Annotated in this window: 35 protein-coding genes (1 of these 35 only partly in view); 22 read left to right on the top strand and 13 right to left on the bottom strand. The window is 64.6% G+C overall.

The features are described from left to right. The 6 genes from AC1DQQ_RS19895 to AC1DQQ_RS19920 all read right to left on the bottom strand — a co-directional run. Window positions 1-1794, bottom strand: partial view of an alpha-2-macroglobulin family protein gene (locus AC1DQQ_RS19895; protein ID WP_478046531.1) — the start only. It extends 4011 nt beyond the left edge of the window; only the first 1794 of its 5805 coding nucleotides appear in the window; the start codon lies at window positions 1792-1794; its stop codon lies beyond the left edge, outside the window. Between the two features lie 165 nt (window positions 1795-1959). Continuing rightward, window positions 1960-4866, bottom strand: a complete 2907-nt coding sequence (locus AC1DQQ_RS19900; protein WP_478046533.1) for a DUF6493 family protein — start codon at window positions 4864-4866, stop codon at window positions 1960-1962. Beyond that, window positions 4863-6221, bottom strand: a complete 1359-nt coding sequence (locus AC1DQQ_RS19905) for an SWIM zinc finger family protein (RefSeq protein ID WP_478046534.1) — start codon at window positions 6219-6221, stop codon at window positions 4863-4865. The genes AC1DQQ_RS19900 and AC1DQQ_RS19905 overlap by 4 nt, the downstream gene beginning before the upstream one ends. Window positions 6222-6483: 262 nt before the next feature. Next, window positions 6484-7770: an NAD(P)/FAD-dependent oxidoreductase gene (locus AC1DQQ_RS19910; RefSeq protein WP_478046535.1), complete on the bottom strand. Its 1287-nt coding sequence runs from the start codon at window positions 7768-7770 to the stop codon at window positions 6484-6486. Window positions 7771-8012: 242 nt separating this feature from the next. Then, window positions 8013-8156 (bottom strand): hypothetical protein, encoded by a 144-nt coding sequence (locus AC1DQQ_RS19915; RefSeq protein ID WP_478032497.1) that lies wholly within the window; start codon window positions 8154-8156, stop codon window positions 8013-8015. Between the two features lie 31 nt (window positions 8157-8187). Then, on the bottom strand, window positions 8188-8613 hold the full coding sequence (locus AC1DQQ_RS19920) for a hypothetical protein (RefSeq protein ID WP_478046536.1): 426 nt from the start codon (window positions 8611-8613) through the stop codon (window positions 8188-8190). A 99-nt stretch (window positions 8614-8712) separates the two neighbouring features. Between AC1DQQ_RS19920 and AC1DQQ_RS19925 the strand changes: the two genes are divergently transcribed. Then, complete coding sequence (locus AC1DQQ_RS19925; RefSeq protein WP_478046537.1) at window positions 8713-9216, top strand: GNAT family N-acetyltransferase; 504 nt, start codon at window positions 8713-8715, stop codon at window positions 9214-9216. Between the two features lie 89 nt (window positions 9217-9305). On the opposite strand, the gene AC1DQQ_RS19930 is transcribed toward AC1DQQ_RS19925, so the two are convergent. Continuing rightward, window positions 9306-12161 carry a TonB-dependent receptor domain-containing protein gene (locus tag AC1DQQ_RS19930; protein WP_478046538.1) on the bottom strand — a complete coding sequence of 952 codons (2856 nt, stop codon included), beginning with the start codon at window positions 12159-12161 and terminating at the stop codon, window positions 9306-9308. Between the two features lie 281 nt (window positions 12162-12442). On the opposite strand from AC1DQQ_RS19930, the gene AC1DQQ_RS19935 reads away from it, so the two are divergent. Beyond that, a complete protein-coding gene (locus tag AC1DQQ_RS19935; RefSeq protein WP_478046539.1) occupies window positions 12443-13477 on the top strand; it encodes a DUF2268 domain-containing putative Zn-dependent protease in 1035 nt (344 codons plus the stop codon). Further along, on the top strand, window positions 13419-15983 hold the full coding sequence (locus AC1DQQ_RS19940; protein ID WP_478046540.1) for a serine/threonine-protein kinase: 2565 nt from the start codon (window positions 13419-13421) through the stop codon (window positions 15981-15983). The genes AC1DQQ_RS19935 and AC1DQQ_RS19940 overlap by 59 nt, the downstream gene beginning before the upstream one ends. Window positions 15984-16249: 266 nt before the next feature. Here the strand turns inward: AC1DQQ_RS19940 and AC1DQQ_RS19945 are convergent, their stop codons facing one another. After that, the gene (locus tag AC1DQQ_RS19945; protein ID WP_478032551.1) at window positions 16250-16786 is read right to left on the bottom strand and encodes an ECF-type sigma factor; all 537 of its coding nucleotides are present in this window, start codon (window positions 16784-16786) and stop codon (window positions 16250-16252) included. A 156-nt stretch (window positions 16787-16942) separates the two neighbouring features. Here AC1DQQ_RS19945 and AC1DQQ_RS19950 point away from each other — a divergent pair, with 156 nt between their 5' ends. Further along, window positions 16943-19828, top strand: coding sequence for a hypothetical protein (locus tag AC1DQQ_RS19950; protein ID WP_478046541.1), 2886 nt, complete (start codon window positions 16943-16945; stop codon window positions 19826-19828). A gap of 68 nt (window positions 19829-19896) precedes the next feature. Here AC1DQQ_RS19950 and AC1DQQ_RS19955 read toward each other — a convergent pair whose 3' ends face one another. Further along, entirely contained in the window at window positions 19897-22497 is a 2601-nt protein-coding gene (locus tag AC1DQQ_RS19955; protein ID WP_478046542.1) for a TonB-dependent receptor, read from the bottom strand. An 820-nt stretch (window positions 22498-23317) separates the two neighbouring features. Between AC1DQQ_RS19955 and AC1DQQ_RS19960 the strand changes: the two genes are divergently transcribed. From AC1DQQ_RS19960 to AC1DQQ_RS20000, 9 genes are all read left to right on the top strand, one after another. Beyond that, window positions 23318-23764 carry a Csu type fimbrial protein gene (locus tag AC1DQQ_RS19960; protein WP_478032485.1) on the top strand — a complete coding sequence of 149 codons (447 nt, stop codon included), beginning with the start codon at window positions 23318-23320 and terminating at the stop codon, window positions 23762-23764. Window positions 23765-23816: 52 nt separating this feature from the next. Next, complete coding sequence (locus AC1DQQ_RS19965; RefSeq protein ID WP_478046543.1) at window positions 23817-24503, top strand: fimbrial biogenesis chaperone; 687 nt, start codon at window positions 23817-23819, stop codon at window positions 24501-24503. Beyond that, a complete protein-coding gene (locus tag AC1DQQ_RS19970) occupies window positions 24484-26811 on the top strand; it encodes a fimbria/pilus outer membrane usher protein (RefSeq protein ID WP_478046544.1) in 2328 nt (775 codons plus the stop codon). Before AC1DQQ_RS19965 ends, AC1DQQ_RS19970 begins: the two co-directional genes overlap by 20 nt. Beyond that, window positions 26808-27305: a Csu type fimbrial protein gene (locus AC1DQQ_RS19975; RefSeq protein WP_478032481.1), complete on the top strand. Its 498-nt coding sequence runs from the start codon at window positions 26808-26810 to the stop codon at window positions 27303-27305. Before AC1DQQ_RS19970 ends, AC1DQQ_RS19975 begins: the two co-directional genes overlap by 4 nt. A gap of 288 nt (window positions 27306-27593) precedes the next feature. Beyond that, the gene (locus AC1DQQ_RS19980) at window positions 27594-28220 is read left to right on the top strand and encodes an OB-fold-containig protein (protein ID WP_478046545.1); all 627 of its coding nucleotides are present in this window, start codon (window positions 27594-27596) and stop codon (window positions 28218-28220) included. A 33-nt stretch (window positions 28221-28253) separates the two neighbouring features. Beyond that, complete coding sequence (locus AC1DQQ_RS19985) at window positions 28254-29951, top strand: flotillin family protein (RefSeq protein ID WP_478041268.1); 1698 nt, start codon at window positions 28254-28256, stop codon at window positions 29949-29951. A gap of 156 nt (window positions 29952-30107) precedes the next feature. Beyond that, window positions 30108-31022, top strand: coding sequence for a sulfite exporter TauE/SafE family protein (locus AC1DQQ_RS19990; protein ID WP_478032478.1), 915 nt, complete (start codon window positions 30108-30110; stop codon window positions 31020-31022). Between the two features lie 41 nt (window positions 31023-31063). Next, window positions 31064-31795 carry a TIGR02186 family protein gene (locus AC1DQQ_RS19995; protein ID WP_478046555.1) on the top strand — a complete coding sequence of 244 codons (732 nt, stop codon included), beginning with the start codon at window positions 31064-31066 and terminating at the stop codon, window positions 31793-31795. Window positions 31796-32195: 400 nt separating this feature from the next. Further along, window positions 32196-33863 carry a helicase HerA domain-containing protein gene (locus tag AC1DQQ_RS20000; RefSeq protein ID WP_478046546.1) on the top strand — a complete coding sequence of 556 codons (1668 nt, stop codon included), beginning with the start codon at window positions 32196-32198 and terminating at the stop codon, window positions 33861-33863. A gap of 113 nt (window positions 33864-33976) precedes the next feature. On the opposite strand, the gene AC1DQQ_RS20005 is transcribed toward AC1DQQ_RS20000, so the two are convergent. Further along, the gene (locus AC1DQQ_RS20005; protein ID WP_478046547.1) at window positions 33977-35494 is read right to left on the bottom strand and encodes a peptidoglycan DD-metalloendopeptidase family protein; all 1518 of its coding nucleotides are present in this window, start codon (window positions 35492-35494) and stop codon (window positions 33977-33979) included. 307 nt (window positions 35495-35801) lie between these two features. Here AC1DQQ_RS20005 and AC1DQQ_RS20010 point away from each other — a divergent pair, with 307 nt between their 5' ends. From AC1DQQ_RS20010 to AC1DQQ_RS20035, 6 genes are all read left to right on the top strand, one after another. Beyond that, window positions 35802-38273 (top strand): helicase-related protein, encoded by a 2472-nt coding sequence (locus AC1DQQ_RS20010; protein WP_478046548.1) that lies wholly within the window; start codon window positions 35802-35804, stop codon window positions 38271-38273. Then, window positions 38266-38571 (top strand): RNA-binding S4 domain-containing protein, encoded by a 306-nt coding sequence (locus AC1DQQ_RS20015; protein WP_478041271.1) that lies wholly within the window; start codon window positions 38266-38268, stop codon window positions 38569-38571. The genes AC1DQQ_RS20010 and AC1DQQ_RS20015 overlap by 8 nt, the downstream gene beginning before the upstream one ends. An 86-nt stretch (window positions 38572-38657) precedes the next feature. Continuing rightward, entirely contained in the window at window positions 38658-38999 is a 342-nt protein-coding gene (fdxA, locus tag AC1DQQ_RS20020) for a ferredoxin FdxA (protein ID WP_478032472.1), read from the top strand. Between the two features lie 263 nt (window positions 39000-39262). Then, a complete protein-coding gene (locus AC1DQQ_RS20025; RefSeq protein WP_066813023.1) occupies window positions 39263-39796 on the top strand; it encodes a CarD family transcriptional regulator in 534 nt (177 codons plus the stop codon). Between the two features lie 107 nt (window positions 39797-39903). Next, on the top strand, window positions 39904-40620 hold the full coding sequence (locus AC1DQQ_RS20030) for a head GIN domain-containing protein (protein WP_478032470.1): 717 nt from the start codon (window positions 39904-39906) through the stop codon (window positions 40618-40620). Window positions 40621-40725: 105 nt separating this feature from the next. Next, entirely contained in the window at window positions 40726-41439 is a 714-nt protein-coding gene (locus tag AC1DQQ_RS20035) for a GIN domain-containing protein (protein ID WP_478046549.1), read from the top strand. 252 nt (window positions 41440-41691) lie between these two features. Here AC1DQQ_RS20035 and AC1DQQ_RS20040 read toward each other — a convergent pair whose 3' ends face one another. Both AC1DQQ_RS20040 and mgtE read right to left on the bottom strand, forming a co-directional pair. Further along, window positions 41692-42096, bottom strand: coding sequence for a DUF1489 family protein (locus AC1DQQ_RS20040; protein WP_478032468.1), 405 nt, complete (start codon window positions 42094-42096; stop codon window positions 41692-41694). A gap of 14 nt (window positions 42097-42110) precedes the next feature. Continuing rightward, window positions 42111-43529 carry a magnesium transporter gene (gene mgtE / locus AC1DQQ_RS20045; RefSeq protein WP_478032467.1) on the bottom strand — a complete coding sequence of 473 codons (1419 nt, stop codon included), beginning with the start codon at window positions 43527-43529 and terminating at the stop codon, window positions 42111-42113. 126 nt (window positions 43530-43655) lie between these two features. Between mgtE and AC1DQQ_RS20050 the strand changes: the two genes are divergently transcribed. Further along, window positions 43656-44111 (top strand): peptidylprolyl isomerase, encoded by a 456-nt coding sequence (locus AC1DQQ_RS20050; RefSeq protein WP_478032465.1) that lies wholly within the window; start codon window positions 43656-43658, stop codon window positions 44109-44111. Between the two features lie 97 nt (window positions 44112-44208). Here AC1DQQ_RS20050 and AC1DQQ_RS20055 read toward each other — a convergent pair whose 3' ends face one another. Then, window positions 44209-45090, bottom strand: coding sequence for a LysR substrate-binding domain-containing protein (locus tag AC1DQQ_RS20055; RefSeq protein ID WP_478032464.1), 882 nt, complete (start codon window positions 45088-45090; stop codon window positions 44209-44211). Between the two features lie 334 nt (window positions 45091-45424). Between AC1DQQ_RS20055 and AC1DQQ_RS20060 the strand changes: the two genes are divergently transcribed. Further along, window positions 45425-47728, top strand: coding sequence for a CDC48 family AAA ATPase (locus AC1DQQ_RS20060; RefSeq protein ID WP_478032463.1), 2304 nt, complete (start codon window positions 45425-45427; stop codon window positions 47726-47728). A 292-nt stretch (window positions 47729-48020) separates the two neighbouring features. Further along, on the top strand, window positions 48021-51527 hold a 3507-nt coding region (locus AC1DQQ_RS20065; RefSeq protein ID WP_478046550.1), incomplete at its 3' end, for a beta strand repeat-containing protein.

Consider the following 51527-nt stretch of genomic DNA (forward strand, 5'->3'; position numbering starts at 1 on the left):
GTCGTTCTCGCACCCGCCATAGGTCGCCGGCTGGGGGAGCCCGGCGGGAATGAACACCGCGCCCGATTTGTCGGTGGTGCCATTGGCGAGCAATTGCCCGGTACAGCTGTCGGTCACCGCCACCGCGGCATTGCCGACGGGCAGGCCGGTGTCGAGATTGGTCACCCAGGCGAGGCTCTTCTCGCGCCCCCATTTGAAATGGACCGCCATGTTGGTGACCAAAGCGGCGGTCGCGACGTAGCGCGGCGATCTGCGGCCGAGCAGGGCTTGGCCGAGCACCGGGCTGGCCAGCTCGACGACATAGAATCCGGGCTTGGTCAGCGGAATGCCGACCACTTCGAAGTCCTTGCCCTTGCCCGGCAGGCCGATCTTCATCGAGGCGCCGGCATTGGCGCCGGTCAGGATCGGGGTCGCGCCGGTATTCTGGATATGACCGACGACCTCGTCGCCCTTCTTGATGTCCTCGATATTGGTGTCGTCGGCCGAATTGACCGTGCGCAGCCACTCGGCGATCTTGCCGTCGGAGCCTTCGACCCGCAGCGTCTGCCCGCCGATATTGAGATTCTGGCCCTGCAGCGCCGGCTCGACGTTGCGCACCGTGACCGGCAGCACACCGCCTTCCTTGGCCTCGAGGATGCCGAAGCCCGCGGCGAACTTCACCAAGGGCGGCGCCTGGTCGATGCGGATATCGAGCGGGAAGCGCTCGGCATTGGTCAGCGGCCGCCCGCTTTCGTCCTTCACGCCCGCCGGAATCGAGACCTTGGCGGTGGTCGCATAAGGCATCGGCGCCGGGAAGGTGATGTCGCTGATCGTCGCCGATTTCTGCTGGTCCTTGTCGAACAGCGGCGCGATCACCGTACCGTCGGCGGTGGTGATCTTCATCTCGCGCGCGAGCGACATCGGTATCGGCGCGGTGAAGCGCAGATAGGCTTTCTCGACCGGGTTGCAGCCGGCCTGGGCATTGGTGCGGCTGCATTCGAACCGCGCCGCAAACGGCTTGCGCACGGTGAAGTCGAAGCGTTGGTCGGTGCCCGCGGGCTTGCCGCTGGCGCTGGCGATCTTGCCCGACCAGACCAGGGACATGTCGTGCCCCGGCGGTAACGGCCGGCGGCAGCGCAACGCGGTCACGCCCTGATAGGTCTTGGCGCGATCGGCCTCGCTCGCCGGGACTGTCGCGGGCAGGCCGCCGCTCTCGAGGAAACTCTGCACGGCGTAATTGCCGTCGGTGCCCATCTCGGCGATCAGCTTGCCCGCGGTGTCGGGCGGCAGCACGTCGACCGGGATCTTCTCGCCCAGACCGGCGACCGAGCAATAGGCATTGGCGCCGACCGATTGCGGCGTCGCCGGCAAATTGGCGGCGACCAGGAACACCTGGCCCTCTTCGATCTCGTCGCTATTCTCGCCCGGCAGGATCGCCTTGGCCATCGGTCCGCCGGCATCGACCGTATAGGTGTTGCTGTCGTTGAGCGCATAGCCCGACACGCTCTTGGTCCCGGCCTTGACCTTGAACTCGCATTTGGTCCCGCCTGGCAGCGGATTGGCGAACTCCCAGACAAAGGTCTGCTGGTCGGCCCAGCGCCCCTGGCCGTTGACGGCGCAGGTGACGTCGAACGGCGCCGGCGCGCGCGGATCGCCCAGCGCCACCATCGGCTGGCTGAACCGCGCGGTGAAGCGCTCGATCGAGCCGTTGCCGACCCCGGGCGTGGCGACGGTGATGTGCGGGGAATTGTCGCCGAATGCGAGCGCCGGTGAAAGCGCCAGGGCAAGGACCGCGAGACGGGCCGCGAGCTTCATACATCCCCCTTCTGTCGTGGCTTCGTTGAGCGCGAGGGAGGCTAGCGGAGGTGGGAAGGAAGTCTAGTATGAAAGCGGCATTGGTGGCGATGGCTTCGCCCGTTGCAGACGTCCGCCGTAAATCCGGACAATTCAATAGCCGGTGAAGGCCAAATGTGCCTGCAGCTAGGTGAAAGATTGCAGATGCTTCGCGATCTTCGCCGCCTTTCCGCTGCCGTCGAAGGTCTCTAGCGCAGCGCGCGCGTCGCTCGTCAACTTCTGCCCAGTCAATGCCTGCGCCTCGACCATCACCTCGAGCAGATGGAAAATGTTCCTCTGCCGGAGGTCGAGGCGGGGAAGGCATTGCTGCAGGGCATCGCTGACCACCGCGGCGTGGAGCGGCGACACCGGTACGACGAGCATCAGTGCCTCGCCGAGCCGGTTGAACTTTACCCATTCGCCCTGCGCCAATTGCACCATCGTCGCCGCGAACAGCGCGGGGTCGAACAACCGGGCATCGATCCCTTCGATCAGCGCATCGACCGATAAGCCCCGGGCATCGGCATCCTTGCCAATCAGCCCGATGCACAGCAGCAGATGTCCGGTCTCGCCCCATGGCCGTCCGCGCTGGAACAATGCCTGGAAGAAGCCAGATGAGGGCGACCAGTTGCTGCTGTTCTCGTCCATCCGCTGCGCTAGCTGCCTCACGCCCTTGATGTGCGACGCGGCGGGATTCTGCGGCCAGATCGTTGCCAGCCATTGGGTCACCCACAACACGTGCAACTCGCCCGACCAATAGCGCGCGCTTTCCACCCGGCGGTTCAGCGCCGCGCTCGGCAGGGCCGCCCAGTCCGTGGTGATCCGCTGACCAAAAACATGCCGGACCCGCCCGAACAGACCGGTTCCCGTCGCCACCTCCGCACCATCGCACGTCACCGACAGCGCCAGCTCCGGATGTTTCCAGCGCTGGCCGTGGGCCTCGGTGACCTTTTGCCCGGCGCGCCACGCATAGCGCGCAGGCGTGATACTGTCGGGCCAGGCGTCGCTGAGTTCGAGCGGCACGAACGCGGTGGTCCAGTCGGCGAGCGGAGCGCGGCAGCGAGCCGCGGTGATCCACGCCGCGTGGTTGCTACGATCGGCCCGATCCGGTGCATCGTCCCCGCCCAGCGCGAAGCTGGCGATCCGCCGCAGCGGCTCGGGCAGGCCCGCCAGCCGCCCGCGCGCCTCGGTTCGGTTGTCAGGGGCCAATCGCAACAGCGACAGGCGGAAATCCATGCTTTCGGCAAGCCCCGGCGCCTGGAGCGCTTGCAGCCGGTCGACCCATATGAGTGGGTCGATCCACCCGCCTTTGTGCGTCGGCGCGCAGAGCAGGGGCTGGCTCTCCCGCCGCGCGACTCTCGCGGTCACCACTCGCAGGTGCGCGATCAATGGCGCGAAAGAATCCTCGACTGTGTAATAAGCCGCGTTTTCGCGCGTCGTGCGATGCAGCCTCCCGGTCACCCAGGTGTGGAGCAGATCGAGCAGCGCGAGGCCGACCCCGGCGAAGCCAACCGTCACGCCGGCGCTCGATTGGCCGTTCTGCAGACGATGGAGCAACGGCGCGGTGCGTGCGGCGAAATCGAACGGACGATCGCCGGCCAGTCGGCTGACCGCGTCGATGATCCGCTCGATCTCATCGGGCGAGTCGACCACCTCGGCCGCATGAAGTACCGCCTCGATCAGCGCGTCGACCGTGGCGATCGCCTCGACCGACCCGGCACTATCGAGGACACGGTGCGCATTGGGCTCGGCAGCAATCGGTTGATAGTGCGGGATTTCATCGACCAGCTCGACAGCCGGCGCGTCGGTGCTTGCCGCGCTGCCAAGCAGCTTGGCCACCCGTGGACGGTTACTCGCGGCGATAAAGGGTTCGGCCGAGCGAAGCACGTTGCGCTGTGCGTCGCCGAGCGTGGCGACGTACTTCTCCAGCAGATCGAGCGCCTGCGCCTGGACGTCGGCATTCGCGTGGCGAAGCGCCTCGCATATCGCGCCGAGTGCCTCGGGATCCTTCCCCTTCGACCGAGCGAGCACGCGGGCGATCAGTTTGAGCGCGGCGGTGGCGTTGCCCTTGCCTTCGCTCGAGAACACCGTTTGCACCTCGCGCAGCACAGGCTTGGTATCAAGCGAATCGCGTTTTTCCAGATCGCCGAGCATGTCGATCGCGAATTTCACGACGTGTCCGACCGGATGGCACAACAGGTCGATGTAACGCTGCTGGTGGCGCGACTGTTCGTCCGGCGTGGCCGCCATCTTCCTGTAGAAACCGTGGAAGCCCGACAATTGGTTCTGCTTGAGGTCGAGCGTCAGCCCCGCCAGCGCGAGGCCAAGCAGGTGCTCGCGATCGACGTGGCCGGCAGTGGACAGCTTGACCAGCGCTTCGGTCCAGGTCTCATAATCGTCGCCGGCACCTTTGGTCAGCCAGGCATTGGTGTTGAAGGCGATGTTCTCGACCCGGAACAGCCCGTCGATGTCAGGAAGCAGACCGGGATCAGCGAGCAATTGCACGGTGATCGGTGGGACCGGTGGTGCCTTGCGATCATGGATATTGGTCCGCATCAAATACCAGGCGAACATGCGATAATAGCCGTCCACCTCGGGCTTGCGGCAAATCCCGTCACGCACCCAGCCGCGCAGGATCGCGAAATCGAGACGGTTGCTCTCGCTGTCGAGCATGTGCGCGATCCAGTCGTCGAGCCATTCAGGTCGTCGGTCGCGCAAGATGATGTCGAGCGGTGGCATATGTTCTTGCCAGACGAAGATATCGCGCTTCTTGACTGCCGAGACTGGACCGACGGCGAACATCGCCAGTAGCGCGTTACGAGTTTCGCGGGCGCTCCAATACGTCCACGTGTTCGGGCCGCGCGCGGTGAGCAATGCCGCAAGGCGCGGTGAGGCACTCTTGTCGGCCTTGCTCTGATAGAGCTGACGATAGATCTTCTGCGCGGTGGTCGAGAGTTTCGCGCGCTCTTTCTCGTCCAACCCGGTGAACGCGTGCGCCACCTGCAGCGCATCCTCGCTGTCGAGGATCAGCGCTTCGAGCGTTTCTGGCGTCATCGAGCAGCCGCGTCCTTCTCGTTGTCCTCCTGCGCGAGCGACGCCGCGAGGATGTGCTTGCAAGGGCCGCGCTGGCCCTGATATTTGCTGAACCACGGACAGGTGCAGCTGTGCTGCTCGCCCGTGAGACGGACGCGATGGATCGTGCCGGTACCCTGTACCTCGTAGGTCGCGGTCGCGGGATCGCCGGCGATCCGTTTGACCAGTCCCTGCTCGATCAACTTACGCGCATTGCCGAGCCGCGGCTGCATCTCCTCGACCTTGTCGAGATCGAACGGCAGCTCGCGATGGAAATAATGCTGCGCATCGGCATCGTAGCCAGTCAGCCCGCGGCTGCCGAGCACGGCAAGTGCCGAGGTCACCTCAGTCTCGTCGAGGCCGAGCGTTGTGCCGAGCGCGGCGGCGTCGAGCTGCGATTGCCATTTCAGGCTCGCACGGACTTTCGACAGGATCGCATCGGACGGCGGATTGGCCAAGGCCGTAAGGATCTGTCCCTCGCCCGAAAAGCCGCGAAACACTTCGGGGCTGATCATCAGGAAAAAGGCGCCGATCGGGTAGCGGACTTCCCAGGCGCTGGCGCCGCTTTCATCGTCGGACCAGATTCTCAGACTCTGCGCGCGCGGCAGCAACGGCTCGATCACCTTGACGCGATGCGTGCCGAGGATCGGAACCGCGCCCGGCGCCGGGCGCTGGCTGAGCCTCAGCGCGCGGCCCGTCGGGACCGCGTAGCTCGGCATCTTCGGCTTGGCCGCCTTCGGCAACGTACGCACGAAGCGCAGCGCTTCGGCGGCGCTCACCTCTGCGCGCAATTGCAGCCGCGGCTGGTATGCCTGAACCTCGCTGAACCCCTTGATCCAGCGCAGCGGCAGCTTGACCTTTTTCTCGATCGTCTGTTCGTTGCCCTTGCTCAGCACCACTTCATCCGCGCCGACCGCGAACTGCACATCCTCCTCATCTCGCAACCGGAGCAGCGCATTGCGCATCGGCGTGTTGAAATCGACATTGGTGGTGCCGCGCCCGTGGCATTCGCCGTCAAATGCCTCTGCGGGCAGATCGACCCGGGCATAGACCCCGCAGCAACCACTGAATCCTTCGAGCCGCAGCATGGTCTCGTTGCTGGTCAGGACGGGATCGAGGATCGCGGGGCGCGGGAGAAAGAAGTGCGTCCGGACGACATCGCTCAGGGTGTAGAGCATCTCGCCCATGATCCGCGGCTGACGGACGCGGCCATCGAAGAAATAGGGCTTGGCTTGGCTCGCATCACAGGTCGCCAGGGACAATTGCGGCTTGCCTGATGCGAGCGCGACGTTCGAGGCGAAGCCGTATTGATACGTGAAGTCGATCGCCGCTGACAAACTCGCCCCCTGCCGCGTCCCCTGCTTTCACCCAGACGTTAGCGCGTTGCCGGGCACTTCGAAACTCGTTTGCGTAGTTACCCATCACCATATGGCGGAGCCGCTCGATGAAGAGTTCGTCAGGGCCATGGCTGGATTGGTTGCGCGACCGCATGACTGCCGCGCCAAGTTCAGATCACCAATCCAATTAGGGTGCCACGTGCATAAATCCTCAAATTTCCGGCGAAGGGCAACTTGGGTTGGGGGAAGTATGAAAGCGGCATCAGTCGATCGCGGCTTCGCCCTTCGATTGCGTGATGAGCCGGGCAGCACGCTGATTCCGCGTGTAAATCCATAGCCAATTGAGCGCCACGCTGAGCCGCGCGCGCACCCCGACCAGAAAATAGATGTGGGCGATTCCCCACAGCCACCAGGCGATCGCGCCGCGCAGCCTGATCCGGCCGAAATCGATCACCGCCTTGCGCTTGCCGATCTGCGCCAAACTGCCCTGGTGATGGTAGCGAAACGGCCCGGTTTCGGCCTTGCCGGTGAGCCGCCGCCGGATCGTCTCGCCGACGAACGCCCCTTCCTGCTTGGCGGCCGGCGCGATCCCCGGCACTGGCGAGCCGTCGGGCGCCTTGACCGAGACGGTATCGCCAATGGCGAAAATCTCCGGATGGCCGGACACGCTGAGGTCGGGTTCGACTACGATCCGGCCGTTGCGATCGGCCGCCGCCCCCAGCCAGTCCGCGGCAGGCGAGGCGCGCACGCCCGCGGCCCAGACGATCGTCCGCGCCTCGACCCGCCGATCGCCGAACGTGATGGCGCCCCGCTCGATCTGCGTCACCGGCGCGCCAAGGCAGACATCGACGCCGAGTTTCTCCAGCGCGTTCCTGGCATAGTTCGAAAGACCGTCGGGATAGCCGTTGAGCACCTTGGGCCCGGCTTCGACCAGCAGTACCTTGGTACGATGCGTATCGACCGCGCGGAAGTCGCGCGGGAGCGTATCATGGGCAAGATCGGCGATCGTGCCGGCGAGTTCGACGCCCGTGGGACCGGCGCCGATGATCGCGAAGGTCAGCAGGGCCTGCTGCCGAACGGGATCGGTTTCGCGCTCCGCCTCCTCGAACGCCGCGAGGATATGGCCGCGGATGGCAGTGGCGTCCTCGATCGTCTTGAGGCCGGGCGCGAACTCTTCCCACTCGTCATGGCCGAAATAGCCATGCCGAGCGCCGGTCGCGAGGATCAGCGTGTCATAGGGAATCCGGTTGCCGTCCGCGAGCTGCACGGCACGACCCGCTTTATCCACACCGGTTACGGTGGCGAGGATGGTGGTGACGTCGCGGCGATCGTGCAGCATCGATCGGATTGGCCACGCTATTTCGGATGGGGCCAGCGCTGCCGTGGCGACCTGGTAGAGCAGCGGCTGGAACAGATGATGGTTGCGCTGATCGATAACGGTGATGTCGACCGGCGCGCCTTTCAGGCTTTTTACCGCCCACAGACCGCCAAAGCCTGCGCCAACGATGACAACGCGGTGCCGCCCCACCTCATTCGCACGAACAGTCATCGATCGCCTCCGCTTACCTCGATGTCCGAGCACGGACCATTGTGGCCTCACCTATATAGGACGGTGGCGGCGAGTAGCTCATTACCGGCGGCGTCATCCGTGGTTACGCCTCACTCACGAACAGCGCGGTTCGGATTAGGCTGATGGCACGCGCGGCAGATGTGTATTTCGGTGACCGTTTACTAAACACATCTAACCTGGCCGCAATTACCGCGCCACGTGCATAAATCCCAATTCGACCTTCAACCGCCTTGGCTGCCATGATCAATAAAATCCCCGAGCTCACCCTTCGCGTCAGCCTTTTTGGAGCGCGCATAAAAGAGCCCACCTAGCGCGAGGCCGATTGCGACAACCACGCCGATTACCACCGGAAGCCAATGAACCATCTAATCCTCCCTGCATTCGCCAATGCCTATATTATTGTGACGATTGAGTAGTCTCGGCAAGCAAAGGATAGATCAACTCCTTCTCGCTCCTGATCCGCTGGCGCATGTCTGCCCGTATCTTGGTCGAGGCGGCGCAATAATCAGGCCAGCGGTCGGCGATTTGCCGCAAGGTCCACGAGCCGATGTGCTGGGTCGACGTGATCAAATTGTCCTTGCCTTGCGCTCTGAGCAATTCCAGCCCGGCCTTTCTCGCGGGAGGAACATCCGCGATCAGCTGGTCATAGGCGCGCTCGAGCAGCATCGTTCGCGCTCTGCTGCTGCGGGTCAGCGCCTGCCTGAGCGCTGGCAGTCGATCCATCGGCGGTTGCGGCAAGCTCGTCAGTGCATCCAGTTCGTCGAGCTTGGCCAGAATATCCGCATGCAACCGCCGCAACTGCTCTAACATATTGTGTTCCATGCCATTCCGATAATCGCCAGACTAACTAATCTATGGTGAAGGAACCATAACCCCTCACTAAGGTGAGCGCGCTAATCTACCGCAGTGGACACTCCTCGCGTGATCATCCGACCGGCCGAGCTTTCTGACCTGGACGAGCTTCAGGCGGTAATCCAACGCGCCTATCGCGGACGCTCTGCCTCGGCGAGCTGGTCGCACGAAGGGGAATTGCCCGAGGGCGAGCGTGTCAGTCGTGGCGATTTGGAGGTCCAGCTCGGCGCAGCCAATGCGCGACTATCGGTGGCCGAGATCGCGGGGCGCGTGGTCGGATCCTCGCTGGTGGTGGCGGTGCCACCAGGGCAATGCGAAATCCGTCTGGTGAGCGTCGATCCGTCCCTGCAAGCCAAAGGCTTGGGAGGCCAACTCCTCGGACACGCCGAGCTGTTGGCCGTCGAAGCGTTCGCCGCAACCCACGCGATCATCGAGGTGCTGCAGCACAAGGCCCGCTTGATCGCCTATTACGAGCGGCGGGGATACCGGCAAACGGACGGCAGCCGGCCCTATCCGCATCCGCTGAAAGTGCCCGCGACGTTCGTGACGTATCGCAAGGAACTGCGCCCCTAGGCGTCAGGGTGCGCCGGCGGCATGTGCAGTAACGGGCGAGAATGGCTGAATTCCGTTCAGCCAGACCCGCCCGTCACCGTCAATGACGATCAGAACCCGTAGGACAGCCGCGCATAACCGAATTGACCCGGGATATCGTAGGTCGTCGGATCGAAGTTCGCGCTGTCGCACGAACTGCAGATCGGCGGTGTCTTGTTGAACACATTGTTCACGCCGACCGTCAGCCGCATGTTATGATCCATCCAGGCCGGCGAATAATAAAGCTGCACGTCGCCATAGAAAGTCGCGGACATGACATGGCCGTTCCCTTCGGTCACCGCGCTGATGTAGCGCGCGGTGAACGATGCGCCGAACGCGGGCATCGACCAGTCGATCGTGCTGTTCAGCTTGAAGCGCGGAAATGCCTGATCGGTCGCCAGGCAGCGTTCGGTCCCGGCGCAGACCTGGACCGGCGCCGATGGCGGCGCGACATTGTACTTGAGGAGATAGGCGGCATTGGCCGTCAGCCCGATCGTCCCGCCGCGGATCTTGGGCGAGCGATAGATGAAGGTGGCGTCGAGCCCGTCGGTCTTGATCGCGTTGAGGTTGAGCAACCCCGCGCTGATGCCCGCGATCGTGCCGCTTGGTGTGCGCTTGATCGCGGAACAACTGATCGGGTCGGCGTTGAACGCGCAGCGGGCCAGCGTTAGCGACGCCGGGACCGAGTCGATCGCATTCTTCAGACTGATATTATAGTAATTGACCTCCAGGCTGAGCGCCGACGCCCAGCCTTTCGACCAGCTCGGGCTGTACACCCCGCCCGCAGTGAAGGTCTTGGCGGTTTCCGGCTTCAGCGCTGAATTGCCCTTCGAGAATACGCCGAGCTGTCCGCCGGTCGGGTCGTTATAGCTGCCGTTCGCCGGTACGCCATTGGCGATGCAATTCGCCCTGACCGTCGCGTTGGTCGGAAACAAGCCGCCGGCGCCGCTGGTGCAGGGGTCGTTGATCGTCGCGTCGCTGCGCGACAGGCCGGCATAGAGCTCGCCGATGCTCGGCGCGCGAAGACTCTCGGCATAACCGCCGCGGAACAGCAGATCGGCGACCGGCTTCCACAGGCCCGATGCGGTGAAGGTGGTGCTGCTGCCGAACGACGAATAGTCCGAATGGCGGACTGCGCCGTCGAGTTCGAGACGATAGAAGAACGGCGTGTCGGCAAGGATCGGCACGCGGAGCTCGCCATAGACTTCGTCGACATTGAAGCCGCCGCGCGCCGGGCTGGTCGGGACGTCGGCGCCGAGTCCGGCGACGATCACCGGATCGGGATCGTAGCTCGCTTTCTGGACGCGATGTTCGTAGCCAATGGCGATTCCGACCGGGCCGGCGGGCAGGTCGAACAGCTCGCCCGACAGATTGGCTGTGTAATCGTACAGCCGTTGCAAACTCTTGTCGCGTTCATCGAACGTCACGTAATTGAGCATCGCCGGGGTGATCGAGCCCGCACCACCGAAGATGTTGAACGGCACGCAGTCCCCGGTGCAATTCGCGACCGGACCCAGTGCCCGGGCGAGTTTTGCCGCGTTGAGGTTGCCGGTGAACAGCTGATGGGCATCGTTCAGGCCGAGCACGGCATTGGCGTCCCAATACCATTTCTTGGAGCCGAGGAAGAACGAGCCATCGACCGTGACGGTCCCGGAGAAGGTGTTGACGTCTTGCGTGAAGACACGCTGCCCGCCTTCGACGAAGCGCCGCCGGATGGTCGAATAATTGGCCGGCGTGCCGTCGGCGCCCGATGACAAGGTCACGCCGAACGGATTGAAGGGGTTGGTGGCATCGACCGAAATCGTATCGAGCAGATTGCCGTTGCCGGCGTCGGGCCCGATGAACAGCGGCAGGAACGCCGCCTCTGTGGTCGAGTGGCGATGATTATAGACCAATTTGACCCGCAAATTGACCGAGCTCGACAATTCCTGCTTGAAATTGAAGAACCCGCCGATGCGCTCGTTCGGCGTGATCAGGTAATTGTACGGCGCGAAGTTGAACCTGTCGGCATTGGTATAAGCGCGGAAATCGGTCGGATAGACCGGCTTGCGACCGACCACCGGCGCGACCAGCGTCAGGCTCTGGCCGAGCACGTCGTATCGGCCATTGGGAATGGCGCTGCTGCAGCCGCTGGTCGCCACCGCGCAAGACGTGATGCCCGCGGTCGGGAACAGCGAGATCGCGCGGTTGGCGGTGCTCACCGCTTCCTGCTTGGTATAGGTGCCGCCGAACACCAGCGACGTGCCGGTCGACGGCGACTGGATGCCGTAGCTCAACTGGAGGTCGGTGGTATGGCCATCGCCCTGACGATAGGTGCCGAATTGCGCCGACGCCTTGAGGCCCTTCTGCGCCTGGCGGGTGATGATGTTCACCACCCCGGCGACCGCGTCCGAGCCGTAGAGCGGGGAGGCGCCGGACTGGAGCACTTCGACCCGCTCGATCATGTTGGTCGGGATTTCGTTGAGATCGACCGAGGCCGGGATGCCGCCCGCGGCGGATCCGTTGACGAACCGCAAGCCGTCGACCAGCACGAGCGTGCGCTTGGCGCCGAGATAGCGCAGGTCGATTTCCGCCGAGCCCGAGCTGACGCCGGTGCCGTCCGGCGGACCGCCAATATTGCCGGCATTGTTGACCTTGGTGTTCAGCCCGCCGCCCGCGCTGGGCAGGCGTTGAAGCACGTCGGCGACCGAACTCAGGCCGGTCTTGGCCATCGCTGCCTCGTCAACGGTGACGACGGGTTTGTCGCTATCCAACGGGCTACGGCGAATGCGCGATCCGGTGACGACGATTTCGTCGCTCGCGTCGGATGCTGCTGCTGTGGGGGTGGCGCCGGCGGTGTCCTGGGCAAATGCCGGCATTGCCGACAGGCCAGCGATCAGCGCCAGGCTGGCGACAGAGGTGCGTTGTGTGATGCGTAGGCGATTCATTGAGCCGTCTCCCTTTACGGCCCTCAAGCATCGCTCTCCTGCAGCGGCAAAAGGGACCAAATCGGGATAAGGCGCAAGCACAAAAGCTTCAGCCGCCGCCCACTCCACATATCCTTTCGAACGTGTGGCGGCGGAACAACGCCATTTTCGGTCGCCCTGCCTCCGCGACGCCGCTTACATTCGCTCGCTCTCCGGGTTAGACGGCTCGATCATGAACCCAGCGGCGGGCAGACTGCATGTCCATGATGTCGTGGAAACTACCTCGGAAAAGCAAGTTGTTGGTGACGGTCTGGTGCCTGCTGGTGCCATGGGCCGTCCATGCCTCGCCTTGTCGCGTGATCGATGCCTATACGCCCGCCGATACGCTGTCGCATCGCACCGCCGACCTGCCACCGGCCGATCAGCTGAAGGCGTTCCGGCAAGGCATCATCGCGAGGTATCCGGGTCTCTATGCACCGCAGGTGCTCGATCTCTCGCCCGCCCAGAATATGGATGCGCTCATCCTTGCCTCATTGGCCTCGGCGCGAGAAAGCCAGACGCGTGCCGGACTGATGGTCACGTTGCGCCAATTGGTCGACCGTACGCAGGCATCGTTCCGCAAACTCGACGGCTTTCGCTGCGACTTCCCGATCTATCTCACCGACAGCCTGGGCCAGTTCGATGGTGCCGGCCGTATCGTCGACGGACAGCGATCCCTCGTCCTGGGGGTGGATGCGCTTGACGGCGAGCGGAGCCTCATCGCGCTTCCCGTCTTCATCGCTCACGAGATGTTCCACCGTTACCATTTCATGGCCGGCGGCTTCAGCGACGACGATGCCGACCGCCAGCCGCTGTGGCGCACGCTCTGGGCGGAAGGGCTCGCGACCTATGCCAGCCGGGCGCTGACCCGCGGCGCGACGATCGAGCAGGCGCTGATGCTGCCTGCCGACCTTTCGCAACGAGCGGCGCCCTTGAGGTCAAGAATCGCCGCGGACCTGCTCGCGCATCTCGATCAGATCGACCCGGACGTCTACCGAACCTATTTCACCTACGGGAATAAGGCCGTGGCCGCGCGTGGTCTGCCCTGGCGATCGGGTTATTATATCGGCTATCTCGTCGCCGAACGGCTCGCCCGACGCCATACACTCGGCCAACTCGCCCACATGCCGCCCCGCCAGGTCCACGCGCTAATCCGCGACGCACTGCGCGAAATGGCATTGCCGCGGCGCGATCGGATAGGCGAAAGCCGTTTCGTTCGCGCGGATCGCTATCGGCGCAGTGCGCTCCCAGGCACCGCACGAATTTGTCCTGCGATTCAATTCCTCCTGTTCGATTGACCCGGCCGCCTTTGCACGAAACAACCATGCCTCCGGCGCTCTTGCGCCTCGGAACGGGGAGGGGCACGTGACAGGCCAAACGACGAAGACGCAATGGGCGCTAATTCAGGCCACGTTCGACGACCTCGTGGATTTGCCGCGCGAAGAACGCACGCGCCGGCTGACAATGTTGGAGGACCGTTCGGTCGCCGCGAAGGTCCAGCTGTTGCTCGATGCCAGCGCGGCGCAAGGCATCCTCGACGGCGCCGCGCCGCCCCTCGACGCGCCGCAGTCTGCATTGACCTATAGCTCGTTGACGCCTGGAGAATGCGTGGGCGGGTTCGAGATCGAGCGGCTGATCGGCCGCGGTGGTATGGGCGAGGTCTATCTGGCCCATCGCCGATCGAGCGACTTCGAGCAGCGTGTCGCGCTCAAACTGCTCCGCCCCGAAGCGGTGGCGCGCGCCGAACTATTCGATCGCGAACGCCGGTTGCTGGCCAGCCTCGAGCATCCGGGTATCGCCCGGCTGATCGACGGCGGCGTCGCGCCGGATGGCCGCCCCTATATGGCGATGGAGTTCGTCTCCGGCCAACCGATCGACGCCTGGTGCCGCGATCATACCGCTCCGCTCGCCGCCAGGCTCAAGCTGTTTTGTGAGGTATGCGATGCGGTCGTCTTTGCCCATGCCAATCTCATCATCCACCGCGACCTCAAGCCATCGAACATCCTCGTCGACGAAGCCGGCCGGCCCCGACTGCTCGATTTCGGCATCGCCCGGATCATCGATGAAGACGCGGCGATGGCGACCACCGCGGCGCTGATGACACCGGACTATGCGGCTCCCGAGCAGTTGGACAATGCGGCCACGACGGTGGCGACCGACGTTTATGCGTTGGGCGCGGTGCTGTTCGAACTGGTGGCCGGCCGCGGACCGTGGCGCGATGAGGGAGCGTCTTTGCCGTCGATCATCCGGCGCGTGCTCAACGACGACCCCCCTTTGCCAAGCCGCCTGGCAGCCTCTGGTAAGATGCCGTTCCCGGCCAGTGCCGTCGCCGGCGATATCGATGCGATCGTGATGAAGGCGATGCGCCGCAACCCGCTCGACCGCTATCGCAGTGTGACCGAACTCGCCGACGACATCCGGCGGCATCTGGAATTGAAGCCGGTGCGCGCCCGCGCCGGGTCGACTGGCTATGCCGTGGGGCGCTTCGTGCGCCGCTACCGGATCGCGGTCGGCGCCGCCGCCGCCGCGCTCGCGGCGCTGTTGATCGGTGCCGGCGGGATCGCGTGGCAGGCGCGCCAGACCGCGATCGAACGCGACGTCGCACTGGCGGAGGCGCGACGGTCCGAATCGATCGTCCGCATGTTGACGGTCATGTTCCGCGATACCGCGACCTCAGCGGGCGAAGGAGCGACGGTAAAGCAGATGCTCGACCAGACGGCAGAGCGGCTCGTCGGATCACTCGACACCAGCGCGCGATCGGCGACGCTCATCACCACCTTGTTCGATCTCTACGTCAACCTCGAGGACGCTGCCGGCGCCGACAGCTTGATCCGCCAGGCAATGGCGAAGCAGATTGGCCGGGACGATCCGATCGCGACTGCGCAGATGCGTATGCGGCTGGCCTCGTCTGCCGCGGCGATGAACAAGACCGATGAAATGGCGCCGCTGCTCGACGCCGCCGAGGCAGTCTTTCGCGCCGATCCGGAGCGCTTTCGGTCAGAGTTGGTCGAGATCAACAGTGACCGGGCCCAATTGCTGCGCCGCACCGGCAGGGTTGAAGAGGCAATCCGGCTGCTGACTGCCACATTGCCGCAGGCCGATCTTGTCTATGCGGAGAACCATCGCGACCTGCTGACAATATACAATAACCTGCTGGTTTACATGGTCGAGGCCAACCAGCTCGACGCTATGCCCGCCGTTTTCGCCCGTGCCGACGCCATCCTTACCCGCACCGGCCAGCAGGGCAGTATGCAGGGGCTGGCTATTGCTCAGCTACGAGGCGTCCGGTTGCTGAAGCTCAATCAAGCGGAGCATGCCGAGGCGATTTTCCAGCAAGTCGCGGCGCAGCGACGCGCAGTGTTCGGTCAGTCGGCCGGCCTCGCCGTCGATCTGCTGCAACTAGGCCGCGCCCGTTTGGCGCTGGGCAAGTTCCCTGAAGCGCTTCGCGCTTTCACCGAAGCACGGCCGATGGCGGTGGAGAATCTGGGCCCGGCGGCTGTGCCCACATTGTTCATCGGCCTGGGGATTGCCGAAGCGGCCGCGGAGACCGGCGACACCGCCGCAGCCGAACGCGCCCTGGACGACGTGGCCTCGCCGATCGGCGCAATGAAGAAGCCGAGCCTGCCGCAAGGCGCACTCGCGCGAACACTTGCGGTCATTCGCTTGAATGAAGGGCGCTTAGCTGAGGCCAGACAGGCCCTCATCAAGGCCGAAGCGCTCTTTACTCAGGCCGGTTCGTCGGGAACGTCATTTCTGGCGTCGTTGCCGGCGCTGCGTGCCCGCATTGCGCGCGCGGGTCACTAGAGCGTGATGACGTGAGTTTGCCCCGTCGTGATTGCCCGGGCGTGTTCGCTGGCAAGGAGCGGTGTGCAGCGCGTAGCGGCGCTACGCGCAAGGACCGCGACGCAGACCAGCGGGCGCGCCCGGACAACCGCAAAGCGGCGGGCGCCTTTTGACGCAGTGCAGCGTCTCTCGTCGGTCACGATGCATTCGCATCGCTCCGCTCCTCGTTCCTCGCCCTGCGCCAAAATCCGCTCCGTCACGGCGGGTCAAACTCACGTCATCACGCTCTAGGCAACAGCCATCTCGTGGTGGATCCAGGCGCGCGCTTGCACCCACCAACGGCGCACTGTCCGGTCGGTTACGCCCAGCACGCTCGCGGTCTCTTCCTCGCTCAGCCCGGCGAAGAACCGGCAATCGATCAACTGCGCAAGATTGGGGTCAAGCTCGGACAGCGCCTTCAACGCATCGCCGAGGCGAATGACGTCGCGATCCTCGGGCACCCCCGCACCGGGTGAATCGATACTCTCGGTAAAGGAATATTCGAGGGCGTGGCGCTTCGACGTCAGCCGGGCGCGCGCCGCGTCGATCAGAATGTGCCGGATCGCGGTCGCGGCACAGCCGAGGAAGTGCGATTCGCTCTCCCAGCCGTCGCGCCGTTTCAGCTTGATATAGGCCTCTGAAATCAGAGCCGTCGTCTGGAGCGTCTGGCCACCGCCAGCGCGGAAATGCTCGCGTCGGGCGATCGCGCGCAGCTCTGAATAGAGCACTCCCATCAGCGTGTCGGCGCCTCCGGAGAAATTATTTTCGGATGCGGTGTCCGGAATCGCGGTCGTTCCTCGTCCTGCTCGCCGTCCGAATGATTTGGGCTGTTTTTCGTAGGTGAAGCAGCGGTCGGGGGCAAGGCGATACCGCGGACGTGGCGGACGCTGCGCGCTTGCTGCTGCGGGTCGAATGATCGACCGCAACAGGGGATAATCAGCATGCGTACTGTCACATCGTTTCTCGTCGGCGCAGCACCGCTCGCGCTGATTGCAGGTCTTGCCTTGCCGGGCACCGCGCAGGCGCAGGATGTAAACTGCCAAAACACGACCGGCGTCCCTGCCGGGACGATCACGCCGGGCAATAACGACACGGCCTGCGGATCGAGCGCCACGGCCACAGGCGAGGCATCCACCGGTATCGGCGCAGGGGCCAATGCAAGCGGCGACGGCGCGACGGCGGTGGGACGTACCACCGTCGCCAATGCCGGCAATGCGACCGCGATCGGCGCCTATGCGTCGGCGAATTCAGCCAACGCCTTTGCTGGCGGGTCTTTTGCCAATGCCACCGGTCTTGAGACCGTAGCGCTCGGGTTCAACGCCGCCGCGACACTCGACCGCGCCACCGCGCTCGGCGGCAATTCAGCGGCTTCGGGGATCGCGGCAACGGCGGTTGGCCAGAACGCGAACGCGACCAGCGTTCACGCGACAGCGGTCGGATCGAGCAGCCGGGCAACGAGCGACGGTGCGACCGCGACCGGGTTCAATGCGCAAGCGGCGGGCGACAACAGCGTCGCCAACGGGATCGACGCGCGGGCCGGGCTCGCCGATGCGATCGCCATCGGCAATGGCAGTCTGGCCGGTGACAATTCGATCCCGAACAACGCCACCTCCGGCCAGATCGCGATCGGCGCGCGCGCCCTCGCCCCTTACGGCGAAACAACCGTCATCGGCATGGATGCGTCGTCCGGCGCCTATGGAACGCTGGCGATCGGTGTGCGCGCGCGGGCGAGTCAAAGCGGGACTGTGGCCGTCGGGAACGATTCGCTGGCGACCGGCTTTGCGACGGCCATCGGGAGTTCGTCGAACGCGGGGACCTTCGCCACCGCGGTCGGCTATATCGCCGACGCGAGCGGGATGTCCTCGGTCGCTTTGGGTAATAAAGCGACCGCAACGGGCACGCGTTCGATTGCGATCGGCGCGGCGAACGCGTTCGGCAATGACGCGACCGCATCGGCGGACGACGCCGTCGCACTGGGCGCGGGGGCCAAAGCGGACCAGATCTACGCCACCGCGCTCGGCGCCAATTCGGCGGCGTCAGGCGCCTATTCGATCGCTATCGGCAAGGATGCGTCGGTCAGCCATTCCGACGGCGTTGCTGTCGGCCGCGAGAGCAAGGTGACTGGCGAATATGGCGTTGCGCTGGGGCGGACTGCAGAGGCGACTAATTTCGGGGTGTCCATCGGCGCAGGGACCAAGGCGGGATTTTTCGGTACGGCGCTCGGCTATGCCGCGAAATCGGGGGATGCCAGCACCGCGGTCGGCAACGGCGTCAATGCGTTCGGAAATTACAGCACGGCGACGGGGGGATATAATTCCAACAATTTCTCCTACACCAGGGCTTCCGGAGATTACAGCGCTGCCTATGGTGCCGGCACCCTGGCGCTGGGGAATGACAGTAGCGCGTTTGGCGCACAAAGCGTGGCCAAGGGTATTGGCAGTGTAGCGTACGGCCATGCTGCCAGAGCAGAAAATCGCGACTCTGCCGCTGTAGGCAACAATGCCAAAGCAACCGAAGATTTCACGACCGCGATCGGTGCTAGTAGCCAGGCGACCGCCATTAACAGCGTCGCTTTAGGCAATGGCTCGGTGGCCGATCAAGCCAATAGCGTTTCGGTCGGGCTGGTTGGCGGCGAACGCCGTGTCGTCAATGTTGCCGCCGGCATCGATGCGTTCGACGCCGTCAACAAGGGCCAACTCGACGTTGTGGAAGCGAAGGCGGATGCCGCTCAGGCTACAGCCAACGCCGCGCTGACGGCGGCCACCGCCGGCGCGGGCAGCGCGGGTGCGGCGCAGGCTACCGCCGATGCGGCGCTCACCAACGCGGGAGCGGCCCAGACCACCGCCAATACCGCGCTGACCAACGCGGGAATGGCGCAGGCAACAGCGGATACGGCGCTCGCCAACGCAGCCACGGCACAGACAACCGCCGACACGGCATTGGCCAACGGAAAATATTTCCGGTCCAACGCCACCGGCCCGGCACCCGACGCGACCGGCGTCAACGCGATTGCCGTCGGCCCCTCCAGCGTCGCAAGCGGCGACTCTTCGGTAGCGATCGGCGATGCCGCCAGGGCGATCAACGGCAAAGCGGTGTCTATCGGCGCCGGCAATGTCGCGTCGGGCAACGGCGCGGTCGCGATCGGCGATCCCAATGTCGCCACGGGCCAGGGAGCGGTCGCGCTCGGCAACACCAATAGCGCCATCGGCCAGGGCGCGATCGCGATCGGCAACCAGAACAGTGCCACTGGCCAGGGCGCCATCGCGCTGGGCAATATGGCGATGGCGGATCAAGCAGGCAGCGTCGCGATCGGCGACGGCGTAGCGACCTCGCGCGCGGGACAAGTCGCTCTCGGCAATGCGGGGTCGACGGTGACGCTGGCGGGCGTCGTCTCGTCGGCCAGCTTGCTTGCACAGACCGGCGCACTGAAGCTGATCACGACCGATGGGCTCGGCAATCTGGCGACATCCGCATTGGACATCGGCATGCTTTCCGGACTTGGCGGACGGACCTCCGCACTCGAAACGCGCGCTACGCTGATCGAAGGCCGCGTTGGTGCGCTCGAGCAGGGAACCGTGGTGCTCGCCCGGCGGGCGCGGCAGGCCGAGGGCGGCATCGCGGCGGCCATGGCGCTAGGCGGCACGGTGATGCCGCCCAACACCACGTTCGCCGTGTCCTTCAATCTGGCGACCTATCGTGGCGAACAGGGCTTCGCCGGCTCAGCAATAGCTCGGGTCTCCGACCACGTCTGGGTGAGCGGCGGTTTTGCAGGGTCGACCGTCAAGGGCTCGACCGGTGGTCGCGCCGGCGTGACCTTTGGCTGGTAAGAGCTAGACCTCGAGCTCTGGGACATGACGTCCGCTTTCGGGATGAACTCCCCGAAAGCGGACCGTCGTCAATAGGCCGCCGACAGCGTCAGGAACCATTGCCGCGGCGCGATCGGATAGGCCGAATAATTGTTGGTCGCCGATCCGATCGACAGGGTCGACACGCCCTTGCGGTCGGTCAGGTTGGTGACGTTGAGCGAGACCTCCAATTTGCGCAGCGGCAGGATATTGTCCGGCAGCTTGGCGGCGAGGCGCAGCGAGGTCAGGAAATAGGACGGCACGCTGGCGTCGTTGGTGAAGGTGGCGAAGCGGCGGCCGACGAAATCGCCGATCACTTGCGCCTCGAACGGCCCGACCGACAAAGTCGCGACGGTCTTGTTCATCCATTTCGGCGTGCCGGGCAGCTGCTTGCCGCAGGTCGGCACGACGCCGGCGGTCACCAGATAGCCGCCGATACAGGTGCCGGTCGCAGCGCCGATGCCGGTCGCGGTGGATGTATAGTCGCTCTGATATTTGGACAGATTGTACGACGTGGCATTGTAGAGCGAGAAGGTACGGCCGACGCGGAAAGTGAAGGCGGCGTCGACACCGTCGGTATGGACGTCGCCGACATTGACCAGAATCGACGTACCGCCGGTGATTTGGCCGCCGGCGATGCCGCCCGGATTGGTCGAGATCGCCAGCAAGCGGTTGTTGAAGACGACGTGATAGTAATTGACCTGCGCGTCGAAGCCGATGCCGTTGCCGAAGCCGCGGCTGGTGCGCAGACCGCCTTCATAGGTCCAGCTGCTCTCCGGCTTGCCCTGATCGGCGAAGGCGTTGAACGCGGCCTGGCTGCCGGTGAACCAGGGTCCGCCGCCGCCGGCCAGATAGGCCTGATATTGGCGCAGATTCTTCTGGACGTTGAAATAGAGCTGTTCGTGGCCGTTGAAATTATAATTGGCGCCGAATGCGGGCAGGAACCAGTTCTTGGTATCGATCCTGCCCTGGGGCAGGCCGCCGGTCAGGCCCGACAGCGAGCCGGGCTTGGGTTGCACGGGGAACCAGCCATTGGCCCATTGCGCGCTGGTCTTGAACCCGGCGTTGACCAGCAGCTTGCCGGTCACTTGCCAGCTGTCCTGCAAATGAAGCTGCAATTCGTTGATCCGCGCCTCGCCCTGATATTGCGTGAACAGGGGCGATTGGGCGTCGAGCGGACGGATGTACGGCGTGCTCGAGGCGGGATTGTTGATGTCGACCGCGTACCAGCGGCGATATTGCGTCGTGCTGTTGCGCTCGAACCAGCCGCCCAACTCGATCTTGTGGTTGCCGACCTCCAGGTTGAGCGCGGAGATGATGCCGCCGCGGTCGATGCGATATTCGGTGGTGCGGGTGATCAGGCCCGAACCGCCGGTCGCCGCGACCAAAGCGGCCCCGACCGCCTGCGCCTGGGCGTCGGTCATCGTCGTGCACGCCGCGGGACGAACGCCATTACCGTTGGTGCCAAACTGGCATTTGGCCGCGACGGCGGCAGCATAATTGGGGTCGAGATAAGGCTGCGCGGTAGTGATCGACTGGCCGAGCGGACCGGCCACCACGCCGGCGCCGTCATTGTGGTGGAAATAGCCGGTGGTCGACCAGGTCACGCGGTCCGACAGATGCGCGTCATAACGCATATAGAGCAGGTAATCGGTCCGCTGCGCGTCCGAATAATAATTGCGGTAATTGCCGCCCTGCGCCGCCGGCGAATTGCCCAGCGCGCTCAGATAGGACGTCCGGTAGGTGGCGAGATCGGGATAGAAGAACGGCTTGGTATAAGGCGTATAGAGCTGGACCGGGGTCGCGGTGCCGCCCGCGGACGGCTTGAAGAAGGTGGTCGCGTCCTCGTTGGGCTGCGTCATGTCGTTATAGTCGAAATAGAGCGTCAGCTTGCCGGCCTTGCGGTCGTTGACGAACTTGGCGTTGGCCTGATAGCCGCCCTGGGTGCCGTTGAAATCCCAGGCGCGGGCGTGCTGGCGCGCCGCCGAGACATAGGCCGAACTGTTGCCGTCGACACCGAACGCGCCGGTATCGATCCGTACGAAAGTCCGCGACGTGTCGAAGCTACCGACGGTCTGGCCGACCTGGACGCCGAACTTGTCGAGCGGCGCCGACGAATAGGTTTCGACCGTACCGCCGAGATTGCTGTTCGACGCGGTGGCGAGATCGCCGGCGCCGGTCGACACGACGACGCGGCCGACATTCTCCGAAATCACCGCGCGTTGCGGCGACAGGCCGTTATAATTGCCATAGCTCTGGTCGCCGAGCGGCACGCCATCCATCGTGTAACCGAGCTGGTTGGCGGCGAAACCGTGGATGAAGATCTGCGCGTTCTGCTCGTTATAGCCCCAGGGATCGGCGGTGATGTAGAGCACGCCGGGCAAGGTCTGGATCGCCTTGAGCGGTGAGACCCCGGGCAGGATCTTCTGCATCTCGGTACCCGGCAGCTCAGTCGACGAGCGCGTCGACCGGCCGGTGATCACGATCGTCGCAGCCGGGTCGAGCTGGGCATCGTCGGGCTGCGCGCTGGCGGGTTGGGCATCGCCGGGCTGCGTCGTGCTCGCATCCGCCATCGCGGTCTGCGCGGACGCCGCGTCGGCGCAGAACAATGCGCCGGCGAGCGCGAACAAGCTGGTAGTGGAACGGATCACGGCGGCCCCTTGGTTGTGGACGTTGCTGCACTGCAGAACGAGGCGCCTGTGCCTCCGCATGATGCCATTTTCGCGTCGTTTCGGTTGCGATCGCATGACAGCGGCAGTTCGGGCCGACGATGTCGACGCATGTCGCGGTGCTGAAGGGGGGCTGAGCTGATGCACGCGGAGACGGCCGGCTCTAGTTATTTGTTGTCGGATCGCTTTTTGCGGAAAACCGGTACCCACTTTTCCGCGCGATGCTCTAATCGGTCATCGGCACCAAATCCGTCATCCCAGCGAAAGCTGGGATCTCGGGCGATGGCGCGATTCTCATGAGACCCCAGCTTTCGCTGGGGTGACGGCTTGGGGCCGGCGGACATGGGCCATCAACGCAGCGCGATAAATTAGACGCGCGATACGACGAATATTGTCGAAATCGTATTTTCGAATTTTGACAAACGTCAATGTTGTGATTGAGTATTATTATTCCATCTCTTCATTATAATCCTGGAATCGATTGGCAATCGATTAACATTCAATTCGCTTCTAATCGGGTCGTTTCGATATAGATACGAACCCGATCCATAATTAAATCCATACGATATTAATCTTTTGCTTGTATCAAATGCATACGTATATCAACGTAATTTACAGAAATATCAAAGATATGATATCATGCGTTTTATCCTAAATTGATCTGAGCCGACTACGTTCGACAATCGACAAGCTGTCGTACGAGCTATTTGAAATTGTCGTGTTCAGTATGGAGGATTTTATGGTTTCTCGTGCAAAATTTCTGTTCCCGTTCTGGATGGGTATTGCGAGCGCAGGGCTCCTTATGTCTCCCGCCGCGCAGGCGGACACCACCACCACCACCTTCGCGGTAACGGCTACCGTTCTCAAAGCCTGTGTCGTCACGGCGAACCCGCTCGCTTTCGGAACCTATGATCCGACGGCGGCGACGCCACTCGACGGCTCGACCACGCTTTCGGTGTTCTGCACCGTCGGCTCCTCGTTCACGGTCGGTCTCAACACCGGCACGGCGAGCGGCGCCACGGTCACAACGCGGCGGATGACGAACGGCGCCAACACGCTTGGCTATGCGCTGTACCAGGAAGCGGCCCGCACCAATAACTGGGGCAATACACCCGGTACCGACACGCCACTGGCGACCACCGCCCCCGTGCTGCCGTCGACGTTGACAATCTATGGCCGCGTATCGGCCAACCAGAATGTGCCCGCAGCCAGTTATACCGACACGATCACCGTCACTGTAAACTATTAGGCCTGAACCGATGCGCGCCGGAGCCGCCATCGTTGCGATATTGCTGCTGCCATTGGCGGCGCAGGCTTCCTCGCTCAAAGTATATCCCGTCCGTATCGTCCTGACCCCGAAAGAACCGGTACAGACGATGACGATCCAGAACGGCAGCGCCGAGACTGCCCGCATCCAGCTGCGCGTCTTTTCCTGGCGCCAGGTGGATGGCGAGGACAAGTTCGAGGAAACCCGGGACGTTCTCGCCAATCCGGGCCTGTTCGAGATTGCGGGCCAGGGCGAACAGATTGCGCGCTTCGGCTTGCGCACCAGCCCCGGCACGGTCGAGAAGAGCTATCGCGTCATTCTGGAAGAAGTGCCGGGTTTGCGTCCGAATGAGCCCGGGCAAGTGCGAACCTTGTTGCGGATAAGCATTCCGATCTTCGTGCCAGCGCCCAACCCGATCGGTCGCCTCTCCTGGCGCGCCTGGGCGGCGGGGCCCCACAAGGTGACGTTCGAGATCCGCAACCAGGGCACTGCTCACGTCCAGATCAACCGGCTCGCACTGGCCGGGCGGAACGGTGCGAAGCTGGGCGCCGGCGACATGTCGGTTTATCTGCTGCCCGGCGCGTCGCGGCAGATCATGCTCGATGTCGACGCGCCGGTTCGCGCCGGCGAGTCCCTCAAACTGAGCGCTGTGACGGATCAAGGTAATCTGACCGCCGATCTCGTCGCCGAGGCGGCTCCCCATGAAACCGGCCGTCCCTAGGACCATCATGGCGGCGCTCTGCCTCCTTGCCGACGCGACCGCCGCAGGCGCACGATCTGCCGCTCCGGACCCGCCGGCGGGGCAGCAGCGCCCGGATCGGTTCGACCTGCTGTTTGTCGCGATCACCATTAACGGCACGCCGGAAGGTGAATATCTGGTGGCACGGCGCGGCGGCGATTTCTTCGTCCGCCCCTCCGATCTGGCGCGCTGGGGGGTCAGGCTATCCCCGGCTGCGACGACCGTGATCGAGAACGAAGCTTTCGTTCAGCTGACCGCCATTGCCGGCATGACGCTGCACTTCGACCCGGCCGGTCAACGTATCGCATTGATCATTTCCGCCGAACTTTTCGATTCCAGCAATGTCTCGGTGCCGGCCACGCGCGTACGACCGACAAAGAGCGCCTTCGCGGCGTTTCTCAATTACGATCTGTCCGTCCAATACGATCACAAGGTACAGGCAGCAGCCTTCCTGGAAGCCGGAATATCGGACGATTGGGGCCTGCTCGCGACCACCATGGCGGTCGGCCAGCAAACGGGGTCGAGCCGGGTCACGCGTTTCGACAGCTATTTCCTGCGCGACGATCCCGATACGCTGGTCCGCCTGATCGTCGGCGATACCGTCACCGACGCACGCGACTGGTCGCGCCAGATACGCTTCGGCGGCGTCCGGCTTGGTACAGACTTCAGCTTGCAACCCAATCTCATCACTTTCTCCACTCCCGCTTTTACCGGCCGGACGGCGATCCCTTCGAATGTCGAGTTGCTGGTGAATAACGCGCGGCGCTTCCAGGCCGACGTTGCGCCGGGGCCCTTCTCGATCAATCAGGTACCTCTGGTAAACGGCGCGGGCGACGTGACACTCGTCATCCGCGATGCGCTTGGCGTGGAACGCCGGGTGACGTCTTCTTATTATATCAGTTCGCGCCTGCTCAGGCGGGGTCTGAGCGCCTGGTCCCTCGAGGCGGGTGCCGAGCGCCGGGATTACGGGATCAGGAATTTCAGCTATGCCAACCCCTTCGCGGCCGGATCCTATCGCCGCGGAGTCACCGACTGGCTGACCCTTGAAAGCCGCACGGAAGTGAGCGGCGATGTCCAGATGATCGGCGGCGGCGCCAATATCGTCTGGCCCGCTATCGGCGAGTTCGGAATTGCCGGTGCAGTTTCGCGGGGAGAGGACGGCCAAGGAGCGCTCTACCGCATCTTCTTCAGCCGGATCACGCCAGGATGGAGCCTGGCGGTGAGCTATCAGCGTGCGTCGCGCCAGTTCGACCAGCTAGGCATCCATCGCGACGCGGAACGCATAACGGGTCAGTTACAGGCCTCGGGCAGCGTCTCGCTGGGACGCCGCGGCAATTTTGGCATCGTCTATACCGATCTCGAATATGCCGATCGCAACCGCACCCGGCTGGCCTCGGCCAATTACAGCATCGGAATCAGGGATCGCGGCTATCTGAGCGTTTTCGCGCTCCGCAGCGCGACCCGGGGGTCCGCCACGCAAACCACGGTCGGCGCGGGTTTCACCATTCCCTTCGGGCCGCGCAGCAGCGGCTATGTGCAAGCGGACACCCGCAATGTTCTCGCCGAAATACGCAGGACGCCGCCCGCCGAAGGAGGCTGGGGCTATCGGTTGACGGCGGGTGCCGGCGAAAGCGACCGCCAGCAGGCCGAGCTCAGCTGGCGCGGCGATCCGGGCGAAATCAGGGTCGAGGCCGCGCGCGTCGAGGGGAGCGCCGGCGTCAGGATGCTCGCCAGCGGCGGATTGCTTTTCGCTGGCGGCCGCCCCTACGCCACCCGGCGCGTGGAGGATGCGCTGGGCGTCATCGACGTGCCCGGCCTGGCGGATGTCCGCATCTACCAGGAAAACCGCCTCGTCGCCCGCACCGACGCCCGGGGTCGTGCGATCATACCGGATCTGCGCGCTTATGAGCAGAACCGGATCGCGATCGCACCCGGCGACATCCCGATCGACGCGCACATGTCGAGCGACACGCTCATGATCGTGCCGCGGTATCGCGGAGCGGTCATTGCGCGCTTCGCGATCGAACGGGATCACCCCGCGACGATCTTGCTGCAGGCACTCGACGGCGCGCCGGTCGATGCCGGCACCACGGTGCGGACCGATACCGGCGAGACGGCATTCGTCGGCTATGGCGGCGAAATCTTCGTGCGCGAAGCACGGCGGGACATGATCATCGAGTTCGAGACCCGGCAGGGCCCATGTCGAGTCAGGCTTGGCGGATTGCCCGAGGATGACGTGCTGCCGCGCCTCGGGCCGTTACGGTGCGGCAATCCCGTGAGCGCGCCATGACCCCGCGGTACCTGATCGTCCTGATGGCGATGCTGGCGGGCACATTGCTGCTTGTTCCATCACCGGCAAAGGCGGCGTGCGCCCCGCTGTCCGCCTGCAGCTGCACCGTCACCGCGACCGGCGTGAGTTTCGGCACGTACACCGTCGTCAACGCGTCGCCCACCGATTCCACCGGCAACATACAGGTCCACTGCACGCTGCTCGTTGCACTGGCCGGATCGTTCACGGTCGATCTCAGCACCGGCTCATCCGGAACCTACACCCAGCGCGCCCTGCACAATGGTGCGTCCGTCCTTGACTATAATCTTTATACCGACGCGGCCCGAACCCAAATTCTAGGAAACGGCTCGGGAGGCTCGTTCCGCATAACCCGGAATTTTACGGCACTGCTCAGTGTCGATCAGACGATGACGGTCTACGGCCGGATCCGCTCCAGCCAAAATGTACCCGCGGGCAGTTACAGCGACACCATCATCGTCACCGTAACCTACTGATAAGGCAGCTATCCGGTTGAGCTTCCTGGCAGCAGCCAGTCTCCAGTCCGTGAGCGCCGCTGGCACGGATGGATAGTTTGCTTGGCCAGGCGCAACCGTCTGCTCTCTCATGCGGATGTCCGAAAGCAGCTAGTCACCGCTCGGACGATTAGAAGATGGTCGCTGCTATGCGCCTGGCTGCTGTCCTATAGTTGGACTGTCTCGGCACCCGAAAACATACGTCCGCTCAGCTCCAAGATGGCGGAACTTTACTATATTCTTCCAAATGAATTCCGATATGATCGACGGGTGTTCAGCCTTCTTTTAACTACGGATTATGCGCCGTTCGCGGTCTCCTTCGTGGTCATGCTGGGCATCGGCATCATCGAGGGAGTGGGGCTGGGTCTGGGGCATCTCGACCTGGGTTCGCATGTGGATGGCGGCGGTGCCGAGGCCGGGCCGGGTCTGCTCGACTGGCTGGGGTTCGGGCGCGACTTGCCGATCCTGATTTGGCTGACGTCGTTGCTATGTTGCTTCAGTGTCGCTGGCGTCGCCATCCAGCAGATCGCCACGCTCCTGGTCGGAAGCCCGCTGCACTGGGGCATCGCGAGTGCTGCGGCGCTGGTCATCGCCGTCGTCGCGAATGCGTTTGTGTCCGCCGGCCTGGCGCGAATCTTTCCGTCCTATGAGTCTTCGGTCATCAATGCCGAGGACCTGTTGCGGCATCGCGGGACAGTGCTGGAAGGTGCGGCGTCGCGCGGGCATCCGGCGCGCGCGAAGGTCGTCGATCAGTTCGGCCAGGCGCATTACGTCATGGTCGAGCCGCATGACGACGCCGACGTGATCGCGCAGGGCGAGAGCGCTCTGCTGGTTGGCAAGCAAGGGACGGTGTTCTTCGCCATTCCGGACATCAGCACGCCGTTCCGGCCAATCTGAACGCTAGAAATTTCAAATTTGGGGGAGGGTCTTTTGTCCGCATCGCTGCTGAACGTCCTGATTTATGCCGGTATCGCGCTCCTTGCGCTCGTCGTGATGGGGATCATCCTCACCCGCCTGTATCGCCGCGCCACGAAGGACATCGCGCTGATCCGCACCGGCTTTGGCGGCGAGAAGGTGGTGCTGAACGGCGGCATCATGGTGATCCCCGTGCTGCACGAATTGATGCAAGTCCGGCTGACCACCGTTAAGCTCGAAGTTTCGCGCCTCAACAAGGATGCGCTGATCACGCTCGACAAATTGCGCGTCGACGTCGTCGGGCTTTTCCACATCAAGGTAAAGCCCGATGCGCAGTCGATCGCCGCCGCGGCGCAGACGCTCGGCGAATCGGTCAACAGTCCCGATGCGGTGAAGTCGCTGCTTGACGGCAAGCTCGTCTCGGCACTGCGCTCGGTCGCGGCGACGATGACGATGGAGCATCTGCACGCCAACCGCGCCGACTTCATCCAGAAGGTCCAGGAAGCGCTGATGACCGATCTGGACATGAATGGCTTTCAGCTGGAATCGGTCAGCATCACCCATTTCGATCAGACCGCGTTCGAGCATTTCAACGAGAACAACGCGTTCGACGCCGAGGGCCTGACCGTGCTCACCCGCACGATCGAGGAGCGCAAGAAGATCCGCAATGATATCGTCGCGACCAACCGCGTCGAGATCGAGCAACGCAACCTCGATGCGAACAACCAGTCGCTGGCGATCGCGCAGGAGGCCGAGCAGGCGCGCCTGACGCAGGAACAGACACTGGCCGCCCGCCGGGCGGAGCAGGCGACCGCGATCGCCACTGCCGAAGCCGAACAGACCCGGCTGGCCGAAATCGCCCGGATCAATGCCGAGCAGGCGCAGACGGTCGCGCAGACCGAGGCCGACAAGGTGATCCAGACGGCAACCATCGCCCGCGACGGGGCGGTGCAGACCGCGACGATCGAGCGCGACCGCACCATCGAGATCGCGCGTATCACCACCGCCGTGCAGACCGCGCAGAAATCCGAGGAGGAATCGACCGCGACCGCCGCGGCCAACGAAGCGCGCGCGCTGGCGGTGCGTGCCGAGGAAAGCGTCCTGACCGCGAAGGCGACCGAGATCGCCAATCGCGAAAAGAATGTCGCGGTGATCGCGGCCACCAAGCGCGCGCAGGAAGAGGCGGTCCAGATCACCGTCGCCGCTACGGCCGAGAAGGAGGCCGCTGAATCCCGCGCTGCCGCTTTACGCACCGAGGCCGAAGCCGAGGCCGATGCCGAAAAGGCGCGTGCCGAGGGCCGGGAGGCAGCGTTCAAGGTCGATGCTGCGGGTCAGACCGCGCTCAACGAAGCCACCAACATACTCAACGATTCGCAAACAGCCCTGCTGGTTCGCAAGGCGATGCTGGAGGCGCTGCCCGGGATCATCGCAGCAGCGAGCAAGCCTATGGAGCAGATCGACAAGATTTCGATCCTCGACGCGCGCGGCCTGCACGGAGATTCAGGTGCTTCGGACGGTGCTGGCAGCCCCGGAAACCTTGCCGATTCCGCGGTTGCCGCGGCCATGCGCTACCGGGTCGGCGGCCCGCTGATCGACGGACTGATGGCGGAATTGGGGATTGGCGGGGGCAGCCTCAACGGCATGCTCTCGGGTGTGGCGGCCGCGCCAGGCGCGGTTGCAACCGAGGATCAGCCGGAGGGCAGCAAGGAATAGGGCCGTTCGCCGCTATCCTGCGCCTTCCACCCTCATCTCCGCCTTGGCGGTCCGGCCGGGTGAAACCTGCCGGGCCGCCAACGACCATTAGCCGAACGCACCCTCCTAACGCCCAACCGCCTTCCACCCGCCACAACCTGCGTCTAACGTAGCCCCGTGGATCTCTATCTCCCCATCGCCAACATGTCGGTCAATGCGCTGGTGATCGTCACGCTCGGGCTGTTCGTCGGGCTGTTGTCGGGGATGTTCGGGGTTGGCGGCGGGTTTCTGACCACGCCGTTGCTGATCATCTATGGCATCCCGCCGACCGTCGCCGCTGCCTCGTCAGCGAGCCAGGTGACCGGGGCGAGCGTCTCCGGCGTGTTCGCGCATCTGCAGCGGCGCGGGGTCGATTTCCAGATGGGCGGGCTGATGGTCGCCGGTGGGTTCGTCGGGTCGGGAGTCGGCGCGTGGATCTTCCGCATTCTCCAGCGGACCGGGCAGATCGATACGGTGATCGCGGTCATCTATGTGCTGATGCTCGGCTGGATCGGCTCGACCATGGCCAGGGAATCGATCCAATACATCCTCGCCGCGCGCGGCGGAGCGCCCCCGCCGGCACGCAAGCGGCGCCACCATCCGTTGGTCGCGGCCCTGCCGCTCAGGATGCGCTTCTATCGCTCGGGGCTCTACGTCTCGCCGCTCGCGCCGCTGCTGCTCGGCTTCGGGGTCGGCATCCTGACTATCCTGCTCGGCGTCGGCGGCGGCTTCATCCTGGTCCCGGCGATGATCTATTTGCTCGGCATGGCGACGCAGGTCGTGGTCGGCACCAGCCTGTTCCAGACCCTGTTCGTCACTGCCTGGGCGACGATGGTCCATGCCACCACGACCAAGGCGGTCGATATCGTGCTGGCGGTGCTGTTGTTGATCGGGTCGGTGACCGGCGCACAGCTCGGCGCGCGCTTCGCCGCGCGGGTGAAGCCCGAATATCTCCGCCTGGCGCTTGCTGTGCTGGTCCTGCTGGTCGGGTTGCGTATCGCGATCGGATTGGGTTGGCGGCCCGATGAAATCTATTCGGTAGAGCTATCTTGAAGGCGCGTGCCGCGCTCGCTCTGCTGATCGCGCCACCGCTAATGGGGCAGGCCAAGCCGGTATCGAAACCGGTGCTGGTCCCCGACGTCTCGCAGCGCCAGATCGAGATCGCTTATTCGTTCACCGGCGCGGATCTGCTGCTGTTCGGCGCAATCCTCTATCCCGGCGGGCGGCTGCCCGACGACGATGCGCCGACCGACATTGTTGTGGTGGTGAAGGGGCCGACCCAATCGATCCTGGTGCGCGAAAAGGAAAAGATCGCCGGCATCTGGGTCAATGCGTCGCGGCTGCGCTATCGCTCGGCGCCGAGTTTCTACGGCATGGTGTCGTCGCGCCCGATCGATCAGGTGGTCGATGGCCGCACGCGCGCGATCTACGAACTCGGGCTCGACAGCCTGCAATTGTCCCCGGCGTCGAGTGCGCCGCAGGACGAGCAGGACCGCTTCGCGCGCGGGCTGGTCGACCTCAAGCGCCGGTCGGGTCTCTATTACCAGCAGCCCAATGCGGTCGAGATCAGTGACGGCGTGCTGTACCGTGCGCGCGTCAACATCCCGGCGCGCGTGCCGGTCGGCCGGTTCACCGCGGAGACCTTCCTGATCCGCGACCGGCACATATTGGCGGTCGCGACCAGGGATATCGACATCCGCAAATCGGGGTTCGAACGGTTCGTGGCGCGGTCGGCGCAGCGCAGTTCGATCGCCTATGGGCTGGTCGCGGTGGCGCTGTCGGTGCTGTTCGGCTGGGGCGCGGGGTATATCGCGCGGCGGGTTTGATGTCTCCGTGCCGAAACAGTCGCAAGAAGTCGTATCTGCCCTCTCCCGCAAGCGGGTGCGCCGGGTCGGTCATGCCCCCGGCATGACCTGAACAGCGCGGGGCGCTGTTCACCCGGTGCAGGTTGGGTGAGGGTCTTCTTTCTTCTTCCAGGCGTGTGTCGAAACAGAAGAAGAAAGAAGACCCTCACCCTCCCACCGCTTCGCGGCGGGCCCCTCCCTCTCCCGCAGGCGGGAGAGGGGGAACGCGCGCTTTCGTTCCGGTGTGGCGCTTGCTGCACGGTGGATGTCGGAACGGGTTCGGCATGACCTCGAGAAGGGTTCGCCCGAGCCGGTCAGCGATAGCAAACTCAATATTTACCCCTGACGTGCCATAGCGACTCGGAATGACCAGGGGATTCCGATGACCGAAATGCTGGGGGGTAGCGCATTCGCGCGGACGACGGCCGATGACACCGCCGCGCCGACCCCCACTCCGAGCCTCGGCAGAGAGATTGGTGGGCTGATCGAGATCGCCGGTTCCGGGGGGCAGGTGCTGTTCGATCCCGATGCCATTGCCAGCTATGCCGCCGATCCCGATTCCGTGCTGGCATCGGCCGGCTCGGTCGGTGCGCAGGTCAAGATTCGCGTCGGCGCCTGCTGGATGATCGCCAATATCCGCTCGCTGCGCCTGGTCGAGGCCGGCATCCTGGCGCTGATCGACTTTCTCGGCGAAGGCGATGAGGAACGACTGACCGGCAAGCTCTACAAATTCCGTCGTGGCGTCACGCGCTATCCCGCCCCGGGCGCCGCGGTGTTTCCGGTATCGACCGCCGACCTCAGGCAGATCTACGCCGCCGACGACCGCGCCAATATCGAGATCGGCACGGTCTATCCGACCAAGGACATCCGCGCCTCGCTCTATGTCGACGCGATGCTGGGCAAGCATTTCGCGCTGCTCGGATCGACCGGTACCGGTAAATCGACCAGCGCCGCGTTGATCCTGCACAAGATCTGCGAGCTCGCGCCGCAGGGTCATATCGTGATGGTCGATCCGCACGGCGAATATGCGGCGGCGTTCCAGACCACCGGCGCGATCTACGACGTGTCGAACCTGCAGATGCCGTATTGGCTGATGAATTTCGAGGAACATTGCGAAGTGTTCCTGACGACGTCCAACTCCGAACGGCAGATCGACGCCGACATCCTGGCCAAGTGCCTGCTCGCCGCGCGCGCCAAGGGGCGGCTGGGGCAGGAGATCAGCAAGCTGACGGTCGACGCCCCGGTGCCGTACCTGCTCAGCGACCTGACCAATTTGATCCAGCTCGAAATGGGCAAGATGGACCGCGCCGGCGACACCGCGCCCTATCTCCGGATCAAGACCAAGATCGATGAGATCAAGGCCGATCCGCGTTACAGCTTCATGTTCTCCGGCATGCTCGTCGCCGACACGATGCAGGACTTCATCAGCCGCGTGTTCCGCCTGCCCGGCGACGGCAAGCCGATCTCGATCATCGACGTGTCGGGCGTGCCGAGCGAAATCACCTCGGTGGTGGTCGCTGTCCTGTCGCGCATGGTGTTCGACTTCGCGATCTGGTCGCGCAACGAAGCGCGGCGCCCGATCCTGCTCGTCTGCGAGGAGGCGCACCGCTACATCCCCAACGAGCGCAACGCCGACGGATCGTCGGTCGGCAAGATCCTCAGCCGCATCGCCAAGGAAGGCCGCAAATACGGCGTCAGCCTGGGTCTGATCACGCAACGTCCGTCGGATCTGGCCGAAGGCGTGCTGTCGCAATGCGGCACGATCATCTCGATGCGCCTCAACAACGATCGCGACCAGGCGTTCGTCCGCGCGGCGATGCCCGAAGGCGCGCGCGGGTTCCTCGACGCGATCCCCGCGCTGCGCAACCGCGAGTGCATCATCTGCGGCGAAGGCGTCGCCATCCCGATCCGCGTCGCGTTCGACGGGCTGGAGGCCAACAAGCGCCCGGCGTCGGACGATCCGACCTTCTCCACGTTGTGGCGCGAGACCGGCGGCGAGGATCAGATCATCGGCCGCACCATTCGCCGCTGGCGCTCGCAGGGCCGCTGATCGGGCGCACACGAAAACGGTTGCCTGATCCTGCGAAATCAGGAGGCGGGAGTTACCAACGGAATCACTTGTAATTTTGAGCCCCTGCTTACCCAGGAGCGAGACTTATCGCGTCAGCTGGACTTGCGCGGCGTACCCGGATGAACCGACAGCAATTCCGACACGTGCGACTTGAACGCGCGCAAGGCAGCGCCGGTCAGCGCGGCGACGCTCGAGAAGGAGAAGCCGCGCGGATTGACCACCTGGCCGCTGCGATAGACTTCGAAATGCAGATGCGGGCCGGTCGATAGTCCCGAATTGCCCGAATAAGCGACGATCTGGCCGCGCTGAACATGCTGGCCGTTGCGCACCAGCACCCGGCTCAAATGGCCATAACCGGTACCGACCCCACTACCCTGCGCCTGAATGCCGACGAAGCTGCCATAGCCGCCTTTGTAGCCGGCCCAATTCACAATGCCGTCGAATACCGCATAGACCGGCGAACCATAAGCGCAGGCGATGTCGATGCCCTTGTGCATCCGGTAATAGCCGAGGATCGGGTGCATCCGCATGCCGAAGGACGAGCTGATCCGGCCCGCGACCGGCAGGCCCATGAAACCCTGGCGCTCGGTCTGACCGCTGGCGTCGTACCAATCGCCATGGCCGTTGCCGCCATCCTCGTCCTCGTCGGCGTTGCGGCTCCACTTGACCAGTTGGACCTTGCGGCGACCCATATCGAGCCCGGCGAACAGGATCTTGCCGAGTTCGACCTCGCCGGTCGCGGCGCGGCGCTGCGATAGCATGACGTCCCAGGTGTCGTCCGACGCGACATCGCCGCCGATCGAGATCCGCGTCGCGATCGCCTTGATGTAATCGGCGGCAACGGTCGAGGGCACGCCGGCGGCGCGCATCGATTTGTACAGGCTCGATCCGGCCAGGCCCTGGATACGCAGCGGCGTGTCGTCGACCGCGATCGCCTGGCGATTCATCGTCAGGCCGTTGGCGGTGCGCTTGATCGTCAGGCGGAAATCGAATGCCGGCTGGAAGCTCAATTGTTCGAGCGGGCGCGGATCGCTTTTCTTGGCACGGCGGCCGAGCACGCCTTCGAACCGCGTTCCAGGGCGGATATTGTCGAGCGGCAGCGCGCCCGCGACCAGATCGGCAACGCGGGCGATATCGGTCTTGGCGGCGCCGGCGCGGCGCAGCAGCGTTGCCAGGCTGTCGCCGTCACTCATCGCCGATGCAAAGGCCTGGGTCGGGCGATCGGGGGTTTCGGCCAGCGGCCGCACCAGATCGGTCGCCGCCATGCGCTGACCGGTATCGGCACCCAAGGCGAGTGGCGCGATCGATTGCGCACGGGCATTTTCCCACGCCTTGCCCTTGAGCGGCAAAGCGGATGCAGCGACCAGCGGCTGACCGATGCCCGGCGACAGCGCCCAGCACGCGCCGACCAGCGCGGTGCAGGTAGCGAGTCCGCGGAACCAGTCGCGCGATCCGATCCGCGCGCCGAGATCGGGCGTCCAGTCGATTTGCGCCATGGAGGCACGCACCCGGTCGACAAAAGAGAGGTCGGTGGTGAGGACGAGCGCACGGCCGGTCGAGCTGGGAGCAGCGCCACCCGATTGCTCATAATGCTCACTGCGCAGAAACACGACGAAACGTCCCCGTTACGTAATCGCCGATCCACCCCCGGCGCTGTCCAAACACTCTGCCGATGGGGTGTTAAAGTCAATTTAACCGCCTCGTTAAGCGCCGATCCGTGCGGCAAGCCGTGCAGCGCGAGGGACAAACTCCATTTGACGCGGAACTATTTCAAGTACCGGCAAATTCGGGATCTTTTCGTCGCGGTGACTTGCCCTAGGGGCGATTACTTACGGACTCGCACCATGGGCGCGACTATCATGGCTTAATCAAGTCTCGCTTGCGTCGATCGCCCGGCGCGCCGATCTATAAGCCGTCATGCGTGCGTTCTCGTCCCCGGTCACCGCGGTGCTCGGGCCCACCAACACCGGCAAGACGCATCTCGCGATCGAGCGGATGTGCGGTCATTCGAGCGGGATGATCGGCTTCCCGCTGCGATTGCTCGCGCGCGAAGTCTATGATCGCGTCGTCAAATTGAAGGGCGCCAAGCAGGTCGCGCTGATCACCGGCGAGGAGCGTATCGTTCCGCCCGACGCGCGCTGGTTCCTGTGCACCGCCGAGAGCATGCCGCTCCAGCGTGACTTGGCATTCGTCGCGCTCGACGAGGCGCAACTCGGCGCCGATCCCGAGCGCGGCCATGTCTTCACCGACCGTCTGTTGCGCGCGCGCGGCCGCGAGGAGACGATGATCCTTGGCTCGGAGACGTTGCGGCCGATGGTCAAGGCGCTGGTCCCCGACGCCGAGATCGTCAACCGCCCGCGTTTCTCGACTCTGTCCTATGCCGGCGCGCGCAAGCTGTCGCGGCTGCCCAAGCGCTCGGTGATCGTCGCGTTCAGCGCCGAGGAAGTCTATGCCGTCGCCGAGATGATCCGCCGTCTTCGCGGCGGCGCCGCGGTGGTGATGGGCGCCTTGTCCCCGCGCACCCGCAACGCCCAGGTCGCGATGTTCCAGGCCAGCGAGGTCGATTATCTCGTCGCGACCGACGCGATCGGCATGGGCCTCAACATGGACGTCAACCATGTCGCCTTCGCCAGCCTGACCAAGTTCGACGGCTATCGCCAGCGCCGGCTGACGGTGAGCGAGATGGCGCAGATCGCCGGGCGCGCCGGGCGGCATCAGCGCGACGGGACGTTCGGCGCGCTGACCGCCGACGGCCCCGGTGCGTTCACGCCCGAGGAAATCCACGCGATCGAGCACCATCATTTTCCCCGGCTCGATTTCCTCTATTGGCGCGATGGCGAGCCCGATTGTGATTCAGTCGATGCGCTGATCGCCAGCCTGGAAGCCAAACCCGACAATCGCGTGCTGCGCGCGGCACCGGTCGCGACCGATCTCGCGGTGCTCAAGCGGCTGACCGAGGACGATGCCGTCCGAGACCGCGCGCGATCGCCGGGCCAGGTCGCACGGTTATGGGCGGCATGCGGCGTGCCCGATTTCCGCAAGCTCGGCGTCGATCCGCATGCGCGGCTGATCGCCAAGCTCTATGATGATCTCAGCACCGGCAACGGCCATATCGCCGCGCCCTGGTTCGCCGATCAGGTCGCACGGCTCGACGACGTCACCGGCGATGTCGAGACGATCGCCGGGCGGATCGCGGCGATCCGCACCTGGGCCTATATCGCGCATCGCAGCGATTGGCTGGCCGACCCGGCGCATTGGGCGGCGCGCACCGCTTCGGTCGAAGAGCGCCTGTCCGACGCGCTCCACGCATCGCTGACCCAGCGCTTCGTCGACAAGCGTACGACGGTGCTGCTGCGCCAGATCGGCAAGGATGCCGGCGCGCTGCCGGTGGTGATCGGCGAGGAAGGCGAGGTGCTGGTCGAGGATCATCCGATCGGCACGCTCGAGGGCTTCCGCTTCACCGTCGCCGCCGACGCGCGGCATGCCGACAAAAGGCTGCTGCTCGCGGCGGCGGAGAAAAGGCTCGGTGCCGAGCTGGCGAAGCGCGGTCGCGAACTGGCTGACTCGGGTGACGATGAGCTCTCTTTGTCCTTCCCGCGGATCGAATGGCGCGGCGTCGGCGTGGCCGAATTGACCGCTGGCGCCAATCTCGCCCAGCCGCGCGTCCTGCTGGATCGTCCGGTCGAAGCGCTCGATCCTGCGGTACGCAAGGCTGTGCAAGCACGGCTCGACCGCTGGGTCGCAGAGCAGCTGGCGCGGCGTTTGCCGGTATTCGGCGCGCTCGACGCCTGCCTGCGCGATGCCGCCGCCGGTGCGCCGCTGCGCGCGGTCGCGGGGGCGCTGCTCGATGCCGGCGGATTGTTGCCGCGGCGCGCGATCGGCGCGCAGGTCGAGGCGCTCGACCCGCTCGCGCGAAAGAAGTTGCACAAGATGGGCGTGACGATCGGTACGCTTGACCTGTTCGCGCCCGCTTTGCTCAAGCCGGGTCCAGCGCGCTGGCGGCGGATGCTGATGCGGCTCGGCGAGGGCCCGCGCGACGGCGCCACGGTGTTGCCACGCAACGCGCCCGGCGCCGACTTGCCCTTCGGCTTCCGCCCGCTCGGTCAACAGGCAGTGCGGATCGATCTGGTCGAACGTATCGCGCGCGCCGCGCACGATTCGCGCAAGGGACGCGCGCCGTTCGCGCCCGACGCGGCGCTCGCGACCTCGATCGGGATCCAGCCCGACACGCTGGCGCGGCTGATGGCGCAGCTCGGCTTTCGCGCCGCGCGGCCAAGCGACGACGGCAAGCCGCGCTGGATGTGGCAAGGCCTGACGCCCAACGCCAAGCCCAAGGCACCGCCGCGCGACAATGCCTTCGCCGCGCTCGCCGGGATGCTCGATGGCTGAGCAGCTTCCCGCTAACGGGCCGACGATGCGTCTCGACAAGTTCCTGTGGTTCGCGCGGATCGTGAAGACGCGAAGCTTTGCGCAACGCCTTGCCGAGGAGGGGCATATGCGGATCGACGGTCGCCCGACCGATCGCGCCGCGGCACCGGTGCGCCCGGGCAACATCCTGACCTTCGCCACCCATCGCGGCGAGGTCCGCACCATCCGGATCGAAGCGCTGCCGATTCGCCGCGGCCCGCCTTCCGAGGCGCAGCGTTGCTATCAGGATCTCCAGGCCGGCAGCGCGCCCGCAACTTAAAAACGTCTCGCAGAAAGCCGCGATCGATTGACGGGCGCGGGACACGCGCATAGCACGGCCCAAATCGTACTCCTGGGGAGCCAGAAATGACCTACGTCGTGACCGACGCCTGCATCCGCTGCAAGTATATGGACTGCGTCGAGGTGTGTCCGGTCGACTGCTTCTACGAAGGCGAGAACATGCTCGTCATCAATCCCAGCGAATGCATCGACTGCGGCGTGTGCGAACCCGAATGCCCGGCCGAGGCGATCCTGCCCGATACCGAGAACGGCCTGGAAAAGTGGCTCGAGCTCAACAACACGTTCAGCAGCCAATGGCCCAACGTCACGCGCAAGAACGACCAGACCCCCGCCGATGCCGACGAGCACAAGGGCGAAGACGGCAAATACGACAAGTATTTCTCGCCCGAGGCCGGCCAGGGCGACTGAGCGCGCCAGCAAAGTTGATCGAGATCAAAGCGGCCTCGCCCAGCAATGGGACGGGGCCGTACCCATTTCGGGGGATGCTCCGTCGGATGAAAACGACGTCGGGCTGGTAATTTTATTACGGCTATGTTAAATAGGTCAGGACGAGAGCCCCTTTCCGAGTCTCTCGTGTGGAGACACACACATCCAATCAAGCCCCTGCCGGCGCCATGTCCGGGCGTCGTGCGTTTATTCGGGCGACATTCCAAGTGAAAGGTTGAAGTTACATGGCTGCCAAGGCGCTGTCCTTCGACGTCGGTGATTACGTTGTTTACCCCAAGCACGGCGTCGGCCGTGTCGTTGAACTTCTCAAACAGGAAATCGCCGGCATGACGCTGGAGCTGTACGTGCTCCGGTTCGAGAAAGAGCGCATGACGCTCCGTGTGCCGACCAACAAGGCCGAGAGTGTCGGCATGCGCAAGCTGTCCTCGGACAAGACACTCCGCGAGGCGCTCGACACGCTCAAGGGCAAACCCAAGGTCAAGCGCACCATGTGGTCGCGCCGCGCGCAGGAATATGAAGCGAAGATCAATTCGGGCGACCTGGTGTCGATCGCCGAAGTGGTCCGCGACCTGTTCCGTGCCGAAGATCAGCCCGAACAGAGCTATTCGGAGCGCCAGATCTTCGAGGCCGCCGCGTCCCGCCTCGCCCGCGAGCTCGCGGCGATGGAAGAGACCGACGAAAAGGGTGCGCTGGAGAAGATCCTCGACATCCTGCGCAAGGCCGCGGCGATCCATAACAAGGACAAGATTCCGGCGTAATCCCGGGTCAAGTCGTTGATAAAATAGGGCGGTCCTTTGGGGCCGCCCTTTTTCGTTGCGGCCCCATCCGCAGTGTGTTATGTCGACAACACACAATGGAGGATCTCATGAACCGCTACATGCTGCTCGCTTTGCTTCCGCTCGCCGCCTGTTCGGGCACGGCCCGGTCGGAAGGCACGCCGCCCAGCGGCGCCGGCGGAAACCGCACCTTCGCGGTCGACGGCTTCACCGGCGTCGATGCCGCCGGGCCCGACGATGTCGATGTCCGTGTCGGCTCGGGCTTTTCGGTTCGTGCGGAGGGCGATCCCAAGATCCTCGACAAGCTCGAGATCGTGAAGGAAGGCGACACGCTGAGGGTTCGCCGCAAGGAGCGCAGCTTCAGTTGGGGCGGTGAGCGTAAGGGCGCCAAGATCTACATCACCATGCCGCGCATGACCGCGGCGAGCACCACCGGGTCGGGCGACATGGCGGTCGACCATATCGATGGCGAGAAGTTCCAGGCCAGCGCGACCGGGTCGGGCGACCTCAATATCGGATCGCTCAGCGTCCAGGCAGTCGCGCTGTCGGTCACCGGGTCGGGCAGCCTGGGCACCGCTGGCAGCGCCAGGACCGGATCCTTCTCGGTCACCGGATCGGGCGACATCACCGCGCCCAAATTGTCGCTCGGCCAGGCCAGCGTCAATGTCATGGGCTCGGGCGGCGTCTCCGCGGCGGTCAACGGCGCGGCGAATGTCAACGTGATGGGCTCGGGCGACGTCACGCTCACTGGCGGCGCCAAATGCACCACATCCAAGATGGGCTCGGGCGACGTCAGCTGCAGCTGATTTGGGTTCAGCAAGGCTGAACCGGTTGCGGCACCGTGACGGAAAGGCTGCAAAGACTCTAACCCAGCTTGCATAAAGCGGCGGGGCGGTGCGATGCTCGCATCCATGCTCCGCCGCTCTCTCGCTTTCGCGCTGATCGCGCTCGCCACGCCGGCGCATGCCGCCGACCGCAGCTATGTCGTCACCAATTTCGACCGCGTGCGGGTGGATGGCCCATATTCGGTGCAGGTCGAAGTCGGCACCGGCGGCGGCGCCGCGGCCAGCGCGTCGGGCGACGACCGGGCACTCGGCGACCTCGACATCTCGGTCAACGGCGGCACGCTGACCGTCCGCAAAGGCAGCCAGGGCTGGGGCGAACGAGGCAAAGCAAGCGGCCCGCCGCCGGTGATCATTCTGCGCACGCCGGCGGTGCGCGGCGCGACCGTGGTCGGCGGCGCCAAGCTGGCGCTCAACGGTAGGCTGCGTACGGCGCGGCTCGACGTCCAGATCACTGGCGCTGGGACAATCGACGCGCGCGGCGTCGATGCCGACGACGTCGTGGTCACCGTGATCGGCAACGGCAATGTCGCCCTCGCCGGACGCACCGCGCGGGCGCGGTTCTCGACCAATGGCGGCGGCTCGATCGCGGCGATGGCGCTCGACGCGGGCGAGATCATCGTCGCGCTCGAAGGCGCGGGCGAAACGCGGGCAAGCGCACGCTATCTCGCCGACCTAACCAACAAGGGCCTTGGCCTGATCGCGGTCACCGGCAATCCGAAATGCACCGTCCGCGGCCAATCAGTCGGGCCGATCGAATGCGGTACCGGCACGCAGCCTTAGGTTGAGAACTAAAATAAGCCTTTGTTCTTAACGCGATCCATTTTCCAAAATTCGTCATCCCAGCGAAAGCTGGGATCTCAAGCGGCATCGCGTCACCGCCAGAGACCAACATCGGGTCGGATCGCCCCCCGGACGATCCTTGAGCATGCGGGGCATGCTCAACCCGATGTTCTTTCGCTGGGGTGACGGGAGGGTGCGCTGGAGTAACGGGAGGATTCCGCGGGGATGACGACAGGAATGTGAGTCCCCAACCTAAAGCAAACCCAGCTCAGCCAGCTTGCCCACCATATCGGCCGGTAGTTCACCTACCCCTTCGCCACCTGCACCAAGGTCGCGCGGCGCGCTCGTATCTTCGAGATAGCGCCAGCCCTGGTGCGCTCGCTTTGGCCGTGCTTCGACCAGGACCAGGCGCGGATCGAGCCTGATCGCAGTACGGCCGCCGGGCAGTTCGCCGAATCCGACGATCGGCGAGCGCGCGACGAGCTGGTGCTTGAGGATCCAGAATAAAGATCCCTGCCCGGCAATCTCTTCCCAGCGCTTGGGTAGATAGCGCGTGCCGAGTTCGTAGGGCGGATCGCCCTCGCGCGCCGCCCAGCGCGCGACGAACGCCTCCAGGCTCGCCACGCCGAACGCGACCTTGGTCAGATGAAGCGGCACTCCGTCGATCTGGGTTACCGGCCCAGGCCCCACAAGAAGGCGAGGCCGAGGAAAGAGAAAAAGCCCATGCAATCGGTGAACATCGTCACGAACACCGACGACGAGATCGCCGGGTCGATCCGGAAGCGGTCGAGCGTCACCGGCACGAACACCCCCGCCAGGCCGGCAACCATATTGTTGATCAGGATCGCCAGCCCGAACACCGCCGCCAGATCGCCGCGTCCGAAGATGAAATAGGTGCCGATCCCGATCAGCACGCCGAGCGCGGCGCCGTTCGATACGGCGATGCGGAATTCGCGCCAGATCATCCGCGCGGTGTTCGAATCGGTCAGCTGATTGGTCGCGATCGCACGCACCACCACCGCCAGGGTCTGGGTGCCGGCATTGCCGCCCATGCCCGAGACGATCCCCATCAGCGCCGAGAGCACCGCGAACTTGGCGATCTCGGCATCGAACAGGCTGACCACCCAAGCCGCGAGCATTGCGGTGGGCAGGTTGATCAGCAGCCACATCAGCCGGGTCCGGACCGTCATCGCGATCGGTTCGTTGATGTCGCCATCGCCGGCGCCGGCCAGGCGCAGCGTGTCCTCGCCGGCTTCTTCCTGGATAATGTGGACGACGTCGTCGACCGTGATCATGCCGACCAGCCGCCCAGCGGCATCGACCACCGCGGCCGAGATCAGCGCGTATTTCTGGAAGCGCAGCGCGACTTCTTCCTGGTCCATGTCGACCGGGATCAACGTCTGTTCGCGCTTCATCACGTCGGCGATCGCGACCGAGCGCGGCGCGCGCAGGATCCACGACAGCGAGCAGGTGCCGATCGGCTTGTGCCCGGGATCGACCACGAAGATTTCCCAGAAATCGGTGGTCAGTTCCTCCTGGCTGCGCAAATAATCGATCGCGTCGCCGACCGTCCAATGTTCGGGCACCGCGATCAGCTCGCGCTGCATCAAGCGGCCGGCCGATTCCTCGGGGAAGGATAAAGCTTCCTCGATCGCGGCGCGGTCGTCGGGATCGAGCGCTCGGAGCACTTCGCGCTGATCCGCCGGCTCCATGTCCTCGATGATCGCGACGGCGTCGTCAGTATCGAGCTCCGACGCGATGTCGGCGACCTGCTGCGGCGCGAGGCTGTCGATCAAATCCTCGCGGACATAATCGTTCATCTCGGCGAACACGTCGGCATCGAGCAGGTCGGTCAGTGCCTTGGCGAGCGGCCCGCGATCCTCGTGCGGCGCCAGCTCGAACAGATCGGCGATGTCGGCGGGGTGGAGCGGCTCGACCAGCGCGCGCGCCGCGTCATTGTCGCCGGCCTCGACCGCGTCGAGCACCGCGCGCACGAATTCGGGTTTCAGCCGGTCGTCCTCGTCCAGCTGATCCGCGACGTTATCGAGTTCGGTGGCGCCGTCGGTGGGCGCCAGATCGGTCTCGCTCATCGTCTGACCTTTTTTCGGGCACCGGCATATCCATATCGGGGGCCGTACGCGGTTTCCGCGCGGTTTGCCAGCACCCACCGAGCAGTTTAGGGCGGGCGCAAATTCCCCGATTCATGGAGCAAAATGATGGCCGATACCCCCGAGACACTGACTTTGACGCTGGACAGCGGCGACGTCGTCATCAAGCTTCGCCCGGATCTCGCGCCGCAACATGTCGACCGCATCGCCGAGCTGGCCAATGAAGGCTTTTACGACGGCGTCGTATTCCACCGCGTGATCCCCGGCTTCATGGCGCAGGGCGGCGATCCGACCGGCACCGGCATGCACGGATCGGACAAGCCCAACTTGCCGGCCGAATTCTCGCGCGAGCCGCATGTCCGCGGCGTTGCGTCGATGGCGCGGACGATGGATCCCAATTCGGCCAACAGCCAGTTCTTCATCTGCTTCGACGACGCGCGCTTCCTCGACGGCCAATACACCGTATGGGGCGAAGTCACCGAGGGCATGGAGCTTATCGACGCGCTGCCCAAGGGCGAGCCGCCGGCGAACCCCGGCAAGATCCTCAAGGCCCGCGCCGAGTAAGCGCAACCAACAGCCGCTCCTCGCCACCTTCCGTCATCCCCGCTTTCGCGGGGATGACGAGGTGCGGCGGGAGAGGATTGAACAGCCCGCGACGCCCTTAGGCGTCGAGGACCTCGACCAGCCAGTCGTGGAACCATTTGACCTGGCGCATCTGCATCGCGCGCGGGCGGCAGACGAACCAGTAACTGTACGGGCTGGCCACCTCGATATCGAACAATTTGACCAGCCGCGGGTCGTGCGCCTCGTCGAAATGGCTTTCGTGCATGAAGGCGATGCCCAGACCCTGGGCCGCCGCTTCGAGCATCAGCGCGCCCGAATCGAAATGGTCGATCGCCAGCGGCTCGAGCTCGTCGAGCCCCGCCGCATGGCGCCAGGCGCTGAACGTGTCGGGCATGTCGCGGTGGATCAACGCGGTCAGCTTCTCGATCTGTTCGGGGCGCGTGACCGGATCGGGCCCGTCGAGCAGGCTCCGCGCGCCGATCACATAGACATTGTTGGTATCGAGCCGCTTGGCATAGAGGCTGGGATCGGGCTCGCGCGCCAGCGCGATCGCGGCGTCGAGCCCGTCGCCGACGCGCGCCATATTGTGTCCCGCCGTATCGATATCGAGATGGATCTGCGGATAGCGCGCACGCAGGTCGCCGAGGTGCGGGAAGATGCGTTGCGAGGCGAACAGCGGCAACACCCCCAAACGCAGGCGCAGGACCTCGATCCCGCTGGTCATATATTCGACCGCGTCGGTCAGCCGGTCGAGCACCGGCGCGATCTGCTGCAGCAGCCGTTCGCCGTCGCTGTTGAGCGCCACCGCCTGGTGCCGGCGTTCGAACAAGGGCTTGCCGATGAAGCGTTCGAGCGCCTGAATCCGGCGGCTGAGCGCCGGCGCGGACAAAGCGAGTTCCTGCGCGGCAGCCTTGACCGACCCGGTGCGGGCGACCTGAATAAAGGCCTCGATCGCGGTCAGCGGGGGCAAACGCCGCATGGAAATTCTCTCCCTTGGCCCTGTTAGTTGTGCAACGCGTCACATACCGATGCTTGGAACGCTATCATCCCCTCTCCGTGAAAGGAAAGGGTTGATTGCGAAAAATGCATGTTACCGGTATCACTTCGCACTTGCACAATAATGTGCTGCGCTGCACATAGAGCAGGCCTTTCAGGCATCCTCTCCTAAAAACTTTCCCGGCCGGGCCCCTTGGGTCCGGCCTTTTTTTGTCTCGATTCGCGGCCGCCTGATAGGCGCCCTCTCGCGCTTCGGGAACCGGGTCACTATCTCACACGCTCTCGATTCTTCCGCTCGCGAAACTAAGGTGACCCCCATGGCAGACGGCGACGATGCCCCCCAACGCAAGCTTCAGGTCGCCAATGCGCGTCCCGAGGATAGTGGCCGCGGACTGGCGCACATCCCGCGTCCGCTGATGGCGCAATTGGGCATCGGTGAAGGCGACATCATCGAAATCGTCGGCAAGTCGACCACCCCGGCGCGCGCGGTCGCACCCTATCCCGAGGATGAGGGGCTCGAACTGATCCGGATCGACGGCCTGCAACGCGCCAATGCCGGCGCCGGGTCGGGCGATTATGTCGACGTGCGCAAGGCTGAGGCCAAGCCGGCGACGCGCGTCGTGTTCGCTCCCGCGCAGCAGAATCTGCGCCTGCAGGGATCGACCGGCGCGCTCAAACGCACCTTTTTCGGCCGCCCGCTCTGCGCCGGCGATGTCGTCGCGACCGCGGGGCAGCAGCGCATCGACCCCGAAGGCGTGCCGCCAAACGTCGCGCAATATCTCCGCGCGCCGGCTTATGCGCTGCAGGAAATCCGCCTCGCGGTGATCTCGACCGTGCCCAAGGGCGTGGTGCTGGTCGACGAGAATACCGAGATCGAGCTGCGCCCCGAATATGAGGAACCCAAGGACGCGCGGCGCGCCGACGTTACCTATGACGATATCGGCGGCATGGCCGACACGATCGACCAGTTGCGCGAGATGGTCGAATTGCCGTTGCGCTATCCGGAACTGTTCCAGCGGCTCGGCGTCGAACCGCCCAAGGGCGTGCTGCTCCATGGCCCGCCCGGCACCGGCAAGACGCGGCTCGCGCGCGCCGTCGCCAATGAGAGCGACGCGCAATTCTTCCTGATCAACGGGCCCGAGATCATGGGTTCGGCCTATGGCGAGTCCGAATCGAAGCTGCGCCAGGTGTTCGAGGAAGCGGCCAAGAACGCGCCGTCGATCGTGTTCATCGACGAGATCGATTCGATCGCGCCGAAGCGCGGCAACGTGTCCGGCGAGGCCGAAAAACGCCTGGTCGCGCAATTGCTGACCTTGATGGACGGGCTGGAGGCGCGCGCCAATCTGGTGGTGATCGCGGCGACCAACCGGCCCGAGGCGGTCGACGAGGCATTACGCCGCCCCGGCCGGTTCGACCGCGAGATCGTCGTCGGCGTGCCCGACGAGCGCGGCCGCCGCGAGATATTGGGCATCCATACGCGCGGCATGCCGCTCGGCGATCATGTCGATCTCGACGAACTCGCGCGCACGACCTACGGCTTCGTCGGCGCCGACCTCGCCGCCCTCGCGCGCGAGGCGGCGATCGAGGCGGTGCGGCGGATCATGCCGCGCCTCAACCTCGAGGACCGCACGATTCCGGCGGACGTGCTCGAAACGCTGGCGGTGACGCGCGAGGACTTCCTCGGCGCGTTGAAGCGCGTCCAGCCCTCGGCGATGCGCGAAGTGATGGTCGAGGCGCCGCGCGTCCGCTGGGACGATGTCGGCGGGCTCGACGACGCGCAGATGCGCCTCAAGGAAGGTGTCGAGCTGCCGCTCAAGGATCCCGACGCGTTCCGCCGGCTCGGTATCCGCCCGGCCAAGGGCTTCCTGCTCTATGGCCCGCCCGGCACCGGCAAGACCCTGCTCGCCAAGGCGGTTGCGCGCGAGGCGGAGGCGAACTTCATCTCGACCAAATCGTCCGACCTGCTCAGCAAATGGTATGGTGAGAGCGAACAGCAGATCGCCAAATTGTTCGCGCGCGCACGCCAGGTCGCACCGACCGTGATCTTCATCGACGAGCTCGACAGCCTGGTCCCCGCGCGCGGCGGTGGCCTGGGCGAACCGCAAGTCACCGAGCGCGTGGTCAACACGATCCTCGCGGAGATGGACGGACTCGAGGAATTACAGTCGGTCGTCGTGATCGGCGCGACCAACCGGCCCAATCTGATCGACCCGGCGCTGCTGCGTCCCGGCCGGTTCGACGAGCTGATCTATGTCGGCGTGCCCGACGAGAAGGGTCGCCGCCGCATCCTGGCGATCCAGACGCAGAAGATGCCGCTGGCCGACGATGTCGATCTCGACCGCATCGCTTCGCGCACCGACCGCTTCACCGGCGCCGACCTCGAGGATCTGACCCGGCGCGCAGGCCTGGTCGCGCTCCGCAAGAATATCGACGTCAAGCAAGTGACGATGGCCGATTTCGAGGACGCGCTGGTTGATTCACGTGCCTCGGTGACCGCGGAGATGGAGCGCGATTACGAACAGCTCGCCGCGACGATGAAGCAGGATGCGGCGTCACTGCAGCCTCTGGGCTTCATCTCGCCGGGACAGTTGCGGCCGCATGGGCCGAAGGGAACGGACTGACCGGGCCTGCCGATCGCGCTCGTCATGGGCGTCCCGCGCTGGCCTGGTCTTGCCATCGCGGTCCAATCTCTGGGCTGGAACGGTCAGCGGTTATTTCGCCGTTTAACGGGTCCGTTGCGGCTTGCCTCCCGCGAACGATCCGGCTTAATCTCGGCGGAATCGGGGGGTAAGTGATGAATCTACGGTCTGAAAGCGCATCCGGCGCGCAATCGTCGCGCATCGGTGATGAGGGTGCTGCAAACGGCGTCGTGGCGGCGCTCCCGCATCAAGCTGAGTCATTGGGCCTGTGAACGTGGCGCCGACCTTCGCCGCAGGGTCGCTGTCGATCACGCGCGTCTCGACCGATTCGTCCGGCGGTCAGCTGGGGGCTCTCGACAATTTCAGCGGAGTCCTGTCGCCCGACGGGACCAAAGTGCTCTTTCAAACCAGTGAGCCGAGCCTCATGCCGCCCGGCGTGAGCACGGGCTTCGTTCTGAAAGATCTCGTCACCGGGCTGGTCACGTTCGTCGCGGAAGGCTGGTACCCCAAGTTTTCATCCGACGGGACGAAGATCATTTTCTCGAGTGACGCGACGGACCTGATCGCCGGAGACACCAACGGCGCCAGGGACGTCTTCATCAAGGATCTCGTCACCGGCACGATCACGCGGGTGTCCACCGACGGCGCCGGGGGCCAATCGGACGGCTATAGTGACTTTCCGGTCCTATCCGCTGACGGCACCAAAATTGCCTTCTCCAGCACCGCCACCAATCTCGTGGCGGGGGACACGAACGGCTTCAAGGATATTTTCGTTAAAGATCTCGTCACCGGTGCCGTGACGCTGGTGACGACGAGTTCCGCGGGCGTTCACGCGAACAACGACAGCTACGATTTTTCCTTCTCCGCCGATGGTACCAAGGTTGCCTTCTATAGTCCGGCGACAAATCTGGTCGCGGGCGATACCAATTACGCGGCCGATGTCTTCGTCAAGGATTTGACCACCGGCGTCCTGACCCGCGTTTCGACGGACGCCGCCGGCGGCCAGGCAAACGGTATCAGTTATTCGCCCGTCTTCTCGCCCGACGGTTCCAAGGTCGCCTTTTACGGCCCCGCGAGCAATCTCGTCCCCGGCGACACCAATGGCTTCTGGGATCTGTTCGTCAAGGATCTCAACACCGGCGCGATCACACGCGTCTCGACCGCGTCGGACGGGTCGCAAGCCAATGGCAGTTCGATGTTGCCGGTCTTTTCCCACGACGGCACCAAGGTCGCCTTCGCCACCTACGCCACCAATCTCACCGCTGGTGACACCAACGCCAGGCTCGACGTGTACGTCAAGGATCTGGTCACCGGCGAAGTGACGTCGATCACGGCGCAGGCGCCAATCGCTTCGTCAGGCAATGCCGATACGACTAATCTCGCCTTCTCGACGGATGACAGCGAACTTATCTTCACCAGCCGGCTGAGCACATTGGTCCCCGGCGACACCCAGGGCAGGCTCGACGTTTTCCTCGTCACGCTGCCGGCCACCGGAGCGCCGACCTATGTCGAAAACGGCGCGGCGGCTCAGGTCATTTCAAGCGTCAATGTCGGCGACAGCGACAGCGCCAATTATGCGGGCGGCTCGTTCGTCGTCGCGATCACCAATGCGCATGCCGGCGATACCATCAGCCTGTCGGGCCCGGGTATCGGCATCGCGGGCGGCAATGTCAGCTATTATGGGACGATCGTCGGCGCGCTGACCAATTCGCCGGCCGGTCTGTCGATCGCGCTCAACGCTGCGGCCGACGATTTCGCGGTCAAGGCGCTGGCCCAGGCGGTGCATTTCTCGAGCAGTTCGGACAATCCGACCAATGCCGACCGTACGATCGAGTTCACGCTCAACGACGGCAGCGGCGGGGCTACCACTTTCGACCGCCTCGTCCATGTAATCCCGGTCGACGATCCGGCGGTCGCGACCAACGACAGCGCGGTCGTCGCAGCCAACGCGACGATCATCGGCGGCTCGGTGATCGCCAACGACGATCCCGACGGCCCTTTGCCGATCGTCGCGACGGTCGCGACCGTAAATGGGTCGGCGGCGAACGTCGGCACACAGATCACGCTGGCGTCGGGCGCCCATCTGACGCTCAACGCCGACGGGACGTACACTTATGACCCCAACCACGCCTTCGACACACTGAGCGCGGTGACCGGCGCAACCAACTCGACCGCGACCGACAGCTTCACCTATTCGCTCGCCGGGGGCTCTACCGCGACGGTGACGATCACCATTCAGGGCAGCAACACCAGCGTCGCGGGTATCGGCAGCGCCGGCGACGATATGCTCTTTGGCACTGCCGGAAACGACCGGATCGATGGCAGGGCGGGAGCCGACCAGATGTCCGGCGGCGGCGGCAACGACACTTATGTCGTTGACGATAGCGGCGACCAGGTCATCGAGAATCCGAGCGCCGGAACCGATACGGTCGAATCATCGATCACTTATGTGCTCAGCGCCAATGTCGAAAACCTGACCTTGACCGGCAACGCGGCGATCAACGGCACCGGCAACGCGCTCGCCAATGTGATCCGCGACAATTCGGCCGGAAACACGCTGACCGGCGGCGCCGGCAACGACGTCTATTACGTCCGCAACGCAGGCGACCTGATCGTCGAAAATGCCGGCGAGGGTACCGCCGACACCGTGCTGGCGAGCGTGAGCTATACGCTCGGCGCGGCAGCGCAGGTCGAGCGCTTGGCGGCATCGGACTCTAACGCGACGACCGCGATCAACCTGACCGGCAATGCGTATTCGCACCTGATCCAGGGCAACAATGGCGTGAACACGCTGACCGGCGGCAGCGGCAATGACAGCCTGTTCGGCTATGCCGGCGACGACCGGCTCGATGGCGGCCAGGGCGCCGACCAGATGACCGGGGGCGTGGGCAACGATACCTATGTCGTCGACAATGCCGGCGATGTCGTCGTCGAAAACTCCGGCGAGGGCACCGACACGGTCGAGTCCTCGATCAGCTATACTTTGGGCGCCAATGTCGAGAATCTGACCCTGACCGGCGGTCTGGCGATCGACGGCACCGGCAATGCGGGCGCCAACGTCATTCACGGCAATGCGGCAGCGAACACGCTCAACGGCGGCGGCGGGGCCGATACGCTCTATGGCGGCGCAGGCGACGACACGTACGTCGTCGGCAATGCCGGTGTGCAGATCGTCGAGAATGCCAATGAAGGCACCGACACGGTACGCTCGTCGCTGAGCTACACGCTCGGCGCCAATGTCGAGACCCTGGTGCTCACCGGCACCGCCAACATCAACGGCTATGGCAATGCCGGCCAGAACGTGATCACCGGCAATGCCGGCAGCAACCAGCTCGATGGCGGTGGCGGTGGCGACACCTTGCAAGGCGGTGCGGGCAACGACGTCTATTACGTCCGCAATGCCGGTGACGTGATCGTCGAGAATGCCGGCGAGGGAACGGCCGATACCGTGCTGGCGTCGGTCAGCTACACGCTGACCGCGGCGGCCCAGGTCGAGCGGCTGGCGGCATCGGACGCCAATGCGACCGTCGCGCTTAATCTCACCGGCAATGCGTTCTCGCATCTGATCCAGGGCAATAATGGCGTGAACACGCTGACCGGCGGCAGCGGCAATGACAATCTCTATGGCTATGCCGGCGACGACCGGCTCGATGGCGGGCAGGGGACCGACACGCTGTATGGCGGCGTGGGCAACGACACTTATGTCGTCGACAGCCTGAGCGATGTGATCGTCGAGAATGCCAATGAAGGCACCGACACGGTCGAGGCGGCGATCACTTAC

The sequence above is a fragment of the Sphingomonas sp. P4_G3 genome (assembly GCF_056401105.1).

What these genes read in the sequence shown, in the direction of transcription:
- AC1DQQ_RS19900 (WP_478046533.1), bottom strand. Translation starts at nt 4,866, where the DNA reads ATGACGCCAGAAACGCTCGAAGCGCTGATCCTCGACAGCGAGGATGCG.
- AC1DQQ_RS19910 (WP_478046535.1), bottom strand. Translation starts at nt 7,770, where the DNA reads ATGACTGTTCGTGCGAATGAGGTGGGGCGGCACCGCGTTGTCATCGTT.
- AC1DQQ_RS19915 (WP_478032497.1), bottom strand. Translation starts at nt 8,156, where the DNA reads ATGGTTCATTGGCTTCCGGTGGTAATCGGCGTGGTTGTCGCAATCGGC.
- AC1DQQ_RS19920 (WP_478046536.1), bottom strand. Translation starts at nt 8,613, where the DNA reads ATGGAACACAATATGTTAGAGCAGTTGCGGCGGTTGCATGCGGATATT.
- AC1DQQ_RS19930 (WP_478046538.1), bottom strand. Translation starts at nt 12,161, where the DNA reads ATGAATCGCCTACGCATCACACAACGCACCTCTGTCGCCAGCCTGGCG.
- AC1DQQ_RS19950 (WP_478046541.1), top strand. Translation starts at nt 16,943, where the DNA reads ATGCGTACTGTCACATCGTTTCTCGTCGGCGCAGCACCGCTCGCGCTG.
- AC1DQQ_RS19960 (WP_478032485.1), top strand. Translation starts at nt 23,318, where the DNA reads ATGTCTCCCGCCGCGCAGGCGGACACCACCACCACCACCTTCGCGGTA.
- AC1DQQ_RS19970 (WP_478046544.1), top strand. Translation starts at nt 24,484, where the DNA reads ATGAAACCGGCCGTCCCTAGGACCATCATGGCGGCGCTCTGCCTCCTT.
- AC1DQQ_RS19975 (WP_478032481.1), top strand. Translation starts at nt 26,808, where the DNA reads ATGACCCCGCGGTACCTGATCGTCCTGATGGCGATGCTGGCGGGCACA.
- AC1DQQ_RS19995 (WP_478046555.1), top strand. Translation starts at nt 31,064, where the DNA reads ATGGGGCAGGCCAAGCCGGTATCGAAACCGGTGCTGGTCCCCGACGTC.
- AC1DQQ_RS20000 (WP_478046546.1), top strand. Translation starts at nt 32,196, where the DNA reads ATGACCGAAATGCTGGGGGGTAGCGCATTCGCGCGGACGACGGCCGAT.
- AC1DQQ_RS20010 (WP_478046548.1), top strand. Translation starts at nt 35,802, where the DNA reads ATGCGTGCGTTCTCGTCCCCGGTCACCGCGGTGCTCGGGCCCACCAAC.
- AC1DQQ_RS20015 (WP_478041271.1), top strand. Translation starts at nt 38,266, where the DNA reads ATGGCTGAGCAGCTTCCCGCTAACGGGCCGACGATGCGTCTCGACAAG.
- fdxA (WP_478032472.1), top strand. Translation starts at nt 38,658, where the DNA reads ATGACCTACGTCGTGACCGACGCCTGCATCCGCTGCAAGTATATGGAC.
- AC1DQQ_RS20025 (WP_066813023.1), top strand. Translation starts at nt 39,263, where the DNA reads ATGGCTGCCAAGGCGCTGTCCTTCGACGTCGGTGATTACGTTGTTTAC.
- AC1DQQ_RS20030 (WP_478032470.1), top strand. Translation starts at nt 39,904, where the DNA reads ATGAACCGCTACATGCTGCTCGCTTTGCTTCCGCTCGCCGCCTGTTCG.
- AC1DQQ_RS20035 (WP_478046549.1), top strand. Translation starts at nt 40,726, where the DNA reads ATGCTCCGCCGCTCTCTCGCTTTCGCGCTGATCGCGCTCGCCACGCCG.
- mgtE (WP_478032467.1), bottom strand. Translation starts at nt 43,529, where the DNA reads ATGAGCGAGACCGATCTGGCGCCCACCGACGGCGCCACCGAACTCGAT.
- AC1DQQ_RS20050 (WP_478032465.1), top strand. Translation starts at nt 43,656, where the DNA reads ATGGCCGATACCCCCGAGACACTGACTTTGACGCTGGACAGCGGCGAC.
- AC1DQQ_RS20055 (WP_478032464.1), bottom strand. Translation starts at nt 45,090, where the DNA reads ATGCGGCGTTTGCCCCCGCTGACCGCGATCGAGGCCTTTATTCAGGTC.
- AC1DQQ_RS20060 (WP_478032463.1), top strand. Translation starts at nt 45,425, where the DNA reads ATGGCAGACGGCGACGATGCCCCCCAACGCAAGCTTCAGGTCGCCAAT.